General features: G+C 71.4%; 56 protein-coding genes (1 of these 56 cut by a window edge). 15 read left to right on the top strand and 41 right to left on the bottom strand.

The window, feature by feature from the left end; genetic code table 11:
- Positions 1-455: the 5' portion of an SDR family oxidoreductase gene (locus ABD346_RS35065; protein WP_344380361.1), read on the bottom strand. 334 nt of this gene lie to the left of the window's left edge; the window shows 455 of its 789 coding nt (coding positions 1-455); it begins with the start codon at positions 453-455; the stop codon falls past the left edge of the window.
- A 54-nt stretch (positions 456-509) separates the two neighbouring features.
- Here ABD346_RS35065 and ABD346_RS35060 point away from each other — a divergent pair, with 54 nt between their 5' ends.
- Positions 510-1679, top strand: a complete 1170-nt coding sequence (locus ABD346_RS35060; protein ID WP_344380360.1) for an acyl-CoA dehydrogenase family protein — start codon at positions 510-512, stop codon at positions 1677-1679.
- Positions 1676-2656: an acyl-CoA dehydrogenase family protein gene (locus ABD346_RS35055; protein WP_344380359.1), complete on the top strand. Its 981-nt coding sequence runs from the start codon at positions 1676-1678 to the stop codon at positions 2654-2656. The genes ABD346_RS35060 and ABD346_RS35055 overlap by 4 nt, the downstream gene beginning before the upstream one ends.
- A gap of 133 nt (positions 2657-2789) precedes the next feature.
- On the opposite strand, the gene ABD346_RS35050 is transcribed toward ABD346_RS35055, so the two are convergent.
- The 8 genes from ABD346_RS35050 to ABD346_RS35015 all read right to left on the bottom strand — a co-directional run bounded on the left by ABD346_RS35050 (position 2790) and on the right by ABD346_RS35015 (position 13521).
- On the bottom strand, positions 2790-3509 hold the full coding sequence (locus ABD346_RS35050) for an SDR family oxidoreductase (RefSeq protein WP_344380358.1): 720 nt from the start codon (positions 3507-3509) through the stop codon (positions 2790-2792).
- Positions 3510-3568: 59 nt separating this feature from the next.
- A complete protein-coding gene (locus ABD346_RS35045; RefSeq protein WP_344380357.1) occupies positions 3569-4093 on the bottom strand; it encodes a pyridoxamine 5'-phosphate oxidase family protein in 525 nt (174 codons plus the stop codon).
- A gap of 14 nt (positions 4094-4107) precedes the next feature.
- Positions 4108-4671, bottom strand: coding sequence for a HutD/Ves family protein (locus ABD346_RS35040; protein ID WP_344380356.1), 564 nt, complete (start codon positions 4669-4671; stop codon positions 4108-4110).
- A 111-nt stretch (positions 4672-4782) separates the two neighbouring features.
- Complete coding sequence (locus tag ABD346_RS35035; protein ID WP_344380355.1) at positions 4783-5889, bottom strand: hypothetical protein; 1107 nt, start codon at positions 5887-5889, stop codon at positions 4783-4785.
- An 8-nt stretch (positions 5890-5897) separates the two neighbouring features.
- Positions 5898-6116 (bottom strand): hypothetical protein, encoded by a 219-nt coding sequence (locus ABD346_RS35030; protein WP_344380354.1) that lies wholly within the window; start codon positions 6114-6116, stop codon positions 5898-5900.
- Positions 6117-6310: 194 nt separating this feature from the next.
- Positions 6311-7771, bottom strand: coding sequence for a glutamate synthase subunit beta (locus tag ABD346_RS35025; protein WP_344380353.1), 1461 nt, complete (start codon positions 7769-7771; stop codon positions 6311-6313).
- Positions 7764-12356, bottom strand: coding sequence for a glutamate synthase large subunit (gene gltB, locus ABD346_RS35020; protein WP_344380352.1), 4593 nt, complete (start codon positions 12354-12356; stop codon positions 7764-7766). The genes ABD346_RS35025 and gltB overlap by 8 nt, the downstream gene beginning before the upstream one ends.
- A gap of 433 nt (positions 12357-12789) precedes the next feature.
- A complete protein-coding gene (locus ABD346_RS35015; protein WP_344380351.1) occupies positions 12790-13521 on the bottom strand; it encodes a VIT1/CCC1 transporter family protein in 732 nt (243 codons plus the stop codon).
- A gap of 233 nt (positions 13522-13754) precedes the next feature.
- Here ABD346_RS35015 and rbsK point away from each other — a divergent pair, with 233 nt between their 5' ends.
- Complete coding sequence (rbsK, locus tag ABD346_RS35010; protein WP_344380350.1) at positions 13755-14642, top strand: ribokinase; 888 nt, start codon at positions 13755-13757, stop codon at positions 14640-14642.
- A 102-nt stretch (positions 14643-14744) separates the two neighbouring features.
- Here the strand turns inward: rbsK and lgt are convergent, their stop codons facing one another.
- From lgt to ABD346_RS34965, 9 genes are all read right to left on the bottom strand, one after another.
- A complete protein-coding gene (gene lgt, locus ABD346_RS35005; protein ID WP_344380349.1) occupies positions 14745-15686 on the bottom strand; it encodes a prolipoprotein diacylglyceryl transferase in 942 nt (313 codons plus the stop codon).
- Positions 15687-15765: 79 nt separating this feature from the next.
- Positions 15766-16587, bottom strand: a complete 822-nt coding sequence (locus tag ABD346_RS35000) for a DsbA family protein (RefSeq protein ID WP_344380348.1) — start codon at positions 16585-16587, stop codon at positions 15766-15768.
- A gap of 84 nt (positions 16588-16671) precedes the next feature.
- Positions 16672-17487 carry a tryptophan synthase subunit alpha gene (gene trpA, locus ABD346_RS34995; RefSeq protein ID WP_344380347.1) on the bottom strand — a complete coding sequence of 272 codons (816 nt, stop codon included), beginning with the start codon at positions 17485-17487 and terminating at the stop codon, positions 16672-16674.
- Positions 17484-18737 carry a tryptophan synthase subunit beta gene (gene trpB, locus ABD346_RS34990; protein ID WP_344380346.1) on the bottom strand — a complete coding sequence of 418 codons (1254 nt, stop codon included), beginning with the start codon at positions 18735-18737 and terminating at the stop codon, positions 17484-17486. Before trpB ends, trpA begins: the two co-directional genes overlap by 4 nt.
- 155 nt (positions 18738-18892) lie before the next feature.
- Positions 18893-19048: a tryptophan biosynthesis modulator TrpM gene (gene trpM, locus ABD346_RS34985; protein WP_344380394.1), complete on the bottom strand. Its 156-nt coding sequence runs from the start codon at positions 19046-19048 to the stop codon at positions 18893-18895.
- A 4-nt stretch (positions 19049-19052) separates the two neighbouring features.
- Positions 19053-19862 (bottom strand): indole-3-glycerol phosphate synthase TrpC, encoded by an 810-nt coding sequence (gene trpC, locus ABD346_RS34980; RefSeq protein WP_344380345.1) that lies wholly within the window; start codon positions 19860-19862, stop codon positions 19053-19055.
- A 166-nt stretch (positions 19863-20028) separates the two neighbouring features.
- Complete coding sequence (locus ABD346_RS34975; RefSeq protein ID WP_344380392.1) at positions 20029-20463, bottom strand: DUF2752 domain-containing protein; 435 nt, start codon at positions 20461-20463, stop codon at positions 20029-20031.
- A 119-nt stretch (positions 20464-20582) separates the two neighbouring features.
- On the bottom strand, positions 20583-20852 hold the full coding sequence (locus ABD346_RS34970; protein WP_344380344.1) for an HGxxPAAW family protein: 270 nt from the start codon (positions 20850-20852) through the stop codon (positions 20583-20585).
- 154 nt (positions 20853-21006) lie between these two features.
- Positions 21007-21663, bottom strand: a complete 657-nt coding sequence (locus tag ABD346_RS34965) for a TIGR02234 family membrane protein (protein ID WP_344380343.1) — start codon at positions 21661-21663, stop codon at positions 21007-21009.
- A gap of 307 nt (positions 21664-21970) precedes the next feature.
- Here ABD346_RS34965 and ABD346_RS34960 point away from each other — a divergent pair, with 307 nt between their 5' ends.
- Positions 21971-23200, top strand: coding sequence for a S53 family peptidase (locus ABD346_RS34960; protein WP_381229566.1), 1230 nt, complete (start codon positions 21971-21973; stop codon positions 23198-23200).
- Here the strand turns inward: ABD346_RS34960 and ABD346_RS34955 are convergent.
- Positions 23190-24674 carry an anthranilate synthase component I gene (locus tag ABD346_RS34955; RefSeq protein WP_344380342.1) on the bottom strand — a complete coding sequence of 495 codons (1485 nt, stop codon included), beginning with the start codon at positions 24672-24674 and terminating at the stop codon, positions 23190-23192. The genes ABD346_RS34960 and ABD346_RS34955 overlap by 11 nt on opposite strands.
- Before the next feature lie 2 nt (positions 24675-24676).
- On the bottom strand, positions 24677-25027 hold the full coding sequence (gene hisI, locus ABD346_RS34950) for a phosphoribosyl-AMP cyclohydrolase (protein ID WP_189961144.1): 351 nt from the start codon (positions 25025-25027) through the stop codon (positions 24677-24679).
- Between the two features lie 83 nt (positions 25028-25110).
- Here hisI and ABD346_RS34945 point away from each other — a divergent pair, with 83 nt between their 5' ends.
- Positions 25111-25743: a TIGR03085 family metal-binding protein gene (locus ABD346_RS34945; protein WP_344380341.1), complete on the top strand. Its 633-nt coding sequence runs from the start codon at positions 25111-25113 to the stop codon at positions 25741-25743.
- Here ABD346_RS34945 and ABD346_RS34940 read toward each other — a convergent pair.
- The 10 genes from ABD346_RS34940 to hisD all read right to left on the bottom strand — a co-directional run bounded on the left by ABD346_RS34940 (position 25740) and on the right by hisD (position 33730).
- A complete protein-coding gene (locus ABD346_RS34940; RefSeq protein ID WP_344380340.1) occupies positions 25740-27014 on the bottom strand; it encodes an MFS transporter in 1275 nt (424 codons plus the stop codon). The two genes, ABD346_RS34945 and ABD346_RS34940, sit on opposite strands and share 4 nt — an antisense overlap.
- A gap of 29 nt (positions 27015-27043) precedes the next feature.
- Positions 27044-27631, bottom strand: coding sequence for an ArsR/SmtB family transcription factor (locus ABD346_RS34935; RefSeq protein ID WP_344380339.1), 588 nt, complete (start codon positions 27629-27631; stop codon positions 27044-27046).
- Between the two features lie 382 nt (positions 27632-28013).
- Positions 28014-28769 carry an imidazole glycerol phosphate synthase subunit HisF gene (gene hisF, locus ABD346_RS34930; protein WP_344380338.1) on the bottom strand — a complete coding sequence of 252 codons (756 nt, stop codon included), beginning with the start codon at positions 28767-28769 and terminating at the stop codon, positions 28014-28016.
- Positions 28766-29167: a RidA family protein gene (locus ABD346_RS34925; RefSeq protein WP_344380337.1), complete on the bottom strand. Its 402-nt coding sequence runs from the start codon at positions 29165-29167 to the stop codon at positions 28766-28768. The genes hisF and ABD346_RS34925 overlap by 4 nt, the downstream gene beginning before the upstream one ends.
- Positions 29164-29892, bottom strand: coding sequence for a bifunctional 1-(5-phosphoribosyl)-5-((5-phosphoribosylamino)methylideneamino)imidazole-4-carboxamide isomerase/phosphoribosylanthranilate isomerase PriA (priA, locus tag ABD346_RS34920; RefSeq protein WP_344380336.1), 729 nt, complete (start codon positions 29890-29892; stop codon positions 29164-29166). The genes ABD346_RS34925 and priA overlap by 4 nt, the downstream gene beginning before the upstream one ends.
- Positions 29892-30536: an imidazole glycerol phosphate synthase subunit HisH gene (gene hisH / locus ABD346_RS34915; RefSeq protein WP_344380335.1), complete on the bottom strand. Its 645-nt coding sequence runs from the start codon at positions 30534-30536 to the stop codon at positions 29892-29894. The genes priA and hisH overlap by 1 nt, the downstream gene beginning before the upstream one ends.
- Positions 30533-30697: a hypothetical protein gene (locus tag ABD346_RS34910; protein WP_189961136.1), complete on the bottom strand. Its 165-nt coding sequence runs from the start codon at positions 30695-30697 to the stop codon at positions 30533-30535. Before ABD346_RS34910 ends, hisH begins: the two co-directional genes overlap by 4 nt.
- 2 nt (positions 30698-30699) lie before the next feature.
- Positions 30700-31293: an imidazoleglycerol-phosphate dehydratase HisB gene (gene hisB / locus ABD346_RS34905; protein WP_114035753.1), complete on the bottom strand. Its 594-nt coding sequence runs from the start codon at positions 31291-31293 to the stop codon at positions 30700-30702.
- Positions 31290-32402 (bottom strand): histidinol-phosphate transaminase, encoded by a 1113-nt coding sequence (locus tag ABD346_RS34900; RefSeq protein WP_381229554.1) that lies wholly within the window; start codon positions 32400-32402, stop codon positions 31290-31292. The genes hisB and ABD346_RS34900 overlap by 4 nt, the downstream gene beginning before the upstream one ends.
- On the bottom strand, positions 32399-33730 hold the full coding sequence (hisD, locus tag ABD346_RS34895) for a histidinol dehydrogenase (RefSeq protein ID WP_344380333.1): 1332 nt from the start codon (positions 33728-33730) through the stop codon (positions 32399-32401). The genes ABD346_RS34900 and hisD overlap by 4 nt, the downstream gene beginning before the upstream one ends.
- A 135-nt stretch (positions 33731-33865) precedes the next feature.
- On the opposite strand from hisD, the gene ABD346_RS34890 reads away from it, so the two are divergent.
- The 5 genes from ABD346_RS34890 (at position 33866) to ABD346_RS38780 (ending at position 38134) form a co-directional block, all read left to right on the top strand.
- Positions 33866-35470 (top strand): oxidoreductase, encoded by a 1605-nt coding sequence (locus ABD346_RS34890; RefSeq protein WP_344380332.1) that lies wholly within the window; start codon positions 33866-33868, stop codon positions 35468-35470.
- A 200-nt stretch (positions 35471-35670) separates the two neighbouring features.
- Positions 35671-36708 carry a hypothetical protein gene (locus ABD346_RS34885; protein ID WP_344380331.1) on the top strand — a complete coding sequence of 346 codons (1038 nt, stop codon included), beginning with the start codon at positions 35671-35673 and terminating at the stop codon, positions 36706-36708.
- 5 nt (positions 36709-36713) lie between these two features.
- Positions 36714-37493 carry an LON peptidase substrate-binding domain-containing protein gene (locus ABD346_RS34880; RefSeq protein ID WP_344380330.1) on the top strand — a complete coding sequence of 260 codons (780 nt, stop codon included), beginning with the start codon at positions 36714-36716 and terminating at the stop codon, positions 37491-37493.
- A gap of 17 nt (positions 37494-37510) precedes the next feature.
- On the top strand, positions 37511-38005 hold the full coding sequence (ybaK, locus tag ABD346_RS34875; protein WP_344380329.1) for a Cys-tRNA(Pro) deacylase: 495 nt from the start codon (positions 37511-37513) through the stop codon (positions 38003-38005).
- 54 nt (positions 38006-38059) lie between these two features.
- Positions 38060-38134 (top strand): hypothetical protein, encoded by a 75-nt coding sequence (locus ABD346_RS38780; protein WP_465270266.1) that lies wholly within the window; start codon positions 38060-38062, stop codon positions 38132-38134.
- Between the two features lie 9 nt (positions 38135-38143).
- Here ABD346_RS38780 and ABD346_RS34870 read toward each other — a convergent pair whose 3' ends face one another.
- The 4 genes from ABD346_RS34870 to ABD346_RS34855 all read right to left on the bottom strand — a co-directional run bounded on the left by ABD346_RS34870 (position 38144) and on the right by ABD346_RS34855 (position 42002).
- Positions 38144-38800 (bottom strand): hypothetical protein, encoded by a 657-nt coding sequence (locus ABD346_RS34870; protein WP_344380328.1) that lies wholly within the window; start codon positions 38798-38800, stop codon positions 38144-38146.
- Positions 38801-38834: 34 nt separating this feature from the next.
- Positions 38835-39638, bottom strand: a complete 804-nt coding sequence (locus tag ABD346_RS34865) for an ABC transporter permease (RefSeq protein ID WP_381229610.1) — start codon at positions 39636-39638, stop codon at positions 38835-38837.
- Positions 39639-39670: 32 nt separating this feature from the next.
- Positions 39671-40678: an ABC transporter ATP-binding protein gene (locus tag ABD346_RS34860; RefSeq protein ID WP_344380327.1), complete on the bottom strand. Its 1008-nt coding sequence runs from the start codon at positions 40676-40678 to the stop codon at positions 39671-39673.
- Positions 40679-40751: 73 nt separating this feature from the next.
- Positions 40752-42002 (bottom strand): NYN domain-containing protein, encoded by a 1251-nt coding sequence (locus ABD346_RS34855; RefSeq protein WP_189961127.1) that lies wholly within the window; start codon positions 42000-42002, stop codon positions 40752-40754.
- A gap of 266 nt (positions 42003-42268) precedes the next feature.
- Here ABD346_RS34855 and ABD346_RS34850 point away from each other — a divergent pair, with 266 nt between their 5' ends.
- Entirely contained in the window at positions 42269-42448 is a 180-nt protein-coding gene (locus ABD346_RS34850) for a hypothetical protein (RefSeq protein ID WP_053727795.1), read from the top strand.
- A 69-nt stretch (positions 42449-42517) separates the two neighbouring features.
- Here the strand turns inward: ABD346_RS34850 and dnaE are convergent, their stop codons facing one another.
- Positions 42518-46063: a DNA polymerase III subunit alpha gene (gene dnaE, locus ABD346_RS34845; RefSeq protein ID WP_344380326.1), complete on the bottom strand. Its 3546-nt coding sequence runs from the start codon at positions 46061-46063 to the stop codon at positions 42518-42520.
- A 223-nt stretch (positions 46064-46286) separates the two neighbouring features.
- On the opposite strand from dnaE, the gene ABD346_RS34840 reads away from it, so the two are divergent.
- The 3 genes from ABD346_RS34840 to ABD346_RS34830 all read left to right on the top strand — a co-directional run bounded on the left by ABD346_RS34840 (position 46287) and on the right by ABD346_RS34830 (position 49279).
- Positions 46287-47615 (top strand): DUF2252 domain-containing protein, encoded by a 1329-nt coding sequence (locus tag ABD346_RS34840; protein WP_344380325.1) that lies wholly within the window; start codon positions 46287-46289, stop codon positions 47613-47615.
- 114 nt (positions 47616-47729) lie between these two features.
- A complete protein-coding gene (locus ABD346_RS34835; protein ID WP_344380324.1) occupies positions 47730-48404 on the top strand; it encodes a hypothetical protein in 675 nt (224 codons plus the stop codon).
- A gap of 65 nt (positions 48405-48469) precedes the next feature.
- Positions 48470-49279, top strand: coding sequence for a thioredoxin domain-containing protein (locus tag ABD346_RS34830; RefSeq protein WP_344380323.1), 810 nt, complete (start codon positions 48470-48472; stop codon positions 49277-49279).
- A gap of 71 nt (positions 49280-49350) precedes the next feature.
- Here ABD346_RS34830 and ABD346_RS34825 read toward each other — a convergent pair whose 3' ends face one another.
- A complete protein-coding gene (locus tag ABD346_RS34825) occupies positions 49351-49929 on the bottom strand; it encodes a dienelactone hydrolase family protein (protein ID WP_344380322.1) in 579 nt (192 codons plus the stop codon).
- Between the two features lie 30 nt (positions 49930-49959).
- Here ABD346_RS34825 and ABD346_RS34820 point away from each other — a divergent pair, with 30 nt between their 5' ends.
- Entirely contained in the window at positions 49960-51027 is a 1068-nt protein-coding gene (locus ABD346_RS34820) for a mechanosensitive ion channel family protein (protein WP_344380321.1), read from the top strand.
- A 36-nt stretch (positions 51028-51063) separates the two neighbouring features.
- Here the strand turns inward: ABD346_RS34820 and ABD346_RS34815 are convergent, their stop codons facing one another.
- The 5 genes from ABD346_RS34815 to ABD346_RS34795 all read right to left on the bottom strand — a co-directional run bounded on the left by ABD346_RS34815 (position 51064) and on the right by ABD346_RS34795 (position 55836).
- On the bottom strand, positions 51064-52650 hold the full coding sequence (locus tag ABD346_RS34815; RefSeq protein WP_344380320.1) for a Na+/H+ antiporter: 1587 nt from the start codon (positions 52648-52650) through the stop codon (positions 51064-51066).
- A gap of 111 nt (positions 52651-52761) precedes the next feature.
- Positions 52762-53223, bottom strand: a complete 462-nt coding sequence (locus tag ABD346_RS34810; protein ID WP_344380319.1) for a GNAT family N-acetyltransferase — start codon at positions 53221-53223, stop codon at positions 52762-52764.
- Entirely contained in the window at positions 53220-54161 is a 942-nt protein-coding gene (locus ABD346_RS34805) for an RluA family pseudouridine synthase (RefSeq protein ID WP_344380318.1), read from the bottom strand. The genes ABD346_RS34810 and ABD346_RS34805 overlap by 4 nt, the downstream gene beginning before the upstream one ends.
- A 71-nt stretch (positions 54162-54232) precedes the next feature.
- A complete protein-coding gene (lspA, locus tag ABD346_RS34800) occupies positions 54233-54799 on the bottom strand; it encodes a signal peptidase II (RefSeq protein ID WP_344380317.1) in 567 nt (188 codons plus the stop codon).
- 62 nt (positions 54800-54861) lie between these two features.
- Complete coding sequence (locus tag ABD346_RS34795) at positions 54862-55836, bottom strand: TraR/DksA family transcriptional regulator (RefSeq protein WP_344380316.1); 975 nt, start codon at positions 55834-55836, stop codon at positions 54862-54864.
- Positions 55837-56464: the final 628 nt, after the last annotated feature.

Genomic DNA, 56464 nt, shown 5'->3' with positions numbered 1-56464 from the left:
ATCACGCCTTGGCGCCCCGAGTCCTTCAAGGCGCGCAGGGCCGCCCTCGTGCAGCGGAAGGTGCCGTTCAGGGTGACGTCGAGGACCTTGGACCACGCTTCGTCACTCATGTCGACGAGGGAGCAAGTGCCGCCGAGTCCTGCGTTGTTGACGACGATGTCGAGTCCGCCGTGTTCGCGGGCGGCGAGCGCGAAGAGGGCGGCGACCTGTTGTTCGTCGGTCACGTCGCAGGGCACGGAGGCGACCTTGCCGGCGCCGAACTCGGCGGCGAGCGCCTGCTCGGTCTCCTTGAGGCGGCGGGCGTGGGCGTCGCCGATGACGATGCGGGCGCCTTCTTCGAGGAGCCTGCGGGCGGTGGCGCCGCCGATCCCGGCGCCGGCCGCGGCCGTGACGACGGCGGTGCGGCCGTCGAGGAGGCCGTGGCCGGGCACGTACTGAGCCTTGTTGTCCGTCACGGCGCCACGTTAACCTACCAAACACTTGTTAGGGAAGGATGGTGTGCCGTACCCATGGACCTGGACCCCACGCCCGACCAGGAGGCCTTCCGGGCCGAGGCGCGCGACTGGCTCGCCGCCCACGTCCCGGCCGTGCCGCTCCCCTCGCTGGAGACGGCGGCCGGCTTCGAAGCCCACCGGAAGTGGGAGGCGCGGATGCACGCGGACCGCTGGTCGGTGGTGTCGTGGCCCGAGGAGTACGGGGGCCGGGGCGTCGACATCTTCAAGTGGCTGGTCTTCGAGGAGGAGTACTTCGCGGCGGGTGGCCCCGGACGCGTCTCGCAGAACGGGATCAACCTGCTCGCGCCCACCCTGTTCGACCACGCGACGCCCGAGCAGCGCGCGCGGATCCTGCCGGGGATGGCGAGCGGCGCGACGATCTGGGCGCAGGCCTGGTCCGAGCCGGAGGCCGGCTCGGACCTCGCTTCCCTGCGGTCCAAAGCGGTGCGCACACAAGGGGGTTGGCTGCTCTCGGGGCAGAAGACCTGGTCGTCGCGGGCCGCGTTCGCCGACCGCGCCTTCGGCATCTTCCGTACGGATCCGGACGCGGCCAAGCCCCACCAGGGCCTCACCTATCTGATGTTCGACCTGCGGGCGCCCGGCGTGACGGTCCGCCCCATCGGCCGCCTCGACGGCAAGCCGGCCTTCGCCGAGCTGTTCCTCGACGGTGTCTTCGTGCCGGACGAGGACGTCATCGGCGAGGTGGGCGCGGGCTGGCGGATCGCCATGTCGACGACCGGCAACGAGCGCGGCCTGATGCTGCGCTCCCCCGGCCGCTTCCTCGCCTCGGCCGCCCGGCTCGTGGAGCTGTGGCGCGCGGCGGGCGACCCGGCGGACACCGCGTTGCGCGACCGGGTCGCGGACGCGGTGATCGGGGCGCGCGCCTATCAGCTCTTCACCAGCGCCAACGCCTCCCGCTTCGCCGCGGGCGAGACCATCGGCGCCGAGTCGAGCCTGAACAAGGTGTTCTGGTCGGAGTACGACATCGCCCTGCACGAGACGGCACTCGACCTGCTCGGCCCGTACGGCGAGCTTTCCGATGACGCCGACGAGGCTCCTGTGTACGGCAGTTGGGCCGAGAACCATGTCTTCTCGCTGGCCGGCCCGATCTACGCGGGGACGAACGAGATCCAGCGCGACATCATCGCCGAGCGCCTGCTCGGCCTGCCGAAGGGCCGCCGATGAGGTTCCTGCTCACCCCGGAACAGCGCGACTTCGCCCACTCCCTGGACGCGATGCTGACCGCCGCCGACACCTCCTCGGCGGTACGGGCCTGGGGCGCGGGGGACTCCGGGCCCGGCCGCGCCCTGTGGTCCCGGCTCGCCGGGGCCGGGGTGTTCGCGCTCGCCGCACCCGAGGCGTACGAGGGGGTCGGGCCGCTTCCCGTCGAACTGGCCGTCGCCTGCGTCGAGTTGGGGCGGCATGCGGCGCCTGGCCCGCTGGTGGAGACGGTCGCTGCATCGGTTCTCCTCGCCCGGCTCGCGGAGCTGGGCGAGGAGGGGCCGGCCAAGCGCCTGCTGCCCGGGGTCGTGTCGGGCGCGTGCGCGGCGAGCGTGCTGTTCCCGGGCGCGAGCCCGTACGCGCTCGACGCGGACGCGGCGGACGTGGTGCTCGCGGTGACCGGCCGGGAGGTGCGGCTCGCGCCGGGCCACGGCCCCGTCCAGCCCTCGGCCGACCCGGCCCGGCGGCTGTCCCGCCCGCTGCCCGGCGGTGAACTCCTCGCCACAGGGCCCCAGGTGGAGGAGTCCGTCGCGTACGCCACGGTCTGGGCGCGGCTCGCCGCGGCAGGCCAGTGCCTCGGGATCGCGGAGGCACTGCTCGCCCGGACCGTGGCGTACGTCAAGCAGCGCACCCAGTTCGGGGCGCCCATCGGGTCGTTCCAGGCGGTCAAGCACCGGCTCGCGGACACGCTGGTCGCGGTGGAGTTCGCGCGGCCGCTGCTGTACGGGGCGGCGCTGTCGCTCGCGCCGGGCGATGTGGCCGCGGCGAAGGTGACGGCGGGCGAGGCCGCGTACGCCGCCGCCCGGACCGCACTGCAGTTGCACGGTGCGGTGGGCTACACCCAGGAGCTCGACCTGTCGCTGTGGCTGCGGAAGGCGCGTCCGCTGAGGGATGCGTGGGGTTCGCCACCGGAGTGCCGCGCGGCAGTGCTGGGAGGCTGAGCGGGGTTTGTGCTCGGGTACCGGGGCTCTGCCCCCGGGCCCCCGCTCCTCAATCGCCGGAGGGGCTGATTTTTTTTCAGGGCTGACCCGTACGGAGGGGGGCAACGCACCCCGCGGGGTCGCCCTGAGCAACTCAGTGGAGCTGGCCCGTGGGGCGGACCACAACCTGGTTGACCTCTACCCCGGCCGGCTGGGCCAGCGCCCACACGATCGCTTCGGCCACGTTCTCCGGGGTCATCGCGGGGCCGTCCGGGACCACACCCGTCGAGTGGCTCTCCCAGAACGGGCTGTCCACGCGGCCCGGCGCGACCAGGGTCACGCCGACGCCCGAGCCGGTGACCAGGACGCGGGTGTTCTCCGCGAGCGAGGTCAGCGCGCCCTTGGTCACCGAGTACATGTTGCCCGGGGTGTTCTTGACCCCCGCCGTGCTGCCCACCATCACGATGCGGCCGCCACTCTCGGTGAGCGCGGGCAGCGCGGCCTTCACCAGGACCGCCGGGCCGAGCACATTGACCATGAACATCTCGCGCCAGTGCTCGGGGTCGCCGTTGGCGAGGTTGTCGTGGGTGGAGAAACCGGCGTTGGCGACGACGTGGTCGAGCCGCCCGAAGTTCTTGACGGTCGCCTCGACGGCCGCGCCGATCGACGCGAGGTCGGTGGTGTCGGCGGCAACCGCCAACACCCGCTCCCCCGCGCCGAGTTCGGCGGCGAAGGCGTCCAGCTTCGCCTGGTCGCGGCCGGTGACGGCGACCCGGTGGCCGCCGTCCAGGAGCCGCCGGACGGTCGCGGCGCCGATCCCGCTCGCCCCTCCGGTGACAAGGGTGACCGCGCCGTCGTTGTGCTCGCTGTTCATGAACTCCCCTGGATTCTCGGACCCGTCGCATGCCCAGGGCGACCTTAGCGGCCGACGCCTCAGGCGTCTTCGCGCAGGCTCTCCTCCCCGTTGCCGCGCCGCAGCGTGCGCAGGGCGCTGCCGGGTCGCCAGGCCCGTACGACCAGTTCGTCGTTCTCCACGCCCGTGTGGACGACCTCGGTCAGCTCGGCGCGGAAGAGGTGGAACGGCTCGGGCGGCTCGACCTGCGCGGCGTAGGCCGCCTTGACCGCGGGGTCGGTGACCTCCACGGCCCGGCCGCTGACCCGTACGTCACCGTCGGCCATCTCGGCGTCGGGGCCGGGGTTGGCCTGCACCGAGAAGCGCGGGTCGCGGCGCAGGTCGAGGGCCTTCATCGAGTTCGGCATCATGCCGAGCCACAGCTCGCCGTCCCGGATGTCCACCTCAAGGCCGGTCACCCGGGGCGAGCCGTCCTTGCGCAGGGTGGCCAGGACATGGTGCTTGTACTTCTTGAACCGGGCCTCGACGAGCCCGGCGAACTGCGCCTCGACCTGGTGGAACTCCGTCCAGCCGACCGCCGTGGTTCTTGTCTCCTTGGTTGCCATGACCCCAGGAAACCTCAGATACCCGACATCTCCTGTCCGGATTGCCGGGGCGGGAGGGTGACGACCGCCGCGTGCCCCTCCGCCCGTAGCACCGCTGCGCTCTCCCCGGTGAGCACCGCGTCGTACGGACCGAGGCGTACGCCGTCGACCCGGGCGGGGGCGTCGAGCGCGACGATCAGGGCGGGCCCGGAGACGGTGAGTCCGCCCCGCACCACGGCGACCGCCGGGGCGGGGCGGCCCCTGCGGAACATGACGTTGAAGTTGACGACGGGGCCGGCCAGGAGGCGGCAGTCGGTGGGGGCGTCGCCGGGGAAGTGCTGGGGCACGAACCGCTCGTCCACGAGGCGGCGTTGACCGTCCACGGTGAGGTCCATGCCGGCGCCCTCGACGACGGTGAGGATCCGGTCCACGCCGGGGAACCCGGAGAACGGGCCGTCCGCACCGACCTCCGCGAGGCTGACCCGCCACTCGAAGTCGGCCGTCCCCGCGCCTTCGGGGTGGGCGGCGATACCGCGGGTCACCCCACCACCGTTCTTCCACGGCACGGCTCGCCTGGCGGCGGCCCGTAGCGTCCTCACCCTTGCGGCCCCTTTCGCGCGGGGTGGTTCCGGGGGCCACCCGGTGGCGAGGTTACGCGACTCGCTCCGCGGGAGGAGGAGGGGTGCCGGATTTCGTCTGCCGGTCGCGTCCTACGGGGTCTGGTCCTGGAAGGACGGCAGGGTGAAGATTCGCTCCTTTGCCTCGTCCTCCATCAGCTCCACCAGCGGCAGCACCAGGTCCCACAGGTTCTGTTTGTCGACCTCTCTTGCCAGGGCGTCCAGGTCCTCGTCCGCAAGGGCTCCCGCGGCGTCTGCCACCACCTTGCGGGAGTCCTCCGGCAGCAGGTCCACCAAGGGGAGGAACTCTGCCCACAGGGCCGTCGCCACTACGGCCGGGACCACTCCGGCCAGGACCGACGGGTCCGTCAGGGAGGGGAGTACCGCCACCGACCGGCGGTCCTCCTCGGGCAGCAGGGCCACCAGAGGCAGCAGCGACTCCCACAGGTTCTGGGTGGCCACCGTGCGCACCAGCGTGTCCAGGCGTGCCTGCGGCTGGCGCGCGGCCAGGGTGGCGATCCGGGCGCGCTGCTCCCCCGTCACCATGCCCGCCACCGCCAGGGCCTCCGGCCACAGGCCGTCGGCGGCCGAGGCGATCACCTGGGCCAGGCGCTCCTCGCCCATCAACTCGATGATCCTGCCGAGGCGTTGGGGCTGGTCCACCGCGAAACCGGTACGGAGCACCACCGCGTCGTCCACCTGCGGCAGGATCCGGGTCAGCGCCGAGTCGCGCAGGCGGCCGACGAAGCGGCCCATCGTGAGGTGGTCGCCGCGTTCGGCCAGGGCCACCGAGATCCGTACGAGCAGGTTCTCGTCCAGGCGGTCCACTATGCCCGCGATGCGGCGCGGGTCCAGGTGGGCGCAGGAGGCGGCGGTGAACGCCACGGGCAGTTTCTCGATGATGTCGGCGGCCCGGGCCGGTTCCAGGCGGCCCGCGACGGCTGCGGCCAGCCGTGGGCCCAGTGCTTTTTGCGAGATGGCCGCGGCCACTCCGGCCGGGACGAGTCTGGTCGCCTTCGCTATGCGGTCCAGCATGTCGGGGGCCCCGTCGAACAGCGCGGCCACCGCCTGTTCGCGGAGCTTGTGCAGGTCGTCGGTGGGCAGGGTGGCCAGGAAGGCCAGGTGCTCGGGGCGCTCGTCGAGCAGGGCCGCGATCTTCTCGGTCTCGGCGCGGTTGCGGAGCTTGTCGCGGGTGTCCATGGCCGGCCTCACTTGAAGAGGATGCGGCGGACGGGGCCGCGGGCGAGGGCGGGCACCAGCTTCAGGGCCTCTTCGGCGGCCTCGCCGAGACCGGCCGCCCGGCTCTCGCGTTCTTTCCTCAACGCACCTGCCAAAGAGGCGAGTTGATCCTCTGTCAGCTCGGCCAGCGAGTCCGGAGGGGCTGCCCCCAGCTCCGTACTCAACTGCGACAGCGCTTCGTTGCTCACAAGGACCTCCCGGTGACGGACGGCGGCTCGTCCCGAGAGTGGAGTGCAATTGACTAATAGTCAATACGTGGCGCGGGCCGTGGACCGAACACGCCGCGGCGCCCGCCCAGTCGTCCGGTCGGGGACAGTGGGGCGGGCGCCGGTCAGTTCCGCACGTCGTTGTACGGGACGTATGAGGGGTTCTGGACTGGGCGTCAGACGGTGAGCGCTCGGTCCGTGGGGCGGATCGGGGCGGGCAGGTCGCTCGCGCCGGTCAGGTAGCGGTCGACGCCGCGCGCCGCGGAGCGGCCCTCGGCGATCGCCCAGACGATCAGGGACTGGCCGCGGCCCGCGTCACCGGCGACGAACACGCCGTCGACGTTGGTCGCGAAGTCCGCGTCGCGCGCGACGTTGCCGCGCTCGTCGAGCTCCAGGCCGAACTGCGCCACCAGGCCATTGGCCTGGTCGGTGCCGGTGAAGCCCATGGCGAGGGTGACCAGCTGGGCGGGGATCCTGCGCTCCGTGCCCGGCTTCTGGGTCAGCTTGCCGTCGACGAACTCGACCTCGACGAGGTGCAGGAACTGGACGTTGCCGTCCTCGTCGCCCTCGAAGTGGGTGGTCGAGACGGAGTAGACGCGCTCGCCGCCCTCCTCGTGCGCGGAGGTCACCTTGTAGAGCATCGGGAAGGTCGGCCAGGGCTGGCCCGGGTTCCGCTCGTCGCCCGGCTTGGGCATGATCTCCAGCTGGGTGACCGAGGCCGCGCCCTGGCGGTGGGCGGTGCCCACGCAGTCCGCGCCGGTGTCGCCGCCGCCGATGACCACGACGTGCTTGCCCTCGGCGGTGACGGGAGGCGCCACGAAGTCGCCCTCCTGCACCTTGTTGGCGAGCGGCAGGTACTCCATCGCGAAGTGGATGCCGTTCAGCTCACGGCCCGGGACCGGCAGGTCGCGCGAGACCGTGGCGCCGGCCGCGATGACGACCGCGTCGTAGCGCTTGCGCAGCTTCGCGGCGTCGATGTCGCGGCCGATCTCGACCTCGGTACGGAACTTGGTGCCCTCCGCGCGCATCTGCTCGATGCGGCGGTTGATGTGCACCTTCTCCATCTTGAACTCGGGGATGCCGTAGCGCAGCAGGCCGCCGATGCGGTCGGCGCGCTCGTACACGGCGACCGTGTGTCCGGCCCGGGTCAGCTGCTGGGCGGCGGCCAGGCCGGCCGGGCCCGAGCCGATGACCGCGACGGTCTTGCCCGACAGGCGCTCGGGCGCCTGCGGCTTGACGTCGCCCGTGTCCCACGCCTTGTCGATGATCGAGACTTCGACGTTCTTGATGGTGACGGCGGGCTGGTTGATGCCGAGCACGCATGCCGACTCGCAGGGTGCCGGGCACAGCCGCCCGGTGAACTCCGGGAAGTTGTTCGTGGCGTGCAGGCGCTCGGAAGCGGCCTGCCAGTCCTCGCGGTAGGCGTAGTCGTTCCACTCGGGGATCAGGTTCCCCAGCGGACAGCCGTTGTGGCAGAACGGGATGCCGCAGTCCATGCAGCGCCCGGCCTGCTTGCTGATGATCGGCAGCAGGGAACCGGGAACGTAGACCTCGTTCCAGTCCTTGAGGCGCTCGCCCACCGGGCGGGTCTTGGCGACCTCGCGCCCGGTGGTCAGGAAGCCCTTGGGGTCAGCCATTGGTCGCCGCCTCCATCATCTTCTCGGTGGTCTCCTGCTCGGAGAGACCGGCGAGCTCAGCGGCGTCCTTGGCGGCGAGCACTGCCTTGTACGTGGTCGGGATGATCTTGCTGAAGCGGTCCACGTTCACGGACCAGTCGGCGAGCAGCTTCTCGGCGACCGTCGAGCCGGTCTCCTCGAAGTGGCGGCGCACGACGTCGTGCAGCCACTGCTTGTCGGTGTCGCTCGGTGTCTCGATGGCGTTCAGGTTCCCGGAGTTGACGTTGTCCCGGTCCAGGTCGACGACGTAGGCGATGCCGCCGGACATGCCGGCCGCGAAGTTGCGCCCGGTCTCGCCGAGGACGACCGCGTGGCCGCCGGTCATGTACTCGCAGCCGTGGTCGCCCACGCCCTCCGAGACGACGGTGGCACCCGAGTTGCGGACGCAGAAGCGCTCGCCGGTGCGGCCCCGCAGGAACAGCTCGCCGCCGGTCGCGCCGTAGGCGATGGTGTTGCCCGCGATCGTCGAGTACTCGGCGAGGTGCTCGGCACCGCGGTCCGGGCGGACGACGACCCGGCCGCCGGAGAGGCCCTTGCCGACGTAGTCGTTGGCGTCGCCCTCCAGGCGCAGCGTCACACCGCGCGGCACGAAGGCTCCGAAGGACTGTCCTGCCGAGCCGGTGAAGGTGATGTCGATGGTGTCGTCGGGCAGGCCCGCGCCGCCGAACCTCTTCGTCACCTCGTGGCCGAGCATGGTGCCCACGGTCCGGTTGATGTTGCGGATCGCGATCTGCGCGCGGACCGGCTGGGCGGCTTCGGCGGACTCGGCCTCCAGGGCGTCGGCGGCGAGCTTGATCAGCTCGTTGTCCAGCGCCTTCTCCAGGCCGTGGTCCTGCTCGATCACCGCGTGACGCACGGCGCCCTCGGGCAGCTCGGGCACGTAGAACAGCGGCTCCAGGTCGAGGCCCTGGGCCTTCCAGTGGGTCACGGCCCGGTCGGTGTCGAGGAGTTCGGCGTGGCCGACGGCCTCCTCGATCGTACGGAAGCCGAGCTCGGCCAGGATCTCGCGGACCTCTTCGGCGATGAACTCGAAGAAGTTCACGACGAATTCCGGCTTGCCCGAGAAGCGGTCGCGCAGCACCGGGTTCTGGGTGGCGATGCCGACCGGGCAGGTGTCCAGGTGGCAGACGCGCATCATGACGCAGCCGGAGACGACGAGCGGCGCGGTCGCGAAACCGAACTCCTCGGCGCCGAGCAGCGCGGCGATGATCACGTCGCGGCCCGTCTTGAGCTGGCCGTCGGTCTGCACGACGATGCGGTCGCGCAGGCCGTTGAGCAGCAGCGTCTGCTGGGTCTCGGCCAGGCCGAGCTCCCAGGGGCCGCCCGCGTGCTTCAGCGAGGTGAGCGGGGAGGCGCCGGTTCCGCCGTCGTGGCCGGAGATGAGGACGACGTCCGCGTGCGCCTTGGAGACACCCGCGGCGACCGTCCCGACGCCGACCTCGGACACGAGCTTCACGTGGATGCGCGCGGCCGGGTTGGCGTTCTTGAGGTCGTGGATCAGCTGAGCCAGGTCCTCGATGGAGTAGATGTCGTGGTGCGGCGGCGGCGAGATGAGGCCGACGCCCGGGGTGGAGTGCCGGGTCTTGGCGACCCACGGGTAGACCTTGTGGCCGGGCAGCTGGCCGCCCTCGCCGGGCTTGGCACCCTGCGCCATCTTGATCTGGATGTCGTCCGCGTTGACCAGGTACTCGCTGGTCACACCGAAGCGGCCGGAGGCGACCTGCTTGATGGAGGAGCGGCGCGCCGGGTCGTACAGGCGCTCCGCGTCCTCGCCGCCCTCACCGGTGTTGGACTTGCCGCCCAGCTGGTTCATGGCGATGGCGAGCGTCTCGTGGGCCTCGCGCGAGATGGAGCCGTACGACATGGCGCCGGTCGAGAAGCGCTTGACGATCTCGGAGACCGGCTCGACCTCGTCGATGGAGATCGGCTCGCGGTCGGAGTTGAAGCCGAACAGGCCGCGCAGCGTCATGAGGCGCTCGGACTGCTCGTTCACACGGTCGGTGTACTTCTTGAAGATGTCGTACCGCTTGTTGCGCGTGGCGTGCTGGAGGCGGAAGACCGTCTCCGGGTCGAACAGGTGCGGCTCGCCCTCGCGGCGCCACTGGTACTCGCCGCCGATCTCCAGGGCGCGGTGCGCCGAGGGGACGCCGGAGGCGGGGTAGGCCTTGGCGTGCCGGGCGGCGACCTCGCGCGCGACCACGTCCAGACCCGCACCGCCGATCTTCGTGGCGGTGCCGATGAAGTACTTCTGGACGAAGGCCTCTTCGAGACCGACGGCCTCGAAGACCTGGGCGCCGCGGTAGGAGGCGACCGTCGAGATGCCCATCTTGGACATGACCTTCAGGACGCCCTTGCCGAGCGCGTAGATCAGGTTGCGGATGGCCTGCTCGGGCTCCAGGCCCTCGATGAAGGTGCCGGCCCTCACCAGGTCCTCGACGGACTCCATGGCGAGGTACGGGTTGACCGCCGCGGCACCGTAGCCGATGAGCAGCGCGACGTGGTGCACCTCGCGGACGTCACCGGCCTCGACGAGCAGACCCACCTGGGTGCGCTGCTTGGTACGGATGAGGTGGTGGTGGACGGCGGCGGTGAGCAGCAGCGAGGGGATCGGCGCGTGCTCGGCGTCGGAGTGCCGGTCGGAAAGGACGATCAGGCGGGCGCCGTCCTCGATCGCGGCGTCGGTCTCCTTGCAGATGGCCTCGATGCGGGCGGCAAGCGCGTCGCCGCCGCCGGAGACGCGGTACAGGCCGGAGAGCGTGGCGGCCTTCATGCCCGGCATGTCGCCGTCGGCGTTGATGTGTATCAGCTTCGCCAGCTCGTCGTTGTCGATGACCGGGAAGGGCAGCGTGACGCTGCGGCACGAGGCGGCGGTGGGCTCCAGGAGGTTGCCCTGCGGGCCGAGCGTGGAGCGCAGGCTGGTCACGAGCTCTTCGCGGATGGCGTCGAGCGGCGGGTTGGTGACCTGCGCGAACAGCTGGGTGAAGTAGTCGAACAGCAGCCGGGGGCGCTCGGAGAGCGCGGCGATCGGCGAGTCCGTACCCATGGAGCCGAGCGGCTCTCCGGCGGTGCGGGCCATCGGCGCGAGGATGACGCGGAGCTCTTCCTCGGTGTAGCCGAAGGTCTGCTGGCGGCGGGTGACCGAGGCGTGGGTGTGCACGATGTGCTCACGCTCGGGCAGGTCCTCCAGCTCGATCTCGCCGGCTTCCAGCCACTCCTTGTACGGGTTCTCGGCGGCGAGGGACGCCTTGATCTCGTCGTCCTCGATGATGCGGTGCTCTGCGGTGTCGACGAGGAACATCTTGCCGGGCTGCAGGCGGCCCTTGCGGACGACCTTCGCCGGGTCGATGTCGAGCACGCCGACCTCGGAGGACAGCACCACGAGGCCGTCGTCGGTCACCCAGTACCGGCCGGGGCGCAGGCCGTTGCGGTCGAGGACCGCGCCGACCTGGGTGCCGTCGGTGAAGGTGATGCAGGCCGGACCGTCCCAGGGCTCCATCATCGTGGCGTGGAACTGGTAGAAGGCACGGCGTGCCGGGTCCATCGACTCGTGGTTCTCCCACGCCTCGGGGACCATCATCAGGACCGAGTGCGGCAGCGAGCGGCCGCCGAGGTGGAGGAGTTCGAGCACCTCGTCGAAGGACGCGGAGTCGGAGGCGTCCGGCGTGCAGACGGGGAAGATGCGGTCGAGCTTGCCGGCGCCGGAGTTGAACAGGCCGGAGGCGAGCTGGGACTCGCGGGCCACCATCCAGTTGCGGTTGCCCTTGACCGTGTTGATCTCGCCGTTGTGCGCGACGAAGCGGTACGGGTGGGCCAGCGGCCAGGACGGGAACGTGTTGGTGGAGAACCGCGAGTGCACGAGGGCGACGGTGGTGGCGCAGCGGCGGTCGGAGAGGTCCGGGAAGAACGGCTCCAGCTGGCCGGTGGTCAGCATGCCCTTGTAGACGATGGTCCGGGCGGAGAGCGACGGGAAGTAGACACCGGCCTCCCGCTCGGCGCGCTTGCGCAGCACGAAGGCCTTGCGGTCGAGCGCGATGCCGGACGAGCTGCCTCCCCCAGACTCCGTCCGGGAGGTGCCCCCACCGACGAACAGCTGGCGGAAGGCGGGCATGGTGGCGCGGGCGCCATTGCCGAGCAGTGCGGGGGTGACGGGGACCTCGCGCCATCCGAGGACCGTGAGGCCCTCTTCGCCCGCGATCGTCTCGATCCGTGAGACGGCTTCGGCGGTCTCCTCCAGGGGCAGGAAGGCGATACCGACGGCGTACGAGCCTGCCTCGGGCAGCTCGAAGTCCGTGACCTCGCGCAGGAACGCGTCCGGAACCTGGAGCAGGATGCCGGCGCCGTCACCGGAGTCCGGCTCGGAGCCGGTGGCACCGCGGTGTTCCAGATTGCGCAGTACGGTCAGGGCCTGCTCGACCAGCTCATGGCTGGCAACACCGGTGAGGGTGGCCACGAACCCGACGCCACAGGCGTCGTGCTCGTTACGGGGGTCGTACATCCCCTGCTGGGCGGGGCGACCGTCCATGGGCGACCAGGCGTCGGAACGCATCGGCTCTCCCGTCGTCGTTAGTGGCATGGGGGGCTTCCCTGCTCGATCTGGGGGTCCCCCCTGCTCGAACGAAGTTGAGAGCTTGGGGGAGGAGAGCGTGGGAGGCGTAGCCGAGGGACGACGTTGGCCCTCTGCGAAATTTCGTGCAGGTTACATGATGGAACGTATCTCGGGAACCGGATAGTGCATTCCAGCATGCGGACACCCAGGGGGTGCGGGCTTCGTTGCCCACGAGGGCGCACGCGGGCGTGCTGGTTGGGTGTGTACGGCCTATGCCCGGCGGTAAAAGATCCGAAACCGCCGAGTAACGATTACTTATGTGGCCCTATGCATACTCCGCCATTCTACGGCTCGCGGCGGAAAAGCGCGCAGGACGTACGTCACACGGGGCGGCGCCGAATGGCCCCGCCCCGTGTGATGACCTCGGCGTTCGTCAGCCGATGGCGGTACCGAAGAAGGAGCCGATGCCGAAGGTCAGGGCGGCCGCGGCGCCACCGAGGGCCAGCTGGCGCAGGCCGCTGAACCACCACGAGCGGGCCGTCACCTTGGCGACCACCGCGCCGCATCCGAAGAGGCCGATCAGTGCGAGCAGCACCGCGGGCCACAGCGCGCTCGCGCCCAGCAGGTACGGCAGCAGGGGCAGCAGCGCGCCGAGCGCGAAGGAGGCGAAGGAGGAGACCGCGGCCACGGTGGGCGAGGGCAGGTCGGACGGATCGATGCCGAGCTCCTCGCGGGCGTGGATCTCCAGCGCCTGCTCGGGGTCCTGCGAGAGCTGGCGGGCGACCTCGCGGGCGAGCTTCGGCTCGACGCCGCGCGACACATAGAGCTCGGCGAGCTCGCGCTCCTCGTCGGCCGGGTGCTTGTGCAACTCCCGCCGCTCGATGTCGAGTTCGGCCTCGACGAGCTCGCGCTGCGAGGCGACCGAGGTGTATTCGCCGGCCGCCATCGAGAAGGCGCCGGCCGCGAGACCGGCGAGGCCGGTGATGACGATGGTCTGGTGCGAGACCGCGCCGCCGGCGACGCCCGTCATCAGGGCGAGGTTGGAGACCAGGCCGTCCATCGCACCGAACACGGCCGGGCGCAGCCAGCCACCGTTGACATCGCGGTGGGTGTGGTTGTCGCGGTGCGCCTCGTGCAGCGTCGCTTCGGTATCGATGATGGACACAGCTATCCCCTTGCTTTCGGCAGCGGGCACTTCACGTCCCGCGCCCCCTCAACACCGTCGAAACTACGCTCGATGTAAGGGCCGCGCCAGCAAGTAAGGCCTTACTTAGTGAGGTTGGGCTCAGTAAGCAAGGCCTTCCTGAGGGGCCCGGGATGCGTCGCACACGGCCTTCGCCGAACGCGCCGGGCACCCCGCACCCACGGAACCGGCCGCCCAGGGTGGACAATCCCGGCATGACCCGGATCACCGTGCTCGGCAGCACCAACATGGACCTCGTCGCGTACGTCACCACCGCGCCGCGCAGCGGCGAGACCGTCACCGGCCACGAGTTCCGCACCATCCCCGGCGGCAAGGGCGCCAACCAGGCCGTCGCCGCCGCCCGGGCCGGGGCGGAGGTGGCGATGATCGGCGCGGTCGGCACGGACGAGTTCGGCGACCGGCTGCGGGCCACGCTCGAACACTCGGGGGTCGACATCGATCTGCTGCGCACCACCGAGGGCCCCTCCGGCACCGCCCACATCGTGGTCGACCGGGACGGCGCCAACGCGATCGTCGTCATCCCGGGCGCCAACGGCTCGGTCACCTCGCTCAGCCACGCGGACCGCGCGATGATCGCCGAGGCGCGGTCCCTGCTGATCCAGTTGGAACTGCCGATGAGCGCGGTCCTGGAGGGCGCGGAAGCGGCCCGGCGCAACGGGGTCCGTACGATCCTGACCCCCGCGCCCGCCCGGCCGCTGCCGCCCGAACTCCTCGCCGTCACCGACCTGCTGGTGCCCAACGAGCACGAGGCCGCGACACTGACCGGCATCTCGGGCGACCCCGAGCGGGCCGCGGGCGCGCTCCTCGCGCACGTGCCGGAGGTCGTGATCACGCTCGGCGCGCGGGGCTGTCTGTACGCGTCCCGGGCCCAGCCGGAGCCGGTGGCGGTCCTGGCCCCGCCGGTCACGGCCGTGGACACGACAGGCGCGGGCGACACCTTCGTGGGCGCCCTGGCGGTGGCCCTGGCCGAGGGCCGCCCGATGATGGACGCCCTGGCCTGGGCGTCCAGCGCGGCAGCGCTGTCGGTGCAACGGCCGGGGGCGGCTACGTCGATGCCGTACCGGACGGAGATCGATGCGTAGGCCCATCCGGGGGAGCGGGGGATGCGCCCAGCACCGCGGGGGCTCCGCCCCCGAGCCCCCGCTCCTCACACGCCGGAGGGGCTGAATCCCCCGATTGCCGACTCAGGCCTTCTTCGGCTCCGGCTCCGAAGCCACGGACGACTCCGCCTTCGGCTCGTGCGTCGGCTCGGCGGGGTCGTCCTTGTCCAGGGACACGGACGCGCCGTCCTTCTCCTCGGCCGCATCGTCCTGCGCTCCGGGCTCGACGATCTCCTCGCGGCCCGGACGTAGCTTCGTCGAGATCACGATGTAGGCGACCGCCAGCAGGAAGACGCCGCCCGCCGTCCAGTCGTTCAGGCGCAGGCCCAGGATGTGGTGGGCCTCGTCGACCCGCATGTACTCGATCCAGAACCGGCCCACGCAGTACGTGGCGACATACAGCGCGAACGCCCGGCCGTGGCCCAGCTTGAAGCGGCGGTCGGCCCAGATGACCAGGAAGCCGGCGCCGACGCACCACAGGGACTCGTACAGGAACGTCGGGTGGTAGGTGCCCGCGATCCGGTTCGGGCCCTCGGTGATCTTCAGCGCCCAGGGCACATCGGTGGGGCGGCCGTACAGCTCCTGGTTGAACCAGTTGCCCCAGCGGCCGATCGCCTGGGCGAAGGCGAGGCCGGGGGCCAGCGCGTCGGCCCAGGCGGGGAGCGGGATGCCCCGGCGGCGGCAGCCGATCCAGGCGCCGACCGCACCGAGCGCGACCGCGCCCCAGATGCCGAGGCCGCCCTCCCAGATCTTGAAGGCGTTGACCCAGTCCTCACCGTCGCTGAAGTACAGCTGGTAGTCGGTGATGACGTGGTAGAGCCGGCCGCCGACGAGTCCGAAGGGCACCGCCCAGACGGCGATGTCGGCGACGGTGCCGGAGCGGCCGCCTCGGGCGACCCACCGCTTGTTGCCGTACCAGACGGCGACGAAGACACCGATGATGATGCAGAAGGCGTAGCCGCGCAGCGGGATCGGTCCGAGGTGGATCACACCGGTCGACGGGCTGGGGATGAAGGCAAGTTCCATGGCAGGGTCGACGCTACCGTGCCGGACGGGCGCAGCGGCAACCCGCCCGGCAACTTATGAGTAACGAGGGACCCGGGGCTCAGGAGGCCGGGCTCGCCTTTCCGGCCGGCTTGCCCTTGTTGGCCTGCGCCACCCACTTCTTCAGGTTGGCCGCGGTGATCTGCTCGTTGCCCTTCGCCGGGAAGATCGATTCGCCGTTGAGCTGCACGGTCGGCGTGCCGCTGAACTTGCCGGCCTGGAACGCCTGGTTGGACTTCACGACCCAGCTGTTGTGCGTGCCGTTCTGGACGCAGGAGCGGAAGGCCGGCGTGTCCAGGCCCGGCACCTTCTTGGCCAGATCGAGCAGCTTGGCGTTGTCCGCGTACGCGTCGTCCATCTCGTCGGGCTGGTTGGTGTAGAGGACGTCGTGGTACGCGGAGAACTTCCCCGCGTCCTGCGCGCAGCCCGCCGCGTTGGCCGCGTGCAGCGAGCCGCCGCCGCGGGTCTTGTCGTCGATGAGGGTGACCAGGTGGTACTGGACGCGGATCTGGCCGCTGTTCTCCAGCTCGTGAATGGTGGCCCTCAGGCCGTTCTCGAACGCGGCGCAGGCCGGGCAGCGGAAGTCCTCCCACACCGTGAGCGTGGACGGCGCGTCGGCGGCGCCGACCGGGATGGCCGGCTTGTCCTTGTCGTCGGCTCCGGCGGGGGCCACCACCGGGCCGCTCGTGCTCGCGCTCTTGGCGTTGTCGCTGCCGCCCGCGTTCGCGGCGATCACGCCGATCACCGCGGCCAGGCCGAGTACGCCCACCACGGCTCCGGCCACGATCACCTGCCGTCGGCGGCGCTCGCCCGCCTTCTGCTGCTCGCGTTGTTGGATGAGCCGGTCTCGCGCGGCCCGCTTCGCATCACGGTTGTCACTCACACCCGCAGCAACGAACCGGGGAGGCACGCTCGTGCCTCCCCGGTCCCACTTCCACCCTTACGGGTTATCCGTGTGATGAGCGCGCTACGACGCCCGGCGAACGCCCTCGGCCAGCTCGGCCGCCAGTTCCCGTACGGCCACCAGGCCCGCGGCGTGGTCCGGCGCGTCCAGCATGCGCTTGACGAAGGCCGAGCCGACGATCACGCCGTCGGCGAAGACCGCGACCTCCTTGGCCTGGACCGCGTTCGAGACGCCGAGGCCCACGCAGACCGGGAGTTCCGTGGTCGCCCGGGTCCTGCGCACCAGGTCCTCGGCCGAGGCGCCGACCGACTCCCGGGTGCCCGTGACGCCCATCAGCGAGGCCGCGTACACAAAGCCCGAACCGGCCGCCGTGATCGTGGCGAGGCGGTCGTCCTTGCTGCTCGGGGCGACCACGAACACCGTGCCGAGGCCGTGCTTCTCGGCGTGCTCACGCCACACCCCGGACTCCTCGACCGGCAGGTCGGGCAGGATGCAGCCCGCGCCGCCCGCCTCGGCGAGCTCGGCGGTGAAGCGCTCGATGCCGTAGCGGTCGATGGGGTTCCAGTACGTCATGACCAGGACCGGCTTGCCGGTGGCCGCGTGGGCCTCGCGGACCGTGCGCAGCACGTCGGCGATCTTCACGCCGCCCTTGAGGGCGATGTCGTCGGCGGTCTGGATGACCGGGCCGTCCAGGACCGGGTCGCTGTGCGGCAGGCCGACCTCGACGACGTCGGCGCCGCCGTCGAATACGGCCTTGATGGCCTCGATGCCGCCGTCGACGGTCGGGAAGCCGGCCGGCAGGTAGGCGATGAGCGCGGCCCGGTTCTCGGCCTTCGCCTTGGCGAGGGTGTCGTTCAGCAGCTCTACGTTCCCGCTCACTTCGCGTCCCCCTCGTGTCCGCCGTCGTACAGGCCGAAGTAGCGCGCGGCCGTGTCCATGTCCTTGTCGCCGCGGCCGGACAGGTTGATCACGATCAGCCCGTCCTTGCCGAGCTCCTTGCCGACGTCGAGCGCGCCCGCGAGCGCGTGCGCCGATTCGATCGCCGGGATGATGCCCTCGGTGCGCGAGAGCAGGCGCAGGGCCTGCATCGCCGCGTCGTCGGTGACCGCGCGGTACTCGCCGCGGCCGATGTCCTTCAGGTAGGAGTGCTCCGGTCCGATGCCCGGGTAGTCCAGGCCCGCCGAGATCGAGTAGGGCTCGGTGATCTGGCCCTCCTCGTCCTGGAGGACGTACGACCGTGAACCGTGCAGGATGCCCGGCTCGCCCGCGGTCAGGGTCGCCGCGTGCTCGCCGGTCTCGACGCCGTGGCCCGCCGGCTCGCAGCCGATGAGGCGTACGGAGGCGTCCGGGATGAAGGCGTGGAACAGGCCGATCGCGTTCGAACCGCCGCCCACGCAGGCGACGGCCGCGTCGGGCAGGCGTCCGGCGCGCTCCAGGATCTGGCGGCGGGCCTCGACGCCGATCACACGGTGGAAGTCGCGCACCATCGCGGGGAAGGGGTGCGGTCCCGCGACCGTGCCGAACAGGTAGTGCGTGCGGTCGACGTTGGCGACCCAGTCGCGGAACGCCTCGTTGATGGCGTCCTTGAGGGTGCGGCTGCCGGAAGTGACCGGGACGACCTCGGCGCCCAGCATCCGCATCCGGGCGACGTTCAGCGCCTGGCGCTGGGTGTCGATCTCGCCCATGTAGATGGTGCATTCGAGGCCGAACAGCGCGCAGGCGGTGGCGGTGGCGACGCCGTGCTGGCCCGCCCCGGTCTCGGCGATGACGCGGGTCTTGCCCATGCGCTTGGTGAGCAGCGCCTGACCGAGCACGTTGTTGATCTTGTGGGAGCCGGTGTGGTTCAGGTCCTCGCGCTTGAGGAAGACCCGGGCACCGCCCGCGTGCTCGGCGAAGCGGGGCACCTCGGTCAGGGCGCTGGGCCGGCCCGTGTAGTTGACCATCAGGTCGTTGAGCTCGGCCGCGAAGGCCGGGTCGTGCTTGGCCTTCTCGTACTCGACGGCCACCTCGTCCACCGCGGCCACCAGGGCCTCGGGGATGAACTTGCCTCCGAAGGCACCGAAGTAGCCCTGGGGGCTGGGGACTTGACCCTCTGGGTCGGGTACGAAGAACTCGTTCTCGTTGGACATGCGGATACCTCGCGGGGGCGTCGCAGCCCCGGTCCTGGGTCGGCTTGATGGCGTGAGTGCGCCCAAGCGCCGCAGGTGGTGAGTTCAGAGCACGACTCCAGGCCGTATCCGGCTGGTCGGGCGGTTCCCGCGCCCCTGGAAAAGGGGCGCCTCACTCACGCGGCGCTCAGGCCGCTGCGCCATCGCATGCCGTTGACCTGGCCCGGCTCCGAGCCGATCACGTACCGCACCCGCCGTCCGTGCACCCGGCGCGCCGGAGCGCGGCAGCCGCGGGGGCGGCAGCCGGGTGCGAGGCGGACGGCAATGGACATCGGGTCAGCTCCGCCCGTGGCGCAGGGCCGGGTGGGCGCCCGCCGCGACGAGGTCGGCGACGGCCGCGCGCGGGTCCTTGCCCGTGACCAGGGACTCGCCGACCAGGACGGCGTCGGCGCCCGCGTTGGCGTACGCGATGAGGTCGTGCGGGCCGCGGACGCCGGATTCGGCGATCTTGACGATGTGGTTCGGGATCTCCGGGGCGACCCGCTCGAACGTGGTGCGGTCGACCTTGAGGTCCTTCAGGTTGCGCGCGTTGACGCCGATGATCTTGGCGCCCGCGTCGACGGCCCGGTCGACCTCGTCCTCGTCGTGCACCTCGACCAGCGGGGTGAGCCCGATCGACTCGGCGCGCTCGATCAGGGACACCAGGGCCGGCTGGTCCAGGGCGGCGACGATGAGCAGCGCGAGGTCGGCGCCGTGCGCGCGGGCCTCCCACAGCTGGTAGGCCGTGACGATGAAGTCCTTGCGCAGGACCGGGATGTCGACCTTGGCCCGGACGGCCTCCAGGTCGGCGAGCGAGCCGCCGAAGCGGCGCTGCTCGGTCAGTACGGAGATGACGGACGCGCCGCCCGCCTCGTAGTCGGCGGCGAGGGCCGCGGGGTCCGCGATGGCGGCGAGCGCACCCTTGGAGGGGCTGGAGCGCTTGACCTCGCAGATGACCTTCACGCCGTCGCCGCGCAGGGCCGCGACCCCGTCCCGGGCCTGGGGCGCCTTCTCGGCGCGCTCCTTCAGCTCGTCGAGGCTGACACGCGCCTGCCGCTCTGCGAGGTCGGCGCGGACGCCTTCGATGATCTCGTCGAGCACACTCACGCGAGCGGCCCCCTTCCGGGACGGTGATGTCGGTCAGGACGAGGGTGACCCTCACGAGCGGTCACGATCAGCCATGACGATGGTATCCGCACCGGAGCGAAGGGGTCGCATCCGGTTGACCGGCGTCCCAATAATTGGGACGTCACCTGCGGATATACCGATTCCGTCATGGCGCGAGTACGGAGCCGAACGGCAGGTTCCGGACCACCGAGAAGATCACCACGGCCGATCCGATCAGCCAGAACTGGCGATCACTCGGAGTCCATCGCAGGGGCAGCCCCCGGGCCGAGCGGACGGCCCACAGGACCCAGCCCACGGCGAAGAGCAGATAGCCGGCGACGGCCAGCGCGTTGGAGTGGACGGCCGCCGCGAAGTGCCCGGTGATGAAGTCGTGCGCGCTGCGCAGCCCGCCGCAGCCCGGGCAGTAGAGACCGGTGAACCGGAACAGCGGGCAGACCGGGTAGTGGCCCGGCTGGTTCGGGTCGACCAGACCCACGTACGCGAAGGCCGAGGCCACCGCTGCGAGCGTGCCGAGCGGCACCAGCAGCCTCTTGACCGGGGTGCCCGGCGGGGCGGCCGGCTGCGCCGGGAGGCCGGGCATCGCGGCCGGGTGGGCCGGGGCGGGGTTCGGCAGGTCTGCGTCCACTGGGCGATTGTCCCCGTTCACAGGGAAAGGCGCAGCCCGCGCGGGGGCTGCGCCTGACGGGATGGCGGGCGGGTTCAGCCGGCCTGGGCCTCGAGGCGGGCGCGCACCTTGGCGGCGGCGTCCTCGCGCATGCGCGCGATCTCGGGCGTGTCCTTGGGGGTGCCGAGGCCGGCCATCTTCATGACGCCGCCGACGACGGCGGCGATGCCGAGGAGTGCGATGCCGGCCCAGAAGCCCACCGGGTTGGCGGCCACTATGAAGACGCAGGTCACGCAGAATCCGATGAAGGCAATGATGACACCGGTCCAGGCTGCCGGGGTGTGGCCGTGGCCGCTCTTCGCCATGGGGGTTGCTCCTCGTAGGTGTTTCCGTGTTGTTTGTCGTTGTCGGCGCTGCTGTCGGCGCTGTTACCGGCGTCTTTTCCGCTGCCACCGCTGTCGTCGAACCCGACGCTCCACGCCATTGTCCCGCACCGGAACGGATGCCCGAGTGCGGGGGTCAGCTCTCGCGCGTCGGGTCCTCGCCGCGGTCCAGTGCCTTCCAGAGTTCCTCGGGCCGCTCCGGGTCGGGCGCGGTGCGCGCCTTGCGCGGGCGGGGGGTGCCGTCACGCTCGTAGCGGCCGCCCATCGCGGGCCAGGACGTACCGAAGCGGAGCGCGAGCAGTCCGGCGAGCAGCAGCAGGGCGCCGCCCGCGACGGCGACGTAGGGCCAGCCGGTGTGGGTGAGCGCGTTGACCGTGGCGGCGGCGTCTCCGCTGGCCTTGGCCGCCTTCTCGTCCAGGGCGGCGCTGTCGCCGACGCCGAGCCAGGCGGTCACGGCGGCCCCGGCGCCACTGAGGGTGAGCAGCACCGAGACCACGACGCGCCCCGGGCCGCGTACCGCGAAGACGGCCACCAGGGCGGCGAGGCCGACGATCGCGAGGGCGGAGGGCACGCCGGTGATGTCGCCGCCGGAGGCCTTCAGCGGCAGCGCGCCACCACCGACGGCGGCCTGGCCGTGCGCCCAGGTCTGGCCCGAGGCCATGAGGACGACGGCGGCGCCGACGGCGCCGGCGAGCAGTGCGGCGGCCAGGCTGCGGCGGCCGCCGCCGCGGGCGGACGGCGCGGCTGCTTCGGCACGGGGCTGGGGTACGGATGCGGCACTCACGTACTCCACTATCGCCTGCGCGCGGCCCGGCGCCGCACCCGGGGCCCGCGTCCTCCCACGCGGAGCGGCCCGCGGGGAACCAAGGGCGGGCAAGCGCTCGGCCATCGATCGGCCATCGGCTGCCCCCGAACCGCCCGGGATCTGTCCCCGAACGGGCCTCGAAGGCAAAGCGGAGATAGAGATTCCCGCCGCCTTCTTGTTGGCATGACCGGGTCACCCCTACGTTCACCGCCGGTCCGCGTCGCGCACCACGCGGCACGGCCCGCACAGCGCACCCGCACGTCTCCTGGTCAACCCACCTCTCGGAGGAAGTAAGTTGCGCAGATCCCTCTCCCCCACCGCCCTGGCCGCCACCCTGGCCGCGGCAGCGCTCGCCCTGGCAACTCCCCTCGCCCAGGCGGCCACCAGCCCCTCCACCGCGGCGTCCGCGGCGCACGTCACCACCGTCCGCTCCTGCGCGGCCCCGACGCACAAGGACGTCATGGCCTGCAAGGCGCTGAAGGTGACCGGCGGCACGGTGAAGTCCGCCGACGCCGAGCGCGCGCTGACCGCCGCTGCCGCGCCCTCCGGCTACGGCCCCGCCTCGATCCAGTCCGCGTACAAGCTGCCGTCCTCGACGGCCGGCTCCGGTAGGACCGTGGCGATCGTCGACGCGTACGACGACCCCAACGCGGCCGCCGACCTCGCCAAGTACCGCTCCCAGTACGGGCTTCCGGCCTGCACGGTCGCCAACGGCTGCTTCCGGAAGGTCGGCCAGACCGGCACCTCGACCCTGCCCAGCGCCGACGCCGGCTGGGCCGAGGAGATATCCCTCGACCTCGACATGGTCAGCGCGGCCTGCCCCAACTGCAAGATCCTGCTGGTCGAGGCGAAGTCGTCGTCGATGGCCAACCTGGGCACGGCCGTCAACACTGCGGTGTCGCTCGGCGCGAAGTACGTCTCCAACAGCTACGGCGGCGGCGAGTCCTCCTCCGACACCTCGTACGACACCAAGTACTTCAACCACCCGGGCGTCGCCATCACGGTGAGCTCCGGTGACGAGGGCTACGGCACCGAGTACCCGGCGGCCTCCCGCTATGTCACCGCGGTCGGCGGCACCTCGCTCAACTCCTCGTCCAACAGCCGCGGTTGGACCGAGAGCGCCTGGAGCGACGCCGGTTCCGGCTGCTCCGCCTACGACGCGAAGCCGAGCTGGCAGAAGGACACCGGCTGCGCGAAGCGGACCGTCGCGGACGTCTCGGCGGTCGCCGACCCGGCCACGGGTGTCGCGGTGTACGACACCTACGGCGGAGACCCGGGCTGGGAGGTGTTCGGCGGCACCAGCGCCTCCGCGCCGCTGATCGCCGCGGTGTACGCGCTGGCGGGCACCCCGTCCTCGGGCTCCACGCCTGCCTCGTTCCCGTACGCCCACACCGGTTCGCTCAACGATGTGACGAGCGGCTCCAACGGCAGCTGCTCGCCGGCCTACCTGTGCACGGGCGGCAGCGGCTACGACGGCCCGACGGGGCTCGGCACCCCGAACGGGACCGCCGCGTTCACCGGCTGAGCAGATTGGCCGTGTTCACCGCGCTCAGGACGGCGGCCGCCTTGTTGCGGCACTCGTCGTCCTCCGCGACCGGGTCGGAGTCGGCGACCACGCCGGCTCCGGCCTGCACATACGCGGTGCCGTCCCGCAGCAGTGCGGTGCGGATCGCGATCGCGGTGTCGGAGTCCCCGGCGAAGTCGAGGTAGCCGACACAGCCGCCGTAGAGCCCGCGGCGGCTGGGTTCGAGCTCCTCGATGATCTGCATCGCGCGGGGCTTGGGGGCGCCGGAGAGCGTGCCGGCCGGGAAGCAGGCCGTCAGGACGTCGAACGCGGTGCGTCCCTCGGCGACCCGGCCGGTCACGGTCGACACGATGTGCATGACATGGGAGTACCGCTCGATCGACATGAAGTCCACGACTTCCACCGAGCCCGGTTCGCAGACCCGGCCCAGGTCGTTGCGGCCCAGGTCGACGAGCATGAGGTGCTCGGCGCGCTCCTTGGGGTCGGCGAGCAGCTCGTCGGCGAGCGCCTGGTCGTGCTGCGGGGTGGCGCCGCGCGGCCGGGTCCCGGCGATCGGGTGGAGCATCGCGCGGCCGTCCTCGACCTTGACGAGCGCCTCGGGGCTGGAGCCGACGACGTCGAAGCCGTCGAAGCGGAACAGGTACATGTACGGCGACGGATTGGTCGCGCGCAGCACCCGGTAGACGTCCAACGCGCTTGCCGCGCACGGGGTTTCGAAGCGCTGCGAGGGCACGACCTGGAAGGCCTCGCCGGCCCGGATGCGCTCCTTGATGTCGTCGACGGCGTCCCGGTAGGCCTTGCCGCCCCACAGCGCGGTGTACTCCGGCAGCTCGGAGGCGGGCAGCGCGACCGGGTCGTACGCGGCGGGCTTGGCGAGGTCGGCCTCCATCGCGTCGAGGCGGGCCACGGCGTGCTCGTACGCCTCGTCGACGCCCGTGTCGAGGTCGTTGTGGTTGATCGCGTTCGCGATCAGGAGGACCGAGCCGTCCCAGTGGTCGAGCACCGCGAGGTCCGAGGTGAGCAGCATGGTCAGCTCGGGCAGCCGGAGGTCGTCGCCCCCGTGCTCGGCGATCTTTTCGAGCCGGCGCACGATGTCGTAGCCGAGGTAGCCGACCATGCCGCCGGTGAAGGGCGGCATTCCGGCGACCAGGTCGCGCGGGGTGTGCAGGGCCTCGACGGTGGCCTTGAGGGCCGCCAGAGGATCACCCGAAGTGGGGACGCCGACCGGCGGCGTGCCGATCCAGTGGGCCTCGCCGTCGCGGGCGGTGAGGGTCGCGTCGGAGCGGACGCCCACGAAGGAGTACCGCGACCAGGAGCGGCCGTTCTCGGCGGATTCCAGCAGGAAGGTGCCGGGGCGCTCGGCGGCGAGCTTGCGGTAGAGGCCCACGGGCGTGTCGCCGTCGGCGAGCAGCCGGCGGTGGACGGGGATGACGCGGCGGTCGACGGCGAGCTTGCGGAAGGTGTCGAGGTCCATGACTACTTCCCCAGGTCGAGCACGTCGGCGTCGAAGCAGGTGCGGTCCCCGGTGTGGCAGGCCGCTCCCACCTGGTCGACCTTGACCAGGACGGTGTCCGCGTCGCAGTCCAGGGCGACCGACTTCACGTGCTGGACGTGCCCGGAGGTGTCCCCCTTGACCCAGTACTCCTGACGGCTGCGCGACCAGTACGTGCAGCGGCCGGTGGTCAGGGTGCGGTGCAGGGCCTCGTCGTCCATCCAGCCGAGCATGAGCACCTCGCCGGTGTCGTACTGCTGGGCGATGGCCGGGACCAGACCGTCGGCGCTGCGCTTGAGGCGGGCGGCGATGGCGGGGTCGAGATTGCTGGTCATGACCCCATTCTGCCGTGGCCCGAGGGGCCCCCGGGCGGTGCGTCCACTGTCCGGACGACGGCCGCGGCCGTACGCTGGCGGACATGTCGACCCATGCCAAGCGTGAACGGCTTCTGCTCGCCGACCTGTTGGAGGCGGCGGGCCCCGAGGCGCCGACCCTCTGCGAGGGCTGGACGGCCCGCGAACTCGCGGCCCATGTCGTGGTGCGCGAGCGGCGCCTCGACGCGGCCGGCGGGATCGTGATCCCGGCCCTGAAGAACCGCCTCGACCGGGTCCAGGCGGAATTCGCCGCGAAGCCGTACGAGGAACTGATCCAGCTCATCCGCACCGGCCCGCCGAAGTACTCCCCGTACAACCTCAAGCAGGTCGACGAGGGCGCCAACGCGGTGGAGTTCTATGTGCACGCCGAGGACGTCCGCCGGGCGCAGCCGGACTGGACGCCCCGCGAGCTGGACCCGGTGTTCTCGGACGCGCTGTGGTCCCGCCTGGAGAGGGCGGCCCGGGTGATGGGCCGCAAGTCGCCGGTGGGCATCGTGCTGCGCCGCCCGGACGGCCAGACGGCGGTGGCGCACAAGGGCACCCCGGTGGTCACGGTCACCGGCGAGCCGGGCGAGCTGACGCTGTTCGCGCACGGGCGCCAGGAGGCGGCACAGGTCGAGCTGGAGGGCGACAAGGAGGCGTCTACGCGGGCGCTGGAGGCGAAGCTCGGGATCTAGGCCGCGGTCCCGGGCAGCTCGGCGTGGCGCAGGTGTCCCGAGGCGAGTCCGATCACCGCGCCCGTCGCGCACACCGCCGCGCCGGCCAGGAACACCGGCGTGGTGCCCCAGGCGCCGATGGCCGCGCCCGCCAGCGGATAGCCGAGCGGCGCGATGCCCATCGTGAACAGGGACGACACCGCGGAGACCCGGCCGAGGTAGCCGGGCTCCGTCGCGGTCTGCACCAGCGCCCCGCACAGGGCGCCGCTCAGCCCGGCGAGCAGTCCGACGACGACCCCGGCGACGGCGGCCGGCGTCGCCGAGGGGGTGTACGCGAGGGCGCCGATCGCACTCGCGCCGCCGAGCAGCGACACCGGCAGGACGAGCCCGGCGCGGGGGAGCCGGCCGCGTACCGAGAGCAGCAGCGAGGCGGCCCCCGCGCCCGCCCCGAACCCCGCGACGATCCAGCCCATGCCGGCCGCGCCCCAGCCCCGCTCCTTCGCGAGCAGGGTGAGCCCGATGTTGAGCGGGGCGGCGAAGCCCAGCTCGCCGACGGCTATGACCAGCATCAGCGGGGCGAGCAGGGCGTGGCGGCGGATGTAGCGCAGCCCGTCGGCGAGCTCCCGCAGCGGGGGCTCCTTGACCTTCTCGTCGTCACCGGGCAGCCGCGCGATGCGTACGCGCACCAGCAGGGCGGTCGAGACGGCGAACAGCACGCCCGCCACGGCGAAGGTGGCCGCGGTCCCGCCGAGCGCCACGGCGAGCCCGCCGAGCGGGGCACCGGCGATGTTGGCGACCCGCGCCCCGATCCCCTTGAGCCCTTGCACCCGGGCGAGTTCGCCGGGGCCGGTGAGCCTGGGCGGCAGCGCGCCGAGCGCGGGCAGCAGCACGGCGTCGACGGCCCCGAAGACCAGCGCGAGCACGATCAGGAGCCATAACTCGGGGCCCGTGACCAGCAGGGTCGCGGCCATGCCGAGGATGATCAGGCTGCGGGCGGCGTCGCTGGCGATGACGACCCGGCGCGGCCCGAACCGGTCGGCGACCACGCCGCCGCCGAGCATGAGCAGCGCCCTGGGCACGGCGCCCACCGCGAGCACGAGCCCGGCCTGCCCCGGGCTCCCGGAACGGGCCGCGGCCCAGGCCAGCGCCATGTAGTACACGCTGTCGCCGACGAGGGACGAGGTGTACGCGGCGAGCCACCGCAGCACGTTGCCGTCCCGGTGGGCGGGGCGGGCGGGGGCGGCCGGTACGAGGGTGGCGGGTTCCGGCAGGGCCGGGGTGCTCTGGGACACGGAAGTCCTCTCAGACACGGGAGTCCTCGTCAGACACGGAACGGGAAGCCGTACAGATGGACCGCGACCTTTTCGCGCCCCTCGGTGTCGCCCGCGGCGACGGCGGCCTCGCCACGCTGCTTGTACTTGCCCAGCACGGCGTCCAACTCCTCGTCCAGCGCCTTGAGTTCGGCCGGCGTGAGGTGGGCCATGTACTCGCTGCTGAACGAGGCGGTGACCCACTCCTCGCGCCAGGCGGACATGGCGTCGAGGAAGGCGCGGTAGAGCTCGATCCGCTGTTCCAGGAGGAGCCGGGTCACCGAGGTGTGTGCGGCGACCTTCTCAGGGGCGTCCTTGAAGTCCTCGTGGCGGTAGCTGATCCCGTCCGACGCGGGCTGCCACCAGCGCTCCCGCCCGTCCTTGCCCTGCGACTCGGCCCCCTCGACGAGGCCGTGGTCGGCGAGCTTGCGCAGGTGGTAGCTGACGAGGGAGACGGCCTCGTCGACCTGGTCGGCGAGCTGGGAGGCGGTGGCGGAGCGGGCGTTGTAGAGCGCGCGGTAGAGCCTCATGCGAAGGGGGTGGCCGAAGGCCTTGAGGGTGTCTACGTCGGTGATTCTGCGGTTGCCCTTGGGTGCCATGGCATCGAGCGTAGATAGGAAAGAAATGTTGCGCAATAAAAGTTGCGCAAGAAGTACTGCGTATCTGGCGGGGGTGTCGTGGTGGCCCAGCACCCCTGGGGCTCCGCCCCAGACCCTGTTGAGCCCCCACCCCGCCCCTTCCCGAGACCCGCCGGGGGTTGAAGGACTCCTGGGGCTCCGCCCAGACCCCGTTCGCGCCTCAAGCGCGCTCGTCCTCAAACTCCCCCAAGGCCTCAAGGGCCAGGGGGGACCCCCAGGACGGGCTGGGATGCCTGTACCCGGCGCTGCTGGGGGCGCGGGGAACTGCGCGACCAGCCACGCACGGTCCGCACCTGAATCACCCCCGGCGGGTTTCGGGAAAGGGGCGGGGTGGGGACAGGGCTCAGCGGACCGGGTGGCCCGCCAGCCTCAGCGTGTTCTTGACCTCCGCGATGCGCAGATCGCCGAAGTGGAAGACCGACGCGGCCAGAACCGCGTCCGCACCCGCCTCGATCGCCGGCGGGAAGTGGGCCAGGGTGCCCGCGCCGCCCGAGGCGATGACCGGGACGGTCACATGGCGGCGGACCGCCGCGATCATCTCCGTGTCGTAGCCGTCCTTCGTACCGTCCGCGTCCATCGAGTTGAGCAGGATCTCCCCCGCCCCCAACTCGGCCGCCCGGTGCGCCCATTCGACCGCGTCGATGCCCGTGCCCTTGCGGCCGCCGTGGGTGGTCACCTCGAAGGTGCCCGATTCGGTGCGCCTGGCATCCACCGAGAGGACCAGGACCTGGCGGCCGAAGCGCTCCGCGATTTCGCGGATCAGGTCGGGGCGGCCGATGGCGGCCGTGTTCACGCCCACCTTGTCCGCGCCCGCCCGGAGCAGCTTGTCGACGTCGTCCGCGCTGCGGACGCCGCCGCCCACCGTCAGCGGGATGAAGACCTGCTCCGCCGTGCGCCGCACCACGTCGTACGTGGTCTCGCGGTTGCCGGAGGACGCCGTGATGTCCAGGAACGTCAGCTCGTCCGCGCCCTCGGCGTCGTACAGCTTGGCCATCTCGACCGGGTCGCCGGCGTCGCGCAGGTTCTGGAAGTTGACGCCCTTGACCACCCGGCCGTTGTCCACGTCCAGGCAGGGGATTACTCGTACGGCCAGAGTCATGATCCAGAACCTCCCCGGTACGCCTCTACCTCGACCTCTACCACCAGGCTCGGGTCCACGAAGCCCGACACGATCAGCATCGAGGCCGCCGGGCGCACGTCGTCGAAGAGTTCCTTGTGGGCTCGGCCCACATCGTCCACGTCCCGGGCATGGGTGATGTACATACGGGTGCGGACCACATCGGTGCGGCCGAGGCCCAGGGTCTCCAGCGCCTTGATGGCGACGCCGAACGCGTTCACCGTCTGCTGGTACGGGCCGCCCTCGTCGATGCGGCCGTTGGTCACCGACGTACAACCGGCAACCAGGACAAGGCCGCCCGGCAGTTCCACGGCGCGGGAGTAGCCGAAGCGCTCCTCCCAGGGGGCGCCGGAGGAGATCTTGCGGACCTCGTCGCTCATGCGGAGACCGCCTTCAGCGCCTCTTCCAGCGTGAAGGCCTTCGCGTACAGGGCCTTGCCGACGATCGCGCCCTCGACTCCCAGCGGGACCAGTTCGGAGATGGCCCGCAGGTCGTCCAGGGAGGACACCCCGCCGGACGCCACCACCGGCTTGTCCGTGGCCGCGCAGACGTTGCGCAGCAGCTCCAGGTTCGGGCCCGTCAGCGTGCCGTCCTTGGCGATGTCGGTGACGACGTAGCGCGCGCAGCCCTCGGAGTCCAGGCGGGCCAGGGTCTCGTACAGGTCGCCGCCGTCGCGGGTCCAGCCGCGGCCGCGCAGCGTGGTGCCGCGCACGTCCAGGCCGACCGCGATCTTGTCGCCGAACTCGGCGATGACCTTGGCGACCCACTCCGGGGTCTCCAGGGCCGCCGTGCCGAGGTTGACGCGGGTGCAGCCGGTGGCGAGGGCCGCGGCGAGCGAGGCGTCGTCGCGGATGCCGCCGGAGAGCTCGACCTTGATGTCCATGGCGCCCGCGACCTCGGCGATCAGCGCGCGGTTGTCGCCGGTGCCGAACGCGGCGTCCAGGTCGACCAGGTGCAGCCACTCGGCGCCGGAGCGCTGCCAGGCGAGGGCCGCCTCCAGGGGCGAGCCGTAGGAGGTCTCGGAGCCGGACTCGCCGTGGACGAGGCGTACGGCCTGGCCGTCGCGGACGTCGACGGCGGGAAGGAGTTCGAGCTTGGCAGCCATCACAGGGTTCCGATCCAGTTGGTGAGCAGCTGGGCTCCGGCGTCGCCGGACTTCTCGGGGTGGAACTGGGTGGCCCACAGCGCACCGTTCTCCACCGCGGCGACGAACGGCTCGCCGTGGGTGGCCCAGGTGACCCTGGGGGCACGGATCTTGGGGTTGGTGACTTCGAGGCTCCAGTCGCGTACGGCGTAGGAGTGCACGAAGTAGAAGCGGGCCTCGGCGTCCAGGCCCGCGAACAGCTCGCTGTCCTCGGGAGCCTTCACCGTGTTCCAGCCCATGTGCGGCACGACCGGGGCATTCAGCGGCTCGACGACGCCGGGCCACTCGTCCAGGCCCTCCGTCTCGACGCCGTGCTCGATGCCCCGCTCGAAGAGGATCTGCATGCCGACGCAGATGCCCATGACCGGGCGGCCGCCGGAGAGCCGGCGCCCGACGATCCAGTCGCCGCGGGCCTCGCGCAGGCCCTTCATGCAGGCGGAGAAGGCTCCCACGCCGGGCACGAGCAGCCCGTCGGCGTTCATGGCCCTGTCGTAGTCCCGGGTGATCTCGACGTCGGCGCCGACGTGGGCGAGGGCGCGCTCGGCGGACCGTACGTTGCCGAAGCCGTAGTCGAAGACGACGATCTTCTTGGTGGTTGCGCTCATGACCAGACGTCCAGTCGCAGGATGCCGGCGGCCAGGCACATCGCGGCGCCGATGGACAGGAGCACGATCAGGCTCTTCGGCATCCCCTGCTTGACGAAGGAGATGATTCCGCCGATCAGGAAGAGGCCGACCACGATCAGGATGGTGTTGAGACCGTTCATGCTTACAGGGCACCCTTGGTGGAAGGAAGAATTCCGGCAGCGCGCGGGTCACGCTCCGAGGCGTAGCGCAGCGCCCGGGCGAGCGCCTTGAACTGGCACTCCACGATGTGGTGGGCGTTGCGCCCGTACGGTACGTGGATGTGCAGCGCGACCTGGGCCTGGGCGACGAAGGACTCGAAGATGTGCCGGGTCATCGTCGTGTCGTACTCGCCGATCATCGGCGCCATGTTCTCGGGCTCGGTGTGCACGAGGTAGGGGCGGCCCGACAGGTCGACGGTCACCTGGGCCAGCGACTCGTCGAGCGGGACGGTGCAGTTGCCGAAGCGGTAGATGCCGACCTTGTCGCCGAGCGCCTGCTTGAACGCGGCGCCGAGCGCGAGCGCGGTGTCCTCGATGGTGTGGTGGCTGTCGATGTGCAGGTCGCCGTCGGTCTTGACGGTGAGGTCGAACAGGCCGTGCCGGCCGAGCTGGTCGAGCATGTGGTCGTAGAAGCCGACGCCTGTCGACACATCGACCTTTCCGCTGCCGTCGAGGTCGATCTCGACGAGGACGGACGTCTCCTTGGTGGTGCGTTCCACTCTGCCGACGCGGCTCATGCGCTCTGCTCCTTCTTGAGTTGACGGACCGCGTCGAGGAACGCGTCGTTCTCGGCCGGGGTGCCCGCGGTGACCCGCAGCCATCCCGGAACCCCGTTGTCCCGGACCAGGACGCCCCGGTCGAGGATCTGCTGCCAGACGGTGTGACTGTCCTCGAAGCGGCCGAACTGGACGAAGTTGGCGTCCGATTCGGTCACTTCGTAGCCGATCGCGCGCAGCTCGGTGACCAGCCGGTCCCGCTCCTGCTTGAGCTGCTCGACATAGCCGAGCAGCGTGTCCGTGTGCTCCAGGGCCGCGAGCGCGGTCGCCTGGGTGACGGCGGACAGGTGGTAGGGCAGGCGGACGAGCTGGACGGCGTCGACCACCGCGGGGTGCGCGGCGAGGTAGCCAAGGCGCAGCCCGGCCGCGCCGAAGGCCTTCGACATGGTCCGCGAGACCACCAGGTTCGGGCGGCCCTCGATGAGCGGCAGCAGCGAGTCGCGGTGGCTGAACTCGACGTACGCCTCGTCCACGATCACGATCGACGGCTTGGCGGCCTGGGCCGCCTCGTACAGCGCGAGGACCGTCTCGGCGGCGACCGCGGTGCCCGTGGGGTTGTTGGGCGAGGTGATGAAGACGACGTCCGGCGCGTGCTCGGCAATGGCCTGCTCGGCGGCGGCGAGGTCGATGGTGAAGTCCTCGTTGCGCGGCCCCGAGATCCAGCCGGTGCCGGTGCCGCGGGCGATCAGGGCGTGCATCGAGTACGAGGGCTCGAAGCCGATCGCGGTGCGGCCGGGGCCGCCGAAGGTCTGGAGCAGCTGCTGGATGACCTCGTTGGATCCGTTGGCCGCCCACACGTTCTCGACCGCGACCGGGTGCTTGCCGGACCGGGTGAGGTACTTGGCGAGCTCGGTGCGCAGCTCGACCGCGTCGCGGTCGGGGTAGCGGTTGAGGCCCCGGGCCGCCTCGGCGACCCGCTCGGCGATCCGCTCGACGAGCGGCTCGGGCAGCGGGTACGGGTTCTCGTTGGTGTTCAGCTGGACGGGGGTGTCCAACTGGGGCGCGCCGTAAGGGGACTTGCCGCGCAGTTCGTCCCGTACGGGAAGATCGTCGATTCCGATGTTCGTCACTGCTGCGGCACCTTCCATCCGAAGCGGGCCTTGAGCGCCGCCCCGTGCGCGGGCAGGTCCTCGGCCTCGGCCAGCGTCACCACGTGGTGGGTGACCTCGGCGAGCGCGTCGCGCGTGTAGTCGACGATGTGGATGCCGCGCAGGAAGGACTGGACGGACAGGCCCGAGGAGTGGCAGGCACAGCCGCCGGTGGGCAGCACGTGGTTGGAGCCGGCGCAGTAGTCGCCCAGGGAGACCGGGGCCCAGGGGCCGACGAAGATCGCGCCCGCGTTGCGGACCCGGTCGGCGACGGCCGCGGCGTCGGCGGTCTGGATCTCCAGGTGCTCGGCGCCGTACGCGTCGACGACCTTGAGGCCGTCTTCGAGCGAGTCGACCAGGACGATCGCGGACTGGCGCCCGGCGAGCGCCGGCTTGATCCGGTCCTCGATGTGCTTGGTGGCCGCGACCTGCGGCTCCAGCTCCTTCTCCACCGCTTCGGCGAGCGCGAGGGAGTCGGTGACCAGCACCGCGGCCGCGAGCGGGTCGTGCTCGGCCTGGCTGATCAGGTCGGCGGCGACGTGCACCGGGTCGGCGGTGTCGTCGGCGAGGACGGCGATCTCGGTCGGGCCGGCCTCGGTGTCGATGCCGATGCGGCCCGTGAAGTAGCGCTTGGCGGCGGCGACCCAGATGTTGCCGGGGCCGGTCACCATGTTCGCGGGCGCACATCCGTCGGCACCCGAGGTCCCGTACGCGAACATCGCGACGGCCTGGGCTCCGCCGACCGCGTACACCTCGTCGACGCCGAGCAGCGCGCACGCCGCCAGGATCGTCGGGTGCGGCAGACCGCCGAAGTCCGCCTGCGGCGGGGACGCGAGCGCGATGGAGGTGACGCCCGCCTCCTGCGCGGGGACGGCATTCATGATCACGGAGGACGGGTAGACCGAGCGGCCGCCGGGCGCGTACAGACCGACGCGCTCGACCGGCACCCACTTCTCGGTGACGGTGCCGCCGGGCACGACTTGGGTGGTGTGCGCGGCGCGGCGCTGCTCGCGGTGGACGATCCGGGCGCGCCGGATGGACTCCTCCAGAGCGGCCCTGACCTGCGGGTCGAGCTCGGCAAGGGCTTCCTTGAGCGCCTCGGCGGGCACCCGCACCCGGTCCAGCTTCACACCGTCGAATTTCTCCGCGTACTCGATCAGCGCCGCCGTGCCGCGATGATGCACGTCCTCGCAGATGGGCCGCACCTTCTCCAGGGCGGCTTCCACGTCGAACTCGGCACGGGGCAGCAGGTCGCGCAGGGCGCCACCCTCGGGGAGGGTGTTGCCGCGCAGATCGATTCGGGAGATCACGTATCCAATTCTCTCAGACGGCCCCGGAGCACTGGACGCCCGTATCAGTGGCTGATACGCACCACGGAGGTCACCCGCTGTCACCCGTGGCCACTAGCGTTCCTCCTGTCAGGGTGGACGGCGAGGGGGACGGCATTGACCGAGGCGCCCGATCTTGGTGAGGCTCCGGACTGGCTCAGCCCGGCGGAGCTCGGCATGTGGCAGGCCTTCCGCAACGGCAGTACCTACGATCTGCGCACCCGCAATCCGGTACGCGACGATCCGTTCGCGGTGCGCCCCTGGGGGCCCGAGCGCAGCGTGCGGGCCCGGGTGGTGGCGCTGCTCCTGCTCAGCGGTCCGCCCGCGCTGCCCGGGCGGGTCGCGGCGCTGAAGCTGAACGGGGTGCAGATCACCGGCACGCTCAACCTGTCGGGCGGCACGATCACCCCGTACGTCGAGCTGAACAACTGCCGGTTCGAGTACGAACTCCTGCTCCCCGAGGCGCATTTCACGACCGTACGCATGGTGCGCTGCTCGATTCCGCGGATCGAGGCGGCCCGGCTCACCACCCAGGGCGATCTCCATCTGCCGCGCTGCCGGGTCGCGGGCGGCATCCGGCTGACCGACGCGCACATCGGCACCGACCTCCTGATCAGCCAGGCCGTGGTGCACAGCGACCGCAACGGCCGCTCGATCGCGGCCGACGGGCTCTCGGTCGCCCAGGACCTCCAGGCCGATCTGATCGAGTCGTACGGGGAGCTGAGCCTGCGCGCCGCGAAGGTCGGTGTGACGCTGAGCCTGCGCGGCAGCAGGCTGATCAACCCGGACGGCCAGCGGGCCCTGAATGCCCCGCAGCTGATCGTCGAGCGCACCCTGTATCTGACCTCGGCGGCCGTCTACCCGAGCGGCAACCAGGTGGGCACCACTCCGCCGTACGGGACGAACTACACCAACACGCCCGTGCGGGGCACCCTGATCCAGCCGTTCGAATGCCGGGGCGGGCTGCGCCTGGACGACGGGCGGTTCGGGGACGCGGTGGACCTCGCGCAGTCCCGGGTCGTGATGACCGACGCCCAGGAGCTGTCGCTGCGCCGCATCCAGACGCCGGAGCTGCGCTTCACCGGGCAGCGCCCCGAGCGCGGCAAGGTGGTGCTCTCCGGGGCCCGGGTCGGCAACCTGGTCGACATGGCGGACAGCTGGCCAGGGCCCGGCCACCTGACGATGAACGGCTTCGCCTACGAGAACCTCATCCCGATCGGCACGTTCACGCTGGCCGAGCGCCTGGACTGGGTGACGGCCGCGACCCCCGAGTACGCGCCCGAACCGTACGAGCGGCTCGCGGCCGTGCTGCGCGCCAGCGGCGAGGACGCGGACGCCCGCGAGGTGCTGCTCGCCAAGCAGCGCAGGCGCCGCGAGACGCTCCCGCTGGCCGCGAAGGCGTGGGGCGTGCTCCAGGACCTGACGGTGGCCTACGGCTACCGGCCGGGCCGGGCCGCGCTGTGGATGGCCGTCCTGTGGGCGGCCGGCACCCTCGCCTTCTCGCACTACGACCCCCGGCCGATCAAGGCCGACGAGCACCCCCAGTGGAACGCGGCGCTCTTCGCGCTCGACCTCCTCATCCCGGTGGTCAACCTGGGCCAGGACGGCTACTGGAAGCTCACCGGCACCTGGCAGTGGGGAGCCGCCCTGCTGATCATGCTGGGCTGGATCCTGGCGACGACGGTGGCGGCGGGCGCCTCCCGGCTGCTGCGCAGGGGGTGACTTCCCGGGCGGGGCGAACCGGAGTTTCCCGGACGCGGTCCGCAGGGTTTTCGCGGGCTCCGCGCGAGGTCTTCACGCCCTCCCCGCGAGCCTCGGGCGACCGAATTTGCCGGGCCTTGACCCCGTGCCGTACAACCCTCACCACCGATACAGAAGCTTCACAGTGGCCCCCCTGGCGCCGCCCCCACCTGCGGATTTCAATGGTCCGCACCATGACTTTCGTATCCGCGCTGATCCGCACCGCACGGCGGGCCAGGCATACGCCGCTTCTCGCCACGGGTATGCCCGATGGCCCGGAAGTGCTGCTCGATGCCCCGGACGCCCGGCTCGCCCCCGCGCTGGTCTCGGCCGCGCTCGGCGAGTACGAGGCGGCGGCGAAACTCCTCGCCACCACCCGCGAGCTGGCCGAGTGGGAGAACCGCGACCGCTACACGGTCCGGCTCGCGGCCTTCGCGGTCAGCAGACCGGACTGGCTCGCCAACTGGCTGGCGGACGCGCCCCGCGACCCGGACGCGCTACTCGTCAAGGCGGAGCTCGCGATCGTCCAGGCCTGGGGCTCGCCGGCCCGGGCCGAGCGGCTGCGCGAGGTCGCGCCGCTGATCCACTCGGCGGCCGACGGCGACCCGTCCGACCCGGTGCCCTGGCGGATCGCGCTCGACCACGCCCGCGGCACGCATGCGCCACACACCGATTTCGAGGAACTGTGGGGCGAGGCCATACGCCGTTCCTCGCACCACTACGGCTGTCATGTGGCGGCGCTCCAGTACCTCTCGGCCCAGTGGTACGGCTCGCACCGCGAGTGCTTCGACTTCGCCGAGCGGGCCGCCGAGGACTCGCTGCCCGGCTCCCTGATCCGCGCGCTCCCGGCCCGCGCGGCCTTCGCCTACCTGGTGGGCGGCGCGGGGCGGGCCATCCCGTACGAGCGGATCGACGCGGCGGCCGACCTCGGCATCGAGCTGTCCGCCGCTTACGAGCCGGGCGACCCGTGGCCGGCCGAGGTCCGCAACCTGCTCGCCTATGTGCTGGTCGTGCGCAGACGCTGGCCGGAGACGCTGGAGGAATTCCGGCGTATCGGGCCGTATGCCACGTCCTTCCCGTGGCTGCATCTCGCCGCCGACCCGCTGGGGCAGTTCCTGGAACTGCGCGAGTTCGTACGAACCGAGGTCGCCGCGGGCATGCCGTGGGGACGGGACCGCCAGAAGCCCGGACGAGCCCAGTCCGACGGCCATTACGCTTGAGCGTTGTGACCACCGCACGCCTTCCGCTCTTCCCGCTCAACTCGGTTCTGTTCCCCGGGCTCGTCCTGCCGCTGAACATCTTCGAGGAGCGTTATCGCGCCATGATGCGCGATCTGCTGAAGACCGGCACCGACGCCTCGGGCCCCTCCGGATCCGGCGACGAGGCCGGCGACGAGCCACGCCGCTTCGCCGTCGTGGCGATCCGCGACGGCCGGGAGGTCGCGCCGACCGCCCCCGGGCTGCCCGACCAGACCACGCAGCCCGAGAAGGGCCCGGCGGCCGGCTTCGGGTCCGACCCGATCCAGGCCTTCCACCGGGTCGGCTGCGTCGCGGACGCGGCCACCATCCGGGAGCGCCCGGACGGCAGCTTCGAGGTGCTCGCCACGGGCACCACCCGGATCCGCATCCTGTCGGTGGACGCGAGCGGGCCGTATCTGACGGCCGAGTACGAGGAGATCCCGGAGGAGCCGGGCGAGGAGGCGGGCGCGCTCGCCGAGGGCGTCCTGCGCGCGTTCCGCTCGTACCAGAAGCGGCTCGCGGGGGCCAGGGAGCGCTCCCTGGCCGGCACCGCGGACCTGCCCGACGAGCCCTCGGTGGTGTCCTATCTGGTCGCCGCGGCCGCGGTCCTGGACGTCCCGGCCAAGCAGCGCCTGCTCCAGGCGCCCGACACGGCGACCCGGCTGCGCGAGGAGCTCCAGCTCCTGCGCGCGGAGACCGCGGTCATCCGCCACCTGCCCTCGCTCCCCGCGGTGGACCTGACGCGCGCCCCGACCAGCCCCAACTGACCTACGGGAGAGCCGAGTTGGCCAAGAAGAAGCAGCAGAGCGGGGGGACTCCGGCGACGGTGGCCCTGACGAAGGCGGGCACCGCGTTCACGGTGCACGCCTACGAGCACGACCCGTCCTCCGCCTCGTACGGCGAGGAGGCGGCGCAGGCTCTGGGGGTGACGCCGGAGCGGGTGTTCAAGACGCTGGTCGCCGACGTGGACGGCGAGCTGACGGTCGCGGTGGTCCCGGTGGCGGGCTCGCTCGATCTGAAGGCGCTGGCCTCGGCGGTCGGCGGCAAGCGGGCCGCGATGGCCGACCCGGCGGCCGCCGAGCGCACCACCGGCTACGTGCGCGGCGGGATCTCGCCGCTCGGCCAGCGCAAGAGGCTGCGCACGGTCCTGGACGACTCGGCGTCCACGCACGCCACGATCTGCGTGTCGGCGGGCCGCCGCGGCCTGGAGGTCGAGCTGTCCCCCGCCGATCTGGCGGCCCTCACCGGGGCGCTGCTCGCGCCGATCGGGCGGGTTTAGGGTCTCGACGTCCCTCTCGTCCTCGACTAGAACCCGAGGGCGGGAGGTACGCCCATGTCGAAGCGGACCCGCAAGCGGAAGTGGCGCATCAAGAAGGGCCGGGCCAACCACGGGAGGCGCCCGGCCTGACCCGCGCCGTCAGAGACCGGCCGAGTCCGGCCTTCCCGGTCCCGGGTCCTCCAGCGGCGGCACCTGCCACAGCGGATCCGGGTCCCGGGGCCCGAACAGCGCCGTGAGGCCCAGGTGGACGGCCATGGCGGCGATCGGCCAGGCCAGCAGCGCGCCCTTCGCGTCGAGCTTCAGCGGTGCGTCGAACGTGACGCCCTTGCCGGCCGCCTTCGCCGCGGCGACCACGTCCTGGTTGGGGCCGAGCCAGATGCCCAGGCGCCAGGCGAGCACCGAGCCGAGCAGCGCGCCGACCGCGAGGCCGGCGACCAGGGCGATGCCGCCCTTCCTGCGGAACAGGAAGACCGCGGCCGCGCTGAGCGCGCCGAATCCGAGCGCGAGCAAGATGAACGTTCCGTCACCGCCTATCGCCTCCTCCCCCTCGGTGTCCTTGAGGAAGACGGCCTTGTCGTCGGCGATCAGCGGCACCTTCGGGGCCAGCCACAGCCACAGCAGTCCGAGCGCCACCCCGGCCAGCGTCACGGCGAGGGCGACGAGCACCGCGTCCCGCAGGTCCTTCTTCATCGCGGGCGCCTCCTCGACGGGCCCGGGGTGCGATCCCCCGGTGTTCGTCTGCCACGGGTCGTTGCCCGGGGGCTGCTGATGGGGCGGTGTCAGAGGTGCGGTCACCCTGACATCGTGCCAGGCGCGCCTGTGCGCTGCCTCACCGGACCGCCGCGCGGCGGTAGGCCCACGCGGCCACGGCCAGCGAGACGACGCCGACGGCCGCGCACACCCCGAGATCGAGACCGACGAGGGACCAGTCGGGATGCGCGTCGAAGCTGTGCGCGAACGCCTCGACGCCGTAGGTGGACGGCAGCAGATCACGCGCGTACGCGATGGGTCCGGGCATCCGGCCGGCCGGGAGCACGCCGAGCAGCAGCGCCGCCGACATCCCCAACTGGCCGAAAAGCGTGGCGAGTTCCTGCCGCGGCGCGAGCAGCCCGAGGGCCGCGCCGAGCCCGGAGAGCGCGGCCCCGGCGAGCGGGATCACCGCGGCGAGGATCCACAGGTGCCCCATCGGGAGCCCGAACAGGACGCAGCCGAACACGGCCGTCACCGCGGTGCCGGGCACGGTGAAGGAGGCGTACGCGGCGGCCGTGCCGAGCACCACGGAGGCGGGCGGCACGGGCAGCGTCGCGTAGTGGTCGAGGCCGCCGCCGGCCCGCAGCTGGCCGAAGTACTGGGCGAGCAGGTTGAGCGCGACGAAGGCGACGACGAGCACGCTCGATCCGGCGACCACCGCACGGGCCTCGCTCCCGCCGTCCACCACCCCGCGCATGAGGATCATGATGCCGACGGACTGGAAGGTCGCGACGAAGAGCAGCGGGATCCGCGCGACCCGGGCCCGCGAGAGCTGGGCACGGTAGACGGCAGCGAGCGCGGGCAGCAGCCGGGCGCGCGGGGCGAGCGGGGCGGCGTCCGCGGCGTCGGGGTGCCGGGTGGTGCCGCTCACCGGAGACCCCACGGCCTCCACGCTGCTCTCCAGAGGAATGGCGCTCACGCCTTCACCAGCCCTTCCGCGCGGCCGCCGAGCGCGAGGTAGACGTCTTCGAGGCTCGGCGTGGCCAGGGTGAAGTCGTCGAGGGCGGCGAAGGCCGGGCCGCCGGTGACCGTGGCGACGGCGGCGCGGGCCCGCTCGGGGCTGAGCCGCAGCGTCCAGCGCCGTCCCGACTCCTGCGCCGAGGCGCGCAGGGCGGCGACCTCGGGGACCTCGACGGGGGCGCGGTCGCGCCACACGAGTTCGACCCGCACCTCGTCGGCGACCTGGGCCTTGAGTCCGGCGGGGGTGTCGCAGGCGATGACCCTGCCGCGTTCGATCACCGCGACCCGGTCGAGCACGGTCTCGGCCTCGATGACGTTGTGGGTGACGAGCAGGACGGTCGCGCCGCGCTCGGCCCGCCGCCGGTCGACGGCGGCCCACACGGCGCGCCGGGCGACCGGGTCCATGCCGGTGGTGGGCTCGTCGAGCACGAGGACGGGGCGCTCGCCGACGAGGGCGGCGGCGAGGCAGGCCAGGCGCCGCTGGCCGCCGGAGAGCTTCTTGAGCGGCCGCCCCGCGATGTCGTCAAGACCGAGTTCGGCCAGAACCGCGTCGCGTTCGGCGCGGGCGTCGCGCAGGGTGAGTCCGCGAAGGCGGCCGGTGGTCTCGGCGGCGAGCGCGACGGTCAGCTCGTCGAGGGCGGTGGATTCCTGGCCGAGGTAGGCGATGAGACGGGCGGCGCGTTCGGGGTGGCGCACCAGATCGTGGCCGAGCACGTCGACGGAGCCGGCGTCGGGCCGCATGAGCCCGGTCAGCTGGCGTACGAGGGTGGACTTGCCGGCGCCGTTGGGCCCGAGCAGTCCGAAGATCTCGCCGCGCCGCACGTCGAGGCTGATTCCGTCGGTGGCCCGGACCTCGGGCGTACCGGGCGCACCTCGTCGGCCCCGCGTCGCGGGGTACGTCTTGACCAGGCCCCGCACCGCGCAAACGGTGCCGGCCCGCGCCGCTGCTGTGCCGGTACTCACGGGGAATGAGCCTAAGGGGTCGAAGGACCCGCCCGGCTCCGGGGGCGGTCGAACGGCGCCCCCGGGCGGGCGGCTACTCGCCGGCCGGCTGGCGTTCGGCGGCGGCCCGGACGTCGATCTCGCGCCAGAAGCCGGCCCGGATCGCGTACCGGTCGTGCTCGTCGATCTGGTCGTCCTTGTGCGCGAGGAGGCCGAACCGGGCGGCGTAGCGCAGGAGTTCACCGTCGATGCGGTGCGGGATGCGCGGGTACATGGTGGACAGCTTCTGTACGTGCGAGGGCTCGGGGAGGCGTTCCATCCAGCGCCGGGCGAAGACCTGGCCGACTTCGTAGGGGTCGCCGCCGACGGTGGTGATGTCCTCCTCGCGGTCGGCCCAGCGCTGCTCGGCGCTGGTCAGCTGGGCCAGCGTCGGCAGGGAGGCGGTCTCGGGGGACTCGCCGAGCGCCGCGCCCGGACGCTCGACCCACCCTTTGTCGGAGGACCAGCGCAGGGTGGCGGCCGAGGCGGGCGCGGGGGCGGCCGGGGCACTGCCGGGCCCGCGCAGGGAGGCCAGGTCCTTGGGCGTCGGTACGCCCTTGGCGCCGCTCGGCGCGGGCACCGAGGTGCCGTTCTCGCCGGCGGTCTCGGGGGGCGCGGTGCCGTTGCGCACGGCGGCGGCCTGGGCCTCGGCGGCGCGCTCGGCGGAGGCGGCGAGCGCGGATTCGGGCAGCGGCGCGGAGAGGATCGCGGCGATCTCGGGGCGGGGCGCGGGAGCCGGGGCACAGATGCCGGTGAGGTCCCTGGCGCGGACGGCCTGGGTGATCCAGGCGCGGTCGAGCACCCGGCGTTCGTCTGCCTCGGCGACGAGGTCCTCGGACTGGTTGTAGTCGCCGTCGGCGGCCTGCACGGCCCACAGGTGGACGGCGACGCCGTGCTCCTTCGCGGACATCAGGCCCGGCAGCAGGTCGCCGTCGCCGGTCACCAGGACCACGTCCGAGCAGGCGCGGTTGCGGGCGAGTTCGGTCAGCTCTGCGTGCATCGCGGCGTCCACGCCCTTCTGCGCCCAGCGGCCGTCGCTGCGGGTCAGCGCGCCGAGCCGGACCGTCACCCTGGGCATCACGCGCAGCCGGCGGTGCTCGGGCTGCGGGACGCGGTCGGGGGCGCCGTCGAACCAGTAGATGCGGAGCAAGGGCTGCTGGGTGTCGGCCTCAGCGCGCTCGCGGAGCCCCTGGATCAGGGCGGCATGGTCGACGGTGATGCGGGAACGGGCCGGTTCCCCGGCGAGCAGACTCGCGGCGGCCCCGAGCAGGTAACCGGCATCCACCAGGACGACGCAGCGGTCCATGCGTTCCACCCTCTTTCGGGAACGGAAAAGCCGAAGAAAAAGAAATAACAGGAGCGGGGGTACGGGAGATCACCCAATGAACTTCGGGTTTCCTTCGAGTCTGCCCGACCGCGCAAGGGTTGAGCACCGGAACTCGATCATCGGCGTGGCGGATTGGGGGGTCATCACCCCGTCACGCACGGTAATGATCCGAAATGCGCCCTTTGTTCTTCTGTGTGAGTCTGACAGCGGCCCTGGCCCCGAGTTCCCCCACAGGAGGCAGCACCATGGCCAAGAACAAGAACCGCAAGTCGGGCAGTCAGCAGGACCGCTCCCAGGCCGCCGAGCGCGGGCAGGAACAGTCGAAGTCCGCCGCCTTCGAGTCCCAGGCCGTGCCGCAGTCGCAGGCCCAGGGCAGCCCGGCAGATGTTGCCCGTAAGCACCAGCGTCGCTTCGGTCATAACTAGCCGTCATTACGAGAAGAAGGGGCGCACCCGGTGGGTGCGCCCCTTTCTCGTACGGAACGTCCTGCGAGGTCAGCCGGCCAGGCAGGACGGGCCGAGCAGCACCTTCAGGTCACCGAAAAGGGCCGGATCGGGCTGGACCCGGTGCCGGTCGAGCCGCAGCACGGTCGTCGAGCGCGGCCCCTGGAGCTTGATCCGCACCTCGGTGTTGCCCCGGTGGTGCCCCAGGATCTCGCCGAGCCTGCTGACCATCGGCGGGGTGACCTTCACGGTGGGGATGGTCAGGACGACCGGCGCGTTGGTGCCCGCCGACGACAGGTCGGGGACCATCAGCTCCATCGCGACCAGGCGCGGGATGTCCTCGCGCTTGTCGAGGCGTCCCTTGACGAACACCACGGCGTCCTCGACGAGCTGGGTCGAGACCAGCTGGTAGGTGGCCGGGAAGAACATGCACTCGATGGAGCCGGCCAGGTCCTCGACGGTGGCGATCGCCCAGGCGTTGCCCTGCTTGGTCATCTTGCGCTGGAGGCCGGAGATGATGCCGCCGATGGTGACGATCGAGCCGTCCGAGTAGTCCCCGCCGGTGAGCTGGCCGATGCCCGCGTCCGCCTTGTCGGAAAGCACGTGCTCCAGGCCGAAGAGCGGGTGGTCGGAGACGTAGAGGCCGAGCATCTCGCGCTCCTGGGCGAGCAGGTAGGACTTCTCCCACTCCACGTCGCCGAACTCGACGTCGAGGCCGAAGCCCGGCTCGCTGCTGTCCTCGTCCATGCCGCCGAAGAGGTCGAACTGGCCCTCGGCCTCCTTGCGCTTGACCTGTACCACGTTGTCGATCATGGGCTCGAACTGGGCGGTCAGGCCCTTGCGGGTGTGGCCCATCGTGTCGAAGGCGCCCGCCTTGATGAGCGATTCCGTGGTGCGCTTGTTGCAGGCGGCGGCCTCGACCTTGTCCAGGTAGTCGGGGAAGGAGGCGAACTTCCCCTTCGCCTTGCGCGAGCGGATGATCGAGTCGACCACGTTCGTACCGACGTTGCGGACGGCCTCCAGGCCGAAGAGGATCACGTCGTCGCCCTGGGCGGCGAAGTTGTGCACCGACTCGTTCACATTCGGCGGCAGCACCTTGATGCCCATGCGCCGGCACTCGTTCAGGTAGACGGCCGACTTGTCCTTGTCGTCCTTGACCGAGGTCAGCAGGGCCGCCATGTACTCGGCGGGGTAGTTGGCCTTCAGATACGCGGTCCAGTAGGTGACCAGGCCGTACGCCGAGGAGTGCGCCTTGTTGAACGCGTATCCGGCGAACGGCACCAGGACGTCCCACAGGGCCTGGATCGCCTGGTCGGAGAAGCCGTTCTTCTTGGCGCCGGCCTGGAAGATGGTGAAGTTCTTCGCCAGCTCCTCGGGCTTCTTCTTGCCCATCACGCGGCGCAGGATGTCGGCCTCGCCGAGCGAGTAGCCCGCGATGATCTGGGCGGCCTTCTGCACCTGCTCCTGGTACACGATGAGGCCGTAGGTCAGACCGAGCGTCTCCTTCAGGGGCTCTTCGAGCTCCGGGTGGATCGGCGTGATCTCCTGGCGGCCGTTCTTGCGCTCCGCGTAGTTCGTATGCGAGTTCATGCCCATCGGTCCCGGCCGGTACAGGGCCGAAACGGCGGAAATGTCCTCGAAGTTGTCGGGCTGCATCTGGCGGAGCAGCGAGCGCATCGGGCCGCCGTCGAACTGGAACACGCCCAGCGTGTCGCCGCGGCAGAGCAGCTGGTACGTCTTCGGGTCGTCCAGCGGAAGCTCCAGGAGCTCCAGGTCGATGCCCTTGTTGGACTTCACCATCTTGACGGCGTCGTCCATGATCGTCAGGTTGCGCAGGCCCAGGAAGTCCATCTTGATCAGGCCGAGCGCCTCGCACTGGGGGTAGTCCCACTGCGTGATGGTGACGCCGTCGGTGTGCCGCACCCAGATCGGGGCGTGGTCGACGATCGGCTCGCTGGACATGATCACGCCGGCCGCGTGCACACCCATCTGCCGGACCAGGCCCTCGACGCCCTTGGCGGTGTCGATGACCTTCTTCACGTCCGGCTCGTTCTCGTACATCGCCCGGATCTCGCCCGCCTCGCTGTAGCGCGGGTGCTTGGGGTCGGTGATGCCCGAGAGGTCGATGCCCTTGCCGAGGACGTCCGCGGGCATCGCCTTGGTGAGGCGGTCGCCCATCGCGTACGGGTAGCCGAGCACCCGCGCGGAGTCCTTGATGGCGTTCTTCGCCTTGATCTTTCCGTAGGTGCCGATCATGGCGACCTTGTCGGAGCCGTACTTCTCCGTCACGTACCTGATCACTTCGACGCGCCTGCGCTCGTCGAAGTCGATGTCGACATCGGGCATCGAGACGCGCTCGGGGTTGAGGAACCGCTCGAAGATCAGGCCGTGCGTGATCGGGTCGAGGTCGGTGATGCCCATGGCGTACGCGACGATCGAACCGGCCGCGGAACCTCGGCCGGGGCCCACCGCGATGCCGTTGTTCTTGGCCCACATGATGAAGTCGGCGACCACGAGGAAGTACCCGGGGAAGCCCATCTCCAGGATGATCCCGATCTCGTACTCGACCTGCCTCTGGCGGTCCTCGGGGATGCCTCCGGGGTAGCGCCGCTTCATGCCGCGGGCGATCTCCTCGCGGAACCAGGTGACCTCGGTGTAGCCCTCGGGGATGTCGAACTTCGGCATCAGGTTCTTCTCGGCGAACATCCCCTCGGTGTCGATCTGCTCCGCCACGAGGAAGGTGTTGGCGCACCCTTCCTGCCAGGCGTCCGAGGAGTCCACCGCGTACATCTCCTCGGTGGACTTGAGGTAGTAGCCCGTGCCGTCGAAGCGGAAGCGGTCCGGGTCCGAGAGGTTCTTGCCGGTCTGGATGCAGAGCAGGGCGTCGTGCGCGGTCGCCTCGTGGGCGTAGGTGTAGTGCGAGTCGTTGGTGACGAGCGGCGGGATGCCGAGCTTCTTGCCGATCTCCAGCAGGCCGTCGCGGACCCGGCGCTCGATCTCGATGCCGTGGTCCATCAGCTCCAGGAAGTACTTGCCCTCGCCGAAGATGTCCTTGTAGTCGGAGGCCGCCTGCACCGCCTCGTCGAACTGGCCGAGCCGCAGGCGGGTCTGGACCTCGCCGGAGGGGCAGCCGGTGGAGGCGATGAGCCCCTCCGACCACTGCGAGATCGTCTCCTTGTCCATCCGCGGCCACTTCTGCAGCCAGCCCTCGGCGTACGCGTCCGAGGAGAGCCGGAAGAGGTTGTGCAGGCCCGTCTTGTTGTGCGCCCAGATCGTCTTGTGCGTATAACCACCCGAACCCGACACATCGTCGCGCTTCTGGTGCGGCTGACCCCACTGGATCTTGCGCTTGTTGCGTCGCGACTCGGGGGCCACGTACGCCTCGATGCCGATGATCGGCGTGACGCCCGCCTTCTTCGCCGAATGGAAGAAGTCGTAGGCACCGTGGAGGTTGCCGTGGTCGGACATGGCGATGTGCGTCATGCCCATCTCATTGCAGGCGTTGAACATGTCCTTGAGCCGCGCGGCACCGTCCAGCAGCGAGTACTGGGTGTGGACGTGAAGGTGCGTGAACGGTGTCTTGGACGTGCCAGTCACGGGTGGGGCCTCCAACGGCAAGAGGGGGTTCGCGGAGCAGGGGGACAGCCTTGGAGTCTACGTCGCCGCACTGACAGCCGAGGGGGATCCGCGGCGCGAAGCACCCCGACGAGGGGCGGTGACCGGGCGACCGACGGGCACTCCGGGGTACGGTCGCGCGTTGGAAGGGGCACAACCCGTCCCGATCGTGACGCAGGCAGTACGCACCAGGAGGCACCCAGCGATGTCGGTCCCGCAGCCCAGCGCGGAGACGCGCGGCGAAGAGATACTCGCCGTTTTCGAGACCGCGTTCGGCGAGCTCCTGGCCGCCGACCCGGCCGCTTTCCGGGTCAAGTTCCGCAAGATGGCGGCCTCGGCGTTCGCCTTCTACCGGGGTACGGCCTGCCTGTTCTACGCCGACCTGGAGCGCGAACAGCACGGCGGCCCCTACCTGGACGAGCGCACCGGCCGGGTCTGGATCCACGGCGACCTGCACGCCGAGAACTTCGGCACGTACATGGACGCCAACGGCCGCCTGATCTTCAACGTCAACGACTTCGACGAGGCGTACGTGGGGCCCTTCACCTGGGACCTCAAGCGCCTCGCCGCCTCGCTGGCCCTGATCGGCTACACCAAGGCGTTCAGCGACGAGCAGATCACCTCCCTGGTGCGCACCTACGCCGCCGCCTACCGCGAGCGTATCCACGCGCTGGCCTCGGGCGCCAAGGACGACGAGGTGCCGCCCTTCACCCTGGACACCGCCGAGGGCCCCCTGCTCGGCGCGCTGCGCGACGCCCGCGCCCGCACCCGGTTCGCGCTGCTGGACTCGATGACCGAGATCCGGGAGTTCGAGCGCCGGTTCACCGAGGGAGACGGCTCGATCGAGCTGGACGCGGCGACCCGCTACAAGGTCCTCGCCGCCTTCGACGGCTACCTGGAGACGCTGCCCGAGGAGAGCCTGGTGCGCCCGGACTCCTACCGCGTGAAGGACGTCGTCGGGCGCCGCGGGATCGGGATCGGCTCGGCCGGTCTGCCCTCGTACAACATCCTTCTGGAAGGGCACAGCGACGCCCTGGAGAACGATGTGGTGATCTACATCAAGCAGGCCCAGACCCCGGCGGTGTCCCGGCACATCACGGACCCGGCGGTGCGCGGCTACTTCGAGCACGAGGGGCACCGCACGGTGATCTCGCAGCGCGCGCTGCAGGCCGCCGCCGACCCGTGGCTGGGCTGGACCGAGCTGGACGGGGCGGGCCAGCTGGTCGCCGAGGTCTCGCCGTACGCGGTGGACCTGGACTGGTCGGACATCGACGACCCGGACGAGATCGCGGCGGTCGTCGCCGACCTCGGCCGGGCCACGGCCACGATGCACGCGGCGGCGGACGACGAGAGCGGCCACTCCGAACTGGTGCCGTTCTCCACCGAGCGCGCCATCGACGCGGCGATCGCCGCCGACGAGGAGGGCTTCGCGGACCTGCTCGTCGACTTCGCGCACTCCTACGGGGCGCGGGCCCGGGCCGACCACCAGATCTTCGTGGACCTGTTCCGCAACGGCCGGATTCCGGGGCTCTAGGGTCTGCCCGGCGTGCCAGGACCGCGCGTCCCGGGCAAGATCCGCCGGGTGGGCCCCGGGTCTCACCGAACCTTTAGGCACGGCTGACAGCCGGACATGGCACACTCACCCGCGATGGACATATCCGGGACGCAGCTCAGAGCGGCACGCGCGGCGCTTTTCACGGCGCTCGTCGTGACGCTCTCCGCCGCGTCCCATGTGCTGCTCTCGCGGGTCCCGCTGCCGCTCACGCTGGTGGCCGCGGCGGCCGGCGCGGTGTTCGTCATCGCGTACGCGCTGGCCGGCCGCGAGCGCGGCTACTGGGCGATAGCGGGGGCCCTGGTCCCGCTGGAACTGGCCGCCGACACCCTGTTCACCACCGGCCAGCACGTCTGTTACGGCCCGGCCGGGGGGCCCGTCGCGGGCGCCCTGCGCGCGGTCGGCTTCGACGTGCTGTGCGGCGGCGGCACGCTGGGTGCCGTGGGCACCCCGGCGAACGCCGCCACCCTGCTGACCCACCCGGGCCCGGCCGTGCCCTGGCTGCTGCTCGGGGCCCATCTGACGGTCGGGCTGCTCGCCGCCCTGTGGCTGCGCCGGGGCGAGGCTGCGCTCGCCCGGCTGCTGCGCGCGGTCGCCGCGTTCGCGTTCCGGCCGCTGCTCGTCGCGGCCGCCGTGGTGCGCGCCGCCGTCGGCGCCGAGCGCCCGCTCGCGCGCCCGGCGCACGGCAGGCCCGGCCCGTCGCGCACCCGCCTCCTGGTGCACTCCGTGGCACGAAGGGGACCGCCCTGCCCGTCACCCGGCCTCGTCTGAGGTCCGGGCTCACGAGCACAGCAGTCCCCGTCGCTTTCCCCACCTGCCATCCGGAGAAGAAGATCATGAGTTCCCGCAACAGCCAGGCCAACAAGGCTGCCGCCCGCGAGCGGCTGCGAGCGGAGCGCGAGCGCGAGGCGAAGAAGGCCAAGACCCGCCGGCAGATCATCGTGGCCGTGTCGGTCGTCGGCGTCCTCGCCGTCGCGGGCGGCGCCGGCTACGCGATCATGCAGGCCATGAAGCCCACCGCGTGGGAGGCCGCCAAGGACAAGACGCTGGTGAAGCCCGCCAACTCGGGCAGCGACGGCACGACCGTCGTCATCGGCAAGCCCGAGGCGAAGAAGACCCTGGAGATGTACGAGGACCCGCGCTGCCCGATCTGCTCGCAGTTCGAGCAGGCCGTCGGCCCGACGATCAAGAAGGACGTCGACGCGGGCAAGTACAAGATCCAGTTCATCGGCGCCACGTTCATCGACAACGGCAGCCCGGGCACCGGCTCGAAGACCGCGCTGAGCGCGCTGGGCGCCGCGCTGAACGTCAGCCCCGAGGCGTTCCTGGAGTACAAGTCGGCGCTCTACTCGGCCAAGTTCCACCCCGAGGAGACCACCGACAAGTTCAAGAACCGCGACTACCTGATCCAGATCGCCGACACCGTGCCGGCGCTCAAGGGCAACGCGGCCTTCGACAAGGCGGTCAAGGACGGCACCTACGACAAGTGGGCGCTGGTCATGTCGGACAAGTTCAACAGCAGCGGCGTCACCGGCACGCCCACGCTGAAGATGGACGGCAAGAAGATCACCGCGGACGGCTCGGACAACGCGCCGTCGGACGCGGCCTCCTTCACGGCCGCGATCGACAAGGCGCTCAAGGGCTGACCCCCTGACGGCCGCCGAACGGGCCGTGCGAACCTCCGGGTCCGCACGGCCCGTTCGCCGTTCCCACGCCCTTACGCGCCGGCCAGGCTGTCGAGGAATCCCAGCGACGTGCGCCAGGTCTGCTCGGCGGCCGCCTCGTCGAAGTCCGGCAGCTGCGGGTCGGTGTAGAGGTGGCCGGCACCCGGATAGCGGTAGATCTCCACGTCCGCGCCGGCCCGCCGCATCTGGAGGTACCAGGAATTGAGCCAGTCCGCCGACTCGAACGGGTCCGGGTCGGCCACGTGCAGCTGGACGGGCAGCTCGTCCACGGCCGTGTTCTCGGCCATGTCCGAGGTGCCGTGGAGCAGCAGCAGGCCGCGGGCCTTCTCGTCGCCGAGCGCCAGGGTCTGCGCAATGGACCCGCCGAGCGAGAACCCGGCGTAGACGAGACCCCGCTCGGAGTACGGGGCGGCGGCGAGAATGGCTCGTTTCAGAAGCTCGTCCTTGCCGATCTCGTCCTTGAGCTCCCTGCCCTCCTCGACGGTCCCTGCGGTGCGGCCTTCGTACAGGTCGGGGACGTGCACCTGGTGGCCGGCGTCCCGCAGCCGCTCCGCCGCCTCCTGTACGGCGGGGCGCAGACCGTAGACCGAATGGAAAAGCATGATGTTCATGGGGCCATCGTGCCAGTTACGGTCGAAGGCATGGAGAACGTGCTGCGTCCGTTGATCGTCATCGGCGGCTCGGTCGTGCTCACGCTGGTGGTGGGGTGGCTGGCCGACCGGCTGCTGCGCAGAGCCGACGCCCGGCACCGCGAGACCCCGCTGTGGGGCCTGCTGCGCCGCTGCCGCATACCCCTGCGCCTCGTCCTGCTCACCGCGATATTGCGCGGCTCGTACGACGAGATCGAGTGGGGGCCGGTGCAGGACCACGAGGCGGGCCTCGGCCAGTTCCTGACCCTGGTCCTGATCGGCGCGAGCGCCTGGCTGGTGGTGCGGATCGCCACGGCCGTCGTGGAGTCCTCGTACACCCGATACGCGGCCTCGACCCGCGACCCGGCCCGGGTCCGCCGGGTGCGCACCCAGGTCACGCTCATCCAGCGGGTGGTCAGCGCGATCGTGGCTGTGGTGGCCGTCGCGTCGATGCTGCTCACCTTCCCCGCGATGCGCACGGCGGGCGCCTCTCTGCTGGCCTCGGCGGGCATCCTGGGCATCGTCGCCGGTGTGGCGGCGCAGTCCACCCTCGGCAATCTCTTCGCGGGGCTCCAGATCGCCTTCGGCGACATGGTGCGGATCGGCGACACGGTGGTGGTGGACGGGGAGTGGGGCGTCGTCGAGGAGATCACGCTGACCTTCCTCGCGGTACGCACCTGGGACGAGCGCCGCCTGACCATGCCGGTGTCGTACTTCACCAGCAAGCCCTTCCAGAACTGGTCCCGCGGCGGCGCCCAGATGACCGGCACGGTCTTCTTCCACCTGGACCACTCGGCCCCGCTCCCCCTGATGCGCGAACGCCTCGCCCTGATCCTGAAGGAGTGCCCGGCCTGGGACGGCCGCGACTTCTCGCTGGCGGTGACGGACACGACTCCGTCGACGATCCAGGTACGGGCAACGGTGACGGCGAAGGACGCGGACGACATCTGGACGGTGAGGGTGACGGTGAGGGAGCAGATGGTGGCGTGGCTGCACGCGGAACATCCGTACGCGCTGCCGAGGATCACGACGGGCGAGGCGCCTTCCGCCCGTCCGGCGAGCGAGGACGAGCGGCCCTGAGGCGCGAACGGGGGCCTCGGGGCGGAGCCCCCGGAGTTACTTCAGGCTGCGCACGTCCAGCTGCCGCAGCACCCTGTCCACGATCTCCGGGTCGGCACCCGGCTCGCTGCGCGCGGACAGCACCTCGTGCCGAGCCGCCGACATCATCTCGCGCTGAATCCGCTGGACCGCCCGAATCCGCTGCACCCGCTTCGCGTACGCCTCGCGCCGCTCCTCGTCGACCATGTCGGGACTGATCCGCGCCCCCACGTCGTACGCCCGCCGCTGCAACTGCTCCATGACGTCCTCGGGCAGCTCCTCGAAGTCCTCGATCTCCTTCAGGCGCCGCTTCGCGGCCTTCGCGGCGCGGATTGCGAGGTCCCGCTCCAGGCCGCGCTCGGCGTCCGTGTCGGCCCGTACGCCGAGCTTCCTGACCAGCCAGGGCAGGGTGAGCCCCTGGAAGACCAGGGTGGTCATGATCACGGCGAAGGCGATGAAGACGATCTCGTCGCGGCCGGGGAAGGGCGAGCCGTCGTCCGTCTTCAGCGGGATGGCGAGCGCGAGGGCCACCGAGGCCACGCCGCGCATCCCGGCCCACCACATGACGATGGTCTCCCGCCAGGACGTGGGGATCTCCTCGTCGTAGTCGCGCTTGGTGTGCAGCCGCTTGGCGAGCCAGGTCGCCGGGAGCAGCCACAGGAGCCGTACGCCCACGACGACGCCGACCACGGCCGCCGCCCAGCCGAACATGTGGAGTTCGCGGCCGGTCGCGGTGCCGAACACGTTGTGGAGTTCGAGCCCGATGAGGCCGAACGCGACGCCGGTGACCAGGGTGTCGACAATCTGCCAGAACGTGGCCCCGGCGAGCCGGCCCTGCACGTCGTCGGCGTCCATCGTGTGCTCGGCGAGAAAGAGGGCCACGGTCAGCACGGCGAGGACCCCGGAGCCGCCGAACTCCTCGGCCAGTACGTAGCCGACGAACGGGACCAGGAGGGTGAGGCCGATCTGGAGGGTGGGGTCGCCGAGCAGCCCCATCAGCTTGTTGGCGGCCCAGCCGAGGGCGAGGCCGACGACGACCGCGACCACGGCGGACAGCACGAGTTCCCCGGCCGCCGACGCCCACGAGAAGCTCCCGCTCACGGTCGCCGCGATCGCCACGTGGTAGAGCACGATCGCGGTGACGTCGTTGAACAGGCCCTCTCCCTCCAGGATCGACACGAGGCGGCGCGGAAGGCCGAGCGAGCCCGCGACCGCCGTCGCGGCGACCGGGTCGGGCGGTGCGACGAGCGCGCCGAGCGCGACGGCCGCGGCGATCGGCAGCCCCGGCACGATGGAGCCCGCGACGGCCGCGACGGCGGCCGTGGTCACGAAGACGAGCGCCACGGCGAGCAGGAAGATCGGCCGGACGTTGGCCGTGAACTGGCGCCAGGACGTGCGCTGCACGGAGGCGTAGAGCAGCGGCGGAAGGACCAGCGGAAGGATGAACTCCGGCGGGATGTCCACGTTCGGCACGAACGGGAGCAGCGCCATCACGATCCCGCCGATCGTCATGAGCACCGGCGCGGGCAGTCCGAGGCGGTCCCCCAACGGGACCGTGACCACCGCGCCGAGAAGGAGCACGAGCAGCAGGGCCAGCTGATCCACGGATGCCTCCGGGCGGTGCGGGCCGGGAAGGCCTGGACGATCAAGGCCTCCAGCGTGCCACGCAACCCGCCCGAACCGCCCATCGGGGGCCAAAGCACCCGGAGGGCAGCGCTACGCGAGCACCCGCCGCATCGCGCGGTGCTCGATCCCCGCGTCCTGGAACCGCGGGCCGTACGCCTCGTACCCGAGCCGCTCGTAGAAGCCCAGGGCCTGCGTCTGCGCGTGCAGGTCGACCGCGGTCAGGCCGCGCTCACGGGCGGCGTCCTCGATGGCACGCACCAGGGCCGCGCCGACGCCGAGTCCGCGGGCCGCCGAGGTGACCGCGAGCCGGCCGAGCGAGCCCGTGCCCGCGTCCCCGGTCTTGTGCAGGACGTCGGGCCCGTACAGGAGCCGGCCGGTGCCGAGCGGCCCCTGGTCGCCCTCGGCGAGGACGTGCAGGGCGCTCGCGTCGTACGCGTCGTACTCCACGTCCTCGGGCACCTGCTGCTCGACCACGAACACCTGCTTGCGGACGGCGAAGCAGGCCTCGCGGTCGGCGGCGTCCTCGGCGATGCGGACCCGGTAGGCGGTCACTCGCTCTCGGCCCGGATCGTGTCGAGGGCGTACTGGAGGTCCTGCGGGTACTGGCTCTCGAACTCGACCCACTCACCGTCACAGGGGTGCTCGAAGCCGAGGCGCACCGCGTGCAGCCACTGGCGCGTCAGCCTGAGGCGCTTGGCGATGGTGGGGTCGGCGCCGTAGGTGAGGTCGCCGACGCAGGGGTGGCGGTGGGCCGACATGTGCACGCGGATCTGATGCGTGCGGCCGGTCTCCAGCTTGATGTCGAGCAGCGAGGCCGCGCGGAACGCCTCGATCAGGTCGTAGTGCGTGACCGACGGCTTGCCCTCGGCGGTCACGGCCCACTTGTAGTCGTGGTTGGGGTGGCGCCCGATCGGGGCGTCGATGGTGCCGCTCATCGGGTCCGGGTGGCCCTGGACGAGCGCGTGGTAGCGCTTGTCGACGACCCGCTCGCGGAACTGCGCCTTGAGCGAGGTGTACGCCCGCTCGGACTTGGCGACGACCATCAGGCCCGAGGTGCCGACGTCGAGGCGGTGCACGATGCCCTGGCGCTCGGCGGCGCCGGAGGTGGAGATGCGGTAACCGGCCGCGGCGAGGCCGCCGATGACCGTGGTGCCCGTCCAGCCCGGGCTCGGGTGGGCGGCGACGCCCACCGGCTTCATGATCACGACAATGTCGTCGTCGTCGTGGACGATCTCCATGCCCTCGACGGGCTCGGCGACGATCTGGACCGGGGCCGCCGCCTGCGGCATCTCGACCTCCAGCCAGGCCCCGCCGTGCACCCGCTCGGACTTGCCGACCACGGCGCCGTCGACCTGGACCTTCCCCGCCGCGGCAAGCTCGGCCGCCTTGGTACGGGAAAACCCGAACATGCGGGAGATGGCGGCGTCGACGCGCTCGCCTTCGAGGCCGTCGGGAACGGGCAGGGTGCGGATCTCGGGAATCGTGCTCACCCGTCGAGTATGCCTTGCCCCACCGACATCCCCCGCCGCGCGTCCGGCGGCCGGGCCTTCGAGGCGGGCGCTCAGTCCTTGTGAACGGTGCCGTCCGGGTCGAGGCCGCGGAAGGACAGGATCACGATCAGGATGCCGCCGCACACGATCGCGGAATCGGCGAGGTTGAAGACCGCGAAGCCCTTGGGGGCGATGAAGTCGACGACCGCGCCCTCGAAGATGCCGGGCGAGCGGAAGATCCGGTCGGTGAGGTTGCCGAGCGCGCCGCCGAGCAGCAGGCCGAGCGCGATCGCCCACGGCAGGCTGTAGAGCTTGCGCGCGAGCCGCGCGATCACCACGATCACGGTCGCCGCGATGATCGTGAAGATCACCGTGAACGCCTCGCCGATCCCGAAGGCGGCGCCCGCGTTCCTGATGGCGTTCAGCTGGAGCAGATCGCCGATGACCTTGATCGGCTCGTGGTGCTCCAGCCTGGCCACCACGAGCATCTTGCTGCCGAGGTCCAGAAGGTAGGCGAAGAGCGCCACCGCGAACAGCACGGCGATCTTCCGCTTGCCCTTCGGCTGCTCGGCAGGGGCCGCCTGCCCGTCGGCCCCTTCCACCTCCGGCGTACCGATGATGCGCTCCGCCTCTGCCACGTGAGTCCCTCAACCGACTAGGTGCCTGACTGAGCACGAGGGTACGGCACACCTGTACGGACTCAGCCCCGCCGTTCCTGCTTCTGCTTGTCCTCCACGCACAGGGTGGCACGCGGGAACGCCTGCATCCGGGCCTTTCCGATCGGCTTCCCGCAGACCTCGCAGTAGCCGTACGTCCCGGCGTCCAGGCGCTCCAGGGCGTGCTCGGTCTGCTCCAGGGTCTCGCGGGCGTTGGCGGCGAGCGCCATCTCGTGCTCGCGGGTGATGTTCTTGGTCCCGGTGTCGGCGTCGTCGTCGCCCGCGCCGTCGCCGGAGTCGCGCATCAGGCCCGTCAGCGCCGCCTCCGAGGCCTCGATCTCGCTGCGCAGCCGCAGCACCTCGCTGGACAGCTCGTTACGGGCCTCGGAGACCTCCGCCGGCGTCCACGGGTCCTCGCCGGGCCGGACCGGAAGCTCCCCCGGGGCGGTCGTGGCGACGGCACGGGCCGCCGGCACCGCCGACGCCGCGGCGGCCCTGGCCGCCGTTGCCCCTCCCGCAGTCTTCTTCGCAACCACCTTTTTGGCTCCCGTCTCTTCCGCGGCCGCAGCCGCCCCCTGGGCCGCGGTCGCGGCCTTCTTGGCGCCCGCCCCGGCCGACTTCGCCGGCGCCGTCTTGTCGGTCGCCTTGTCGGACGCGGCCCGCGCCGTCCCGGTTGCCTTGCCGGCCGCGGCCTTCTTGGCGACAGCCTTTTTCGCGGCCTTCTTGGCGGCCTTCTTGACGGGCGCCGCCTTGGCCGGCTCCTTGGCGGCCGCCTTCCCGGCGGTCACCTCCTCGGCCTCGGCGGCCTTCGTCGCAGCAGTTCCAGCAGTCTTGGCGGTCTTGGCACCAGCGGTCTTCTTCGCCGCGGCCTTCTTGGCGGCGGCCTTCTTGGCGGCGGTGCTCTTCTTCCCGTCCGTGTCCTTGGCCGCCGAGCCCGTGGTGGCGCCTGCGGCAGCAGGTGTGGCACTGGCTCTCCTGGACGCCGTTGTGGTCTCTACGGCGGTCTTCTTCGCCACCATGGCCGCGGCCCCTTCACATATTGTGATCTTGCTCGCGAATCGTGCTGGGACGATAAATCGACCCCAGGCCCGCGGCAACGGGGCACGCCGCCGGTTCGCCCCGCCCCGGACCGGCGGCAAGAGGAACCTGCAACCGTTGTGCCCAGCTCCCGGCCCGGTAATCCGCCGGACGGGCGGAGCCGGACTCCGCCGGGGTGCGTATGGCCATTCGGGTCATGTACGCGCCCTTCGCCACCGTCCGCCGAAAACCGGTCGGCCGCCCTTCGCCGGGCCCCGTACACTGGCCGCAGCGAGAGGCGTGGACGGGACGAGTAGCGGCGTACGCAGCCAAGAGCGATCCGGGGACGGTGTGAGCCCGGAGGCGAGCGCGCGGTGAAGATCACCCCCGAGCCGCCGGAAGAAAGACTCCCCACCAGGAGTCCGGTAGAACCGGCTTCGCGACCCCAATGAGGGGGCGGTGTTCCGCACACCGCCAAGGAGGGTGGTACCGCGGGAGCGCCCCACGAGGGCAGGCTCTCGTCCCTCCGACGGAACCGCACGACGATCCGCCGGAGGATGAACGGATGTCGCAGTACCGCCAGGTGCCCGCCCAGGTAGACCTGCCCGCCCTCGAGCACGCCGTGCTCGA

The sequence above is a fragment of the Streptomyces mauvecolor genome (genome assembly GCF_039532965.1).
Lineage (GTDB): Bacteria > Actinomycetota > Actinomycetes > Streptomycetales > Streptomycetaceae > Streptomyces > Streptomyces violascens.
This window is presented reverse-complemented; position numbering and strand designations above follow the sequence as displayed.

Coding starts and splice junctions, on each gene's coding strand:
- ABD346_RS34955 (WP_344380342.1), bottom strand. CDS start 24,674: ATGGACCTCGACACCTTCCGCAAGCTCGCCGTCGACCGCCGCGTCATC.
- ABD346_RS34910 (WP_189961136.1), bottom strand. CDS start 30,697: ATGAACGGTCTCAACACCATCCTGATCGTGGTCGGCCTCTTCCTGATC.
- ABD346_RS34975 (WP_344380392.1), bottom strand. CDS start 20,463: ATGCCCGGCCTCCCGGCGCAGCCGGCCGCCCCGCCGGGCACCCCGGTC.
- ABD346_RS34970 (WP_344380344.1), bottom strand. CDS start 20,852: ATGGCGAAGAGCGGCCACGGCCACACCCCGGCAGCCTGGACCGGTGTC.
- ABD346_RS34820 (WP_344380321.1), top strand. CDS start 49,960: ATGGAGAACGTGCTGCGTCCGTTGATCGTCATCGGCGGCTCGGTCGTG.
- priA (WP_344380336.1), bottom strand. CDS start 29,892: ATGGCTGCCAAGCTCGAACTCCTTCCCGCCGTCGACGTCCGCGACGGC.
- ABD346_RS34885 (WP_344380331.1), top strand. CDS start 35,671: ATGGTCCGCACCATGACTTTCGTATCCGCGCTGATCCGCACCGCACGG.
- ABD346_RS35060 (WP_344380360.1), top strand. CDS start 510: ATGGACCTGGACCCCACGCCCGACCAGGAGGCCTTCCGGGCCGAGGCG.
- rbsK (WP_344380350.1), top strand. CDS start 13,755: ATGACCCGGATCACCGTGCTCGGCAGCACCAACATGGACCTCGTCGCG.
- ABD346_RS34840 (WP_344380325.1), top strand. CDS start 46,287: ATGTCGGTCCCGCAGCCCAGCGCGGAGACGCGCGGCGAAGAGATACTC.
- ABD346_RS34850 (WP_053727795.1), top strand. CDS start 42,269: ATGGCCAAGAACAAGAACCGCAAGTCGGGCAGTCAGCAGGACCGCTCC.
- ABD346_RS34925 (WP_344380337.1), bottom strand. CDS start 29,167: ATGAGCGACGAGGTCCGCAAGATCTCCTCCGGCGCCCCCTGGGAGGAG.
- hisI (WP_189961144.1), bottom strand. CDS start 25,027: ATGACCAGCAATCTCGACCCCGCCATCGCCGCCCGCCTCAAGCGCAGC.
- ABD346_RS35055 (WP_344380359.1), top strand. CDS start 1,676: ATGAGGTTCCTGCTCACCCCGGAACAGCGCGACTTCGCCCACTCCCTG.
- hisH (WP_344380335.1), bottom strand. CDS start 30,536: ATGAGCGCAACCACCAAGAAGATCGTCGTCTTCGACTACGGCTTCGGC.
- ABD346_RS34830 (WP_344380323.1), top strand. CDS start 48,470: ATGAGTTCCCGCAACAGCCAGGCCAACAAGGCTGCCGCCCGCGAGCGG.
- ABD346_RS34935 (WP_344380339.1), bottom strand. CDS start 27,631: ATGGCACCCAAGGGCAACCGCAGAATCACCGACGTAGACACCCTCAAG.
- trpM (WP_344380394.1), bottom strand. CDS start 19,048: ATGTCCATTGCCGTCCGCCTCGCACCCGGCTGCCGCCCCCGCGGCTGC.
- ABD346_RS35035 (WP_344380355.1), bottom strand. CDS start 5,889: ATGGACACCCGCGACAAGCTCCGCAACCGCGCCGAGACCGAGAAGATC.
- gltB (WP_344380352.1), bottom strand. CDS start 12,356: ATGCGTTCCGACGCCTGGTCGCCCATGGACGGTCGCCCCGCCCAGCAG.
- ABD346_RS35025 (WP_344380353.1), bottom strand. CDS start 7,771: ATGGCTGACCCCAAGGGCTTCCTGACCACCGGGCGCGAGGTCGCCAAG.
- ABD346_RS35050 (WP_344380358.1), bottom strand. CDS start 3,509: ATGAACAGCGAGCACAACGACGGCGCGGTCACCCTTGTCACCGGAGGG.
- ABD346_RS34945 (WP_344380341.1), top strand. CDS start 25,111: ATGTCGACCCATGCCAAGCGTGAACGGCTTCTGCTCGCCGACCTGTTG.
- ABD346_RS34855 (WP_189961127.1), bottom strand. CDS start 42,002: ATGGACCGCTGCGTCGTCCTGGTGGATGCCGGTTACCTGCTCGGGGCC.
- ABD346_RS34835 (WP_344380324.1), top strand. CDS start 47,730: ATGGACATATCCGGGACGCAGCTCAGAGCGGCACGCGCGGCGCTTTTC.
- trpB (WP_344380346.1), bottom strand. CDS start 18,737: ATGTCCAACGAGAACGAGTTCTTCGTACCCGACCCAGAGGGTCAAGTC.
- ABD346_RS34825 (WP_344380322.1), bottom strand. CDS start 49,929: ATGAACATCATGCTTTTCCATTCGGTCTACGGTCTGCGCCCCGCCGTA.
- ABD346_RS35045 (WP_344380357.1), bottom strand. CDS start 4,093: ATGGCAACCAAGGAGACAAGAACCACGGCGGTCGGCTGGACGGAGTTC.
- hisF (WP_344380338.1), bottom strand. CDS start 28,769: ATGACTCTGGCCGTACGAGTAATCCCCTGCCTGGACGTGGACAACGGC.
- ABD346_RS34795 (WP_344380316.1), bottom strand. CDS start 55,836: ATGGTGGCGAAGAAGACCGCCGTAGAGACCACAACGGCGTCCAGGAGA.
- lgt (WP_344380349.1), bottom strand. CDS start 15,686: ATGGAACTTGCCTTCATCCCCAGCCCGTCGACCGGTGTGATCCACCTC.
- hisB (WP_114035753.1), bottom strand. CDS start 31,293: ATGAGCCGCGTCGGCAGAGTGGAACGCACCACCAAGGAGACGTCCGTC.